52 protein-coding genes and 1 pseudogene (2 of these 53 cut by a window edge) are annotated in these 57671 nt (G+C 45.9%); 29 read left to right on the forward strand and 24 right to left on the reverse strand.

The features are described 5' to 3' along the window. Window positions 1-668: the 3' portion of a pimeloyl-ACP methyl ester esterase BioH gene (gene bioH, locus ACWYU8_RS17175; RefSeq protein ID WP_457520950.1), read on the forward strand. Its footprint begins 100 nt before the window's first position; only the last 668 of its 768 coding nucleotides appear in the window; its start codon lies off the left edge, out of view; the stop codon is at window positions 666-668. A gap of 81 nt (window positions 669-749) precedes the next feature. Here the strand turns inward: bioH and ACWYU8_RS17180 are convergent, their stop codons facing one another. Beyond that, complete coding sequence (locus ACWYU8_RS17180; RefSeq protein ID WP_457520951.1) at window positions 750-3080, reverse strand: Tex family protein; 2331 nt, start codon at window positions 3078-3080, stop codon at window positions 750-752. A 210-nt stretch (window positions 3081-3290) separates the two neighbouring features. Between ACWYU8_RS17180 and ACWYU8_RS17185 the strand changes: the two genes are divergently transcribed. The 5 genes from ACWYU8_RS17185 (at window position 3291) to envZ (ending at window position 8730) form a co-directional block, all read left to right on the forward strand. Continuing rightward, window positions 3291-5171 carry a putative ATP-dependent zinc protease gene (locus ACWYU8_RS17185; RefSeq protein ID WP_457520952.1) on the forward strand — a complete coding sequence of 627 codons (1881 nt, stop codon included), beginning with the start codon at window positions 3291-3293 and terminating at the stop codon, window positions 5169-5171. A gap of 128 nt (window positions 5172-5299) precedes the next feature. Further along, window positions 5300-5791: a transcription elongation factor GreB gene (gene greB / locus ACWYU8_RS17190; protein ID WP_457520953.1), complete on the forward strand. Its 492-nt coding sequence runs from the start codon at window positions 5300-5302 to the stop codon at window positions 5789-5791. A gap of 110 nt (window positions 5792-5901) precedes the next feature. After that, on the forward strand, window positions 5902-6201 hold the full coding sequence (locus ACWYU8_RS17195) for a DUF1090 family protein (RefSeq protein WP_457520954.1): 300 nt from the start codon (window positions 5902-5904) through the stop codon (window positions 6199-6201). 390 nt (window positions 6202-6591) lie between these two features. Further along, window positions 6592-7311, forward strand: coding sequence for an osmolarity response regulator transcription factor OmpR (gene ompR / locus ACWYU8_RS17200; RefSeq protein WP_457520955.1), 720 nt, complete (start codon window positions 6592-6594; stop codon window positions 7309-7311). 126 nt (window positions 7312-7437) lie between these two features. Further along, complete coding sequence (gene envZ, locus ACWYU8_RS17205) at window positions 7438-8730, forward strand: two-component system sensor histidine kinase EnvZ (RefSeq protein ID WP_457520956.1); 1293 nt, start codon at window positions 7438-7440, stop codon at window positions 8728-8730. 80 nt (window positions 8731-8810) lie between these two features. On the opposite strand, the gene ACWYU8_RS17210 is transcribed toward envZ, so the two are convergent. From ACWYU8_RS17210 to ACWYU8_RS17270, 13 genes are all read right to left on the reverse strand, one after another. Beyond that, a complete protein-coding gene (locus ACWYU8_RS17210) occupies window positions 8811-10202 on the reverse strand; it encodes a uracil-xanthine permease family protein (RefSeq protein ID WP_457520957.1) in 1392 nt (463 codons plus the stop codon). Between the two features lie 223 nt (window positions 10203-10425). Further along, a complete protein-coding gene (gene recG, locus ACWYU8_RS17215) occupies window positions 10426-12507 on the reverse strand; it encodes an ATP-dependent DNA helicase RecG (protein ID WP_457520958.1) in 2082 nt (693 codons plus the stop codon). Window positions 12508-12945: 438 nt separating this feature from the next. After that, entirely contained in the window at window positions 12946-13629 is a 684-nt protein-coding gene (trmH, locus tag ACWYU8_RS17220) for a tRNA (guanosine(18)-2'-O)-methyltransferase TrmH (protein WP_457520959.1), read from the reverse strand. 52 nt (window positions 13630-13681) lie between these two features. After that, entirely contained in the window at window positions 13682-15802 is a 2121-nt protein-coding gene (gene spoT / locus ACWYU8_RS17225) for a bifunctional GTP diphosphokinase/guanosine-3',5'-bis pyrophosphate 3'-pyrophosphohydrolase (protein WP_457520960.1), read from the reverse strand. A 39-nt stretch (window positions 15803-15841) separates the two neighbouring features. Continuing rightward, on the reverse strand, window positions 15842-16114 hold the full coding sequence (gene rpoZ / locus ACWYU8_RS17230; protein WP_005379346.1) for a DNA-directed RNA polymerase subunit omega: 273 nt from the start codon (window positions 16112-16114) through the stop codon (window positions 15842-15844). A gap of 192 nt (window positions 16115-16306) precedes the next feature. Beyond that, window positions 16307-16930: a guanylate kinase gene (gene gmk, locus ACWYU8_RS17235; RefSeq protein ID WP_457520961.1), complete on the reverse strand. Its 624-nt coding sequence runs from the start codon at window positions 16928-16930 to the stop codon at window positions 16307-16309. A gap of 563 nt (window positions 16931-17493) precedes the next feature. Further along, window positions 17494-18705: a tetratricopeptide repeat protein gene (locus ACWYU8_RS17240; RefSeq protein WP_457520962.1), complete on the reverse strand. Its 1212-nt coding sequence runs from the start codon at window positions 18703-18705 to the stop codon at window positions 17494-17496. A gap of 12 nt (window positions 18706-18717) precedes the next feature. Continuing rightward, window positions 18718-19350, reverse strand: coding sequence for an energy transducer TonB (locus tag ACWYU8_RS17245; RefSeq protein ID WP_457520963.1), 633 nt, complete (start codon window positions 19348-19350; stop codon window positions 18718-18720). Between the two features lie 4 nt (window positions 19351-19354). After that, window positions 19355-19762, reverse strand: coding sequence for an ExbD/TolR family protein (locus ACWYU8_RS17250; RefSeq protein ID WP_444495655.1), 408 nt, complete (start codon window positions 19760-19762; stop codon window positions 19355-19357). 25 nt (window positions 19763-19787) lie between these two features. Further along, a complete protein-coding gene (locus ACWYU8_RS17255; RefSeq protein WP_457520964.1) occupies window positions 19788-20315 on the reverse strand; it encodes a MotA/TolQ/ExbB proton channel family protein in 528 nt (175 codons plus the stop codon). Between the two features lie 9 nt (window positions 20316-20324). Next, a complete protein-coding gene (locus ACWYU8_RS17260) occupies window positions 20325-21686 on the reverse strand; it encodes a MotA/TolQ/ExbB proton channel family protein (RefSeq protein WP_457520965.1) in 1362 nt (453 codons plus the stop codon). A gap of 3 nt (window positions 21687-21689) precedes the next feature. Then, the gene (locus ACWYU8_RS17265; RefSeq protein ID WP_457520966.1) at window positions 21690-22454 is read right to left on the reverse strand and encodes a DUF3450 domain-containing protein; all 765 of its coding nucleotides are present in this window, start codon (window positions 22452-22454) and stop codon (window positions 21690-21692) included. A 75-nt stretch (window positions 22455-22529) separates the two neighbouring features. Next, window positions 22530-25130, reverse strand: coding sequence for a TonB-dependent receptor plug domain-containing protein (locus ACWYU8_RS17270; RefSeq protein WP_457520967.1), 2601 nt, complete (start codon window positions 25128-25130; stop codon window positions 22530-22532). Window positions 25131-25949: 819 nt separating this feature from the next. Here ACWYU8_RS17270 and ACWYU8_RS17275 point away from each other — a divergent pair. The 6 genes from ACWYU8_RS17275 (at window position 25950) to ACWYU8_RS17300 (ending at window position 32176) form a co-directional block, all read left to right on the forward strand. Beyond that, window positions 25950-26975, forward strand: coding sequence for an ABC transporter permease subunit (locus ACWYU8_RS17275; protein WP_457520968.1), 1026 nt, complete (start codon window positions 25950-25952; stop codon window positions 26973-26975). Window position 26976: 1 nt separating this feature from the next. After that, window positions 26977-28020 (forward strand): ABC transporter permease, encoded by a 1044-nt coding sequence (locus tag ACWYU8_RS17280; RefSeq protein ID WP_457520969.1) that lies wholly within the window; start codon window positions 26977-26979, stop codon window positions 28018-28020. 38 nt (window positions 28021-28058) lie between these two features. Then, window positions 28059-29885: an extracellular solute-binding protein gene (locus ACWYU8_RS17285; RefSeq protein ID WP_457520970.1), complete on the forward strand. Its 1827-nt coding sequence runs from the start codon at window positions 28059-28061 to the stop codon at window positions 29883-29885. A gap of 9 nt (window positions 29886-29894) precedes the next feature. Continuing rightward, complete coding sequence (locus ACWYU8_RS17290; RefSeq protein ID WP_457520971.1) at window positions 29895-30752, forward strand: ABC transporter ATP-binding protein; 858 nt, start codon at window positions 29895-29897, stop codon at window positions 30750-30752. A 32-nt stretch (window positions 30753-30784) separates the two neighbouring features. Continuing rightward, on the forward strand, window positions 30785-31624 hold the full coding sequence (locus ACWYU8_RS17295; protein ID WP_457520972.1) for an ABC transporter ATP-binding protein: 840 nt from the start codon (window positions 30785-30787) through the stop codon (window positions 31622-31624). Window positions 31625-31750: 126 nt separating this feature from the next. Then, window positions 31751-32176: a phosphate-starvation-inducible protein PsiE gene (locus ACWYU8_RS17300; RefSeq protein WP_457520973.1), complete on the forward strand. Its 426-nt coding sequence runs from the start codon at window positions 31751-31753 to the stop codon at window positions 32174-32176. Between the two features lie 42 nt (window positions 32177-32218). Here the strand turns inward: ACWYU8_RS17300 and ACWYU8_RS17305 are convergent, their stop codons facing one another. Continuing rightward, window positions 32219-32623 (reverse strand): hypothetical protein, encoded by a 405-nt coding sequence (locus ACWYU8_RS17305; RefSeq protein ID WP_457520974.1) that lies wholly within the window; start codon window positions 32621-32623, stop codon window positions 32219-32221. Window positions 32624-33377: 754 nt separating this feature from the next. On the opposite strand from ACWYU8_RS17305, the gene tnaA reads away from it, so the two are divergent. The 4 genes from tnaA (at window position 33378) to ACWYU8_RS17325 (ending at window position 37830) form a co-directional block, all read left to right on the forward strand. Continuing rightward, on the forward strand, window positions 33378-34793 hold the full coding sequence (gene tnaA, locus ACWYU8_RS17310) for a tryptophanase (RefSeq protein WP_457520975.1): 1416 nt from the start codon (window positions 33378-33380) through the stop codon (window positions 34791-34793). A gap of 175 nt (window positions 34794-34968) precedes the next feature. After that, window positions 34969-36183, forward strand: a complete 1215-nt coding sequence (locus ACWYU8_RS17315) for an aromatic amino acid transporter (RefSeq protein ID WP_457520976.1) — start codon at window positions 34969-34971, stop codon at window positions 36181-36183. Window positions 36184-36217: 34 nt separating this feature from the next. Further along, on the forward strand, window positions 36218-36601 hold the full coding sequence (locus ACWYU8_RS17320) for a RidA family protein (RefSeq protein ID WP_457520977.1): 384 nt from the start codon (window positions 36218-36220) through the stop codon (window positions 36599-36601). A 122-nt stretch (window positions 36602-36723) separates the two neighbouring features. Next, window positions 36724-37830, forward strand: a complete 1107-nt coding sequence (locus ACWYU8_RS17325; RefSeq protein ID WP_457520978.1) for a porin — start codon at window positions 36724-36726, stop codon at window positions 37828-37830. Between the two features lie 111 nt (window positions 37831-37941). Here the strand turns inward: ACWYU8_RS17325 and ACWYU8_RS17330 are convergent, their stop codons facing one another. Beyond that, the gene (locus ACWYU8_RS17330) at window positions 37942-38085 is read right to left on the reverse strand and encodes a hypothetical protein (RefSeq protein ID WP_457520979.1); all 144 of its coding nucleotides are present in this window, start codon (window positions 38083-38085) and stop codon (window positions 37942-37944) included. Window positions 38086-38578: 493 nt separating this feature from the next. Between ACWYU8_RS17330 and ACWYU8_RS17335 the strand changes: the two genes are divergently transcribed. Together ACWYU8_RS17335 and ACWYU8_RS17340 are read left to right on the forward strand one after the other, a co-directional pair. Beyond that, the gene (locus ACWYU8_RS17335) at window positions 38579-39529 is read left to right on the forward strand and encodes an excinuclease ATPase subunit (protein WP_457520980.1); all 951 of its coding nucleotides are present in this window, start codon (window positions 38579-38581) and stop codon (window positions 39527-39529) included. 86 nt (window positions 39530-39615) lie between these two features. Continuing rightward, window positions 39616-41706, forward strand: coding sequence for a YjbH domain-containing protein (locus ACWYU8_RS17340; RefSeq protein ID WP_457520981.1), 2091 nt, complete (start codon window positions 39616-39618; stop codon window positions 41704-41706). Window positions 41707-41823: 117 nt separating this feature from the next. Here the strand turns inward: ACWYU8_RS17340 and ACWYU8_RS17345 are convergent, their stop codons facing one another. Beyond that, the gene (locus ACWYU8_RS17345) at window positions 41824-42690 is read right to left on the reverse strand and encodes a YicC/YloC family endoribonuclease (protein ID WP_457520982.1); all 867 of its coding nucleotides are present in this window, start codon (window positions 42688-42690) and stop codon (window positions 41824-41826) included. A gap of 199 nt (window positions 42691-42889) precedes the next feature. Between ACWYU8_RS17345 and rph the strand changes: the two genes are divergently transcribed. Together rph and pyrE are read left to right on the forward strand one after the other, a co-directional pair. Then, on the forward strand, window positions 42890-43606 hold the full coding sequence (gene rph / locus ACWYU8_RS17350; protein WP_457520983.1) for a ribonuclease PH: 717 nt from the start codon (window positions 42890-42892) through the stop codon (window positions 43604-43606). 152 nt (window positions 43607-43758) lie between these two features. Next, window positions 43759-44400 (forward strand): orotate phosphoribosyltransferase, encoded by a 642-nt coding sequence (gene pyrE, locus ACWYU8_RS17355; protein ID WP_457520984.1) that lies wholly within the window; start codon window positions 43759-43761, stop codon window positions 44398-44400. A 284-nt stretch (window positions 44401-44684) separates the two neighbouring features. Here pyrE and ACWYU8_RS17360 read toward each other — a convergent pair whose 3' ends face one another. The 3 genes from ACWYU8_RS17360 to coaBC form a co-directional block, all read right to left on the reverse strand. Next, a complete protein-coding gene (locus ACWYU8_RS17360) occupies window positions 44685-45635 on the reverse strand; it encodes a Kdo(2)-lipid IV(A) acyltransferase (protein WP_457520985.1) in 951 nt (316 codons plus the stop codon). 5 nt (window positions 45636-45640) lie between these two features. Continuing rightward, the gene (gene slmA, locus ACWYU8_RS17365; RefSeq protein WP_444495673.1) at window positions 45641-46231 is read right to left on the reverse strand and encodes a nucleoid occlusion factor SlmA; all 591 of its coding nucleotides are present in this window, start codon (window positions 46229-46231) and stop codon (window positions 45641-45643) included. A gap of 177 nt (window positions 46232-46408) precedes the next feature. Beyond that, entirely contained in the window at window positions 46409-47608 is a 1200-nt protein-coding gene (coaBC, locus tag ACWYU8_RS17370) for a bifunctional phosphopantothenoylcysteine decarboxylase/phosphopantothenate--cysteine ligase CoaBC (RefSeq protein WP_457520986.1), read from the reverse strand. Between the two features lie 158 nt (window positions 47609-47766). On the opposite strand from coaBC, the pseudogene ACWYU8_RS17375 reads away from it, so the two are divergent. From ACWYU8_RS17375 to mutM, 6 genes and pseudogenes are all read left to right on the forward strand, one after another. Continuing rightward, window positions 47767-47955: pseudogene (locus ACWYU8_RS17375) on the forward strand (HAMP domain-containing protein); the annotation flags it as partial. A gap of 245 nt (window positions 47956-48200) precedes the next feature. Beyond that, complete coding sequence (gene radC, locus ACWYU8_RS17380; RefSeq protein WP_457520987.1) at window positions 48201-48875, forward strand: RadC family protein; 675 nt, start codon at window positions 48201-48203, stop codon at window positions 48873-48875. A gap of 302 nt (window positions 48876-49177) precedes the next feature. Continuing rightward, window positions 49178-49414 carry a 50S ribosomal protein L28 gene (gene rpmB, locus ACWYU8_RS17385; RefSeq protein WP_444495677.1) on the forward strand — a complete coding sequence of 79 codons (237 nt, stop codon included), beginning with the start codon at window positions 49178-49180 and terminating at the stop codon, window positions 49412-49414. A 13-nt stretch (window positions 49415-49427) separates the two neighbouring features. Next, a complete protein-coding gene (gene rpmG / locus ACWYU8_RS17390; protein WP_004410866.1) occupies window positions 49428-49598 on the forward strand; it encodes a 50S ribosomal protein L33 in 171 nt (56 codons plus the stop codon). Window positions 49599-49955: 357 nt separating this feature from the next. Next, window positions 49956-50432, forward strand: coding sequence for a hypothetical protein (locus ACWYU8_RS17395; RefSeq protein WP_457520988.1), 477 nt, complete (start codon window positions 49956-49958; stop codon window positions 50430-50432). Window positions 50433-50519: 87 nt separating this feature from the next. Then, window positions 50520-51329, forward strand: a complete 810-nt coding sequence (gene mutM, locus ACWYU8_RS17400; RefSeq protein ID WP_457520989.1) for a bifunctional DNA-formamidopyrimidine glycosylase/DNA-(apurinic or apyrimidinic site) lyase — start codon at window positions 50520-50522, stop codon at window positions 51327-51329. Window positions 51330-51427: 98 nt separating this feature from the next. On the opposite strand, the gene coaD is transcribed toward mutM, so the two are convergent. From coaD to ACWYU8_RS17415, 3 genes are read right to left on the reverse strand one after another with little or no spacing between them, the layout of a single operon-like run. Beyond that, window positions 51428-51907, reverse strand: a complete 480-nt coding sequence (gene coaD / locus ACWYU8_RS17405) for a pantetheine-phosphate adenylyltransferase (protein WP_457520990.1) — start codon at window positions 51905-51907, stop codon at window positions 51428-51430. Beyond that, on the reverse strand, window positions 51904-52935 hold the full coding sequence (locus tag ACWYU8_RS17410) for a glycosyltransferase family 4 protein (protein ID WP_457520991.1): 1032 nt from the start codon (window positions 52933-52935) through the stop codon (window positions 51904-51906). The genes coaD and ACWYU8_RS17410 overlap by 4 nt, the downstream gene beginning before the upstream one ends. Continuing rightward, a complete protein-coding gene (locus tag ACWYU8_RS17415) occupies window positions 52932-53999 on the reverse strand; it encodes a glycosyltransferase family 9 protein (RefSeq protein ID WP_457520992.1) in 1068 nt (355 codons plus the stop codon). The genes ACWYU8_RS17410 and ACWYU8_RS17415 overlap by 4 nt, the downstream gene beginning before the upstream one ends. Before the next feature lie 433 nt (window positions 54000-54432). Here ACWYU8_RS17415 and ACWYU8_RS17420 point away from each other — a divergent pair, with 433 nt between their 5' ends. Then, a complete protein-coding gene (locus ACWYU8_RS17420; protein WP_457520993.1) occupies window positions 54433-55437 on the forward strand; it encodes a glycosyltransferase family 9 protein in 1005 nt (334 codons plus the stop codon). A 142-nt stretch (window positions 55438-55579) separates the two neighbouring features. Here ACWYU8_RS17420 and ACWYU8_RS17425 read toward each other — a convergent pair whose 3' ends face one another. Beyond that, a complete protein-coding gene (locus ACWYU8_RS17425) occupies window positions 55580-56698 on the reverse strand; it encodes a glycosyltransferase family 4 protein (RefSeq protein WP_457520994.1) in 1119 nt (372 codons plus the stop codon). Window positions 56699-56900: 202 nt separating this feature from the next. On the opposite strand from ACWYU8_RS17425, the gene ACWYU8_RS17430 reads away from it, so the two are divergent. Then, a complete protein-coding gene (locus ACWYU8_RS17430) occupies window positions 56901-57287 on the forward strand; it encodes a diacylglycerol kinase (protein ID WP_457520995.1) in 387 nt (128 codons plus the stop codon). A gap of 8 nt (window positions 57288-57295) precedes the next feature. Then, window positions 57296-57671, forward strand: partial view of a 3-deoxy-D-manno-octulosonic acid kinase gene (locus ACWYU8_RS17435; protein ID WP_457520996.1) — the 5' portion only. 329 nt of this gene lie beyond the right edge of the window; only the first 376 of its 705 coding nucleotides appear in the window; the start codon lies at window positions 57296-57298; the stop codon falls past the right edge of the window.

Here is a 57671-nt window from a genome sequence, read left to right on the forward strand (position 1 = left end):
AGACTCTCCAGTCCTGTTTTCGGGTGCATGTGGTTGACCTTCCCGGGTATGGTTACAGTGCTGAGCATCATGGTGAAGATTTAGCCCACATCGCACAGATGGTGCTTGAAAGCGCGCCAGAGAAAGCGGTATGGCTTGGTTGGTCGTTAGGTGGTTTGGTCGCAACGCAAATTGCACTTAACGCTCCGGAGCGTGTAAGCAAGTTGATCACCGTTGCCAGCTCTCCAAAATTTGCCGCCGATAAACCGTGGCGTGGTATTCAGCCGACGGTACTGAGTGCTTTTACCGCTCAGCTTCTTGAGGATTTCTCACTTACGATTGAACGTTTTATGGCTTTGCAAGCGATGGGCAGTCCATCAGCACGTAAAGACGTAAAACTGCTCAAGCAAGCGGTGCTCTCTCGCCCTCAGCCGAATCCAGACTCACTGTTGGTGGGTTTAACTATTTTGGCGGAAGTTGATCTACGCGAAGCGCTGGCTTCACTCACGATGCCGATGCTGCGGGTGTATGGACGACTAGACGGTCTGGTACCGATTAAAGTTGCCACCGATCTGAATGAGCACTTGCCGCATACCGAGCATGTTATTTTCAGTCAATCTTCTCACGCCCCATTCATGACGGAACATGAGGCGTTTTGTACTCAAGTTCGAGAATTTGCTTACCGTTAACGAGCTGTGATGTAAAACGCTCCTTTCAGAACTGTCTGACAGGAGCGTTTTCATTTTTAGCGTTTACGATTTATCAGCGTTTTATTTTTTCGCTTTGGCAAAAGCAGCCGCAAATGCACCACCCATCGCATTGTTTCCTAATGCACTGTTTGATGTAGTTTCATCGCGGCGTGGCTGACGACGTTGCTGGTCATTGCGGCTCGGCTCGGCTGAACGCTGGCTGCGGTTATCCTGACCCGGTTCGTCGTTCAGACGCATCGAGAGAGCGATACGTTTACGCTGTACATCCACTTCCATCACTTTGACTTTGACGATGTCGCCTGCCTTCACCACTTCTCGTGGATCCGAGACAAAGCGATCCGTCAGTGCTGAGATGTGTACGAGACCATCTTGATGGACACCGATATCAACGAAGGCACCAAAGTTTGCGACGTTCGATACCACACCTTCCAGAATCATACCTGGTTCCAAGTCTGCTACGGTGTTAACTCCGTCAGCAAAGGTCGCGGTTTTAAACTCAGGACGAGGATCCCGACCCGGTTTATCCAGCTCTTTTATGATGTCAGTGACGGTTGGTACGCCAAAGTTATCGTCAGTGTAATCAACCGCATGCAGTCCTTTCAGGAACGCAGTGTCGCCAATCAGAACTTTGATGTCTTTGTTGTTTTTCTCGGCAATGGTTTTGACGACAGGATACGCTTCCGGGTGAACCGAAGAGGCATCCAGTGGGTTTTTACCATCCATAATACGCAGGAAGCCCGCACACTGTTCAAAGGCTTTCGGCCCAAGGCGAGGCACTTTTTTCAGTGTGGTGCGCGCATCGAAACGGCCATTTTCATCACGGAAATCGACAATGTTTTGCGCGATGGTGCTGGAGAGGCCAGCCACGCGAGTCAGCAGTGCCGCTGATGCGGTATTTACATCCACACCCACCGCGTTTACACAGTCCTCAACCACCGCGTCCAGACGTTTCGCCAGCATCGATTGGCTGACGTCATGCTGGTATTGGCCCACACCGATGGATTTAGGATCGATTTTCACCAGTTCAGCCAGAGGGTCTTGCAGACGACGTGCAATCGACACCGCACCACGCAGCGATACGTCCATATTCGGGAACTCTTTCGCTGCCAGTTCTGATGCTGAGTAAACCGAAGCTCCGGCTTCGCTCACCATGATTTTTTGTACTTTCAGATTGCCGCGTTTGATCAGATCTGCGACAAAGCTATCTGTTTCGCGAGACGCGGTGCCGTTACCAATTGCAATCAGGTCAACGTTGTATTTGCGTACTAACTGGTCCACGACCTGAGCGGACTTGTCGTATTGGTTTTGTGGCGGGTGCGGGTAGATGGTCTCGGTCGTCAGTACTTTACCTGTGGAGTCTACCACGGCGATTTTTGAACCAGTACGCAGACCCGGATCGAGGCCCAGAGTGGCACGAGGGCCAGCTGGAGCCGCCATCAACAAATCTTTCAGGTTAGTGGCGAATACTTCAATCGCTTCGATCTCAGCACGCTCTTTCATCGCGCCCATCAGTTCGGTTTCCATGTGCATCGATACTTTGATGCGCCACGCCCAACTGATCACTTGTTTGCGCCATGTATCTGCAGGGGCACTGCTTAACGTCACGCCATAATGGTCAGCAATGATGGTTTCGCAGTAAGACTGACGTGCGCCCTCTTCCTGATCAGGGTCGGCATTCATGGCCAGCGTGAGGAAGCCTTCATTGCGGCCGCGCAACATCGCCAGTGCACGGTGAGATGGCACTTTGTTTAGTGGTTCGTTGTGACTGAAGTAATCTTTAAACTTCTCACCTTCGTTTTCTTTACCTTCGACAACGCGAGCAACCAGCTCCGCGTGACGGTTCAGATGCGTACGAATCTTTTCTAGCAGGTTGGCGTCTTCGGCGATGCGTTCTATGATGATCGCGCGTGCGCCATCCAATGCTGCCTTGGTATCTGCGATGCCTTTGTCTGCATCAAGGTATTTGCTTGCTTCGCTTTCAGGATCTGTTTGCGGATGATGCCAAAGGGCGTCAGCGAGGGGCTCAAGCCCTGCTTCAATCGCAATCTGGCCTTTGGTTCGACGCTTAGGTTTGTAAGGCAGGTAAAGATCTTCAAGACGAGTTTTGCTGTCTGCCTGAGTGATTTCTCGTTCCAGTTCCGGGGTCAGTTTGCCCTGTTCCTGGATAGATTTCAGAATGGTTTGACGACGGTCGTCCAATTCACGCAGATAAGACAGGCGACTGTCCAGCGTACGCAATTGGGTATCATCAAGGCCACCGGTCACCTCTTTACGGTAACGTGCAATAAAAGGGACCGTGTTACCGTCATCAATCAGAGTGACAGCTGCGTTGACTTGCTCAGGGCGAACATTCAGCTCTTGAGCAATCATGCGACAGATAGCTTGGCTCATCCGTGTATTCTCTTTTTATTCAGTTGAGTTTCATTAGTCATATAAACATTGGGGTCGTTCAATCAATTTGCAATGTTTTAAACTAGGATGTCGAAAATTTACCGGGCACTGGTGGACATCGGTCAGGTTTATGTCAAAACTTGAATTAAATTGAGAACTTATACCCTCGACGATCGACTAAAGTACGTACCTTAGCTCATAGGGATAATCATGATGAAAAAAATGTATTTGGCTCTGGCGCTTGCGAGTGCCTTACTTGTTGCTCCGTTTAGCTGGGCGCAATCACTTTCTGCAACCACGCAAGACCCCATCTACCAGCTTGATGACAAACTGGTTTTGGGACGGGTGGAAAATGTGTATTACAGTGAGATTCCGGAGCTGAGTGATGTGCCGTTTATGGGTAAGATTGATACGGGTGCGGATACCACATCCATGCATGCCGAAAATATTCATGTCACCAGTACTCATCCAGACTTCAGCAGCCTGAAAGATAACGAATTGCTTTGGGCGATAATCGATGATCTTGGCGGCACCAAAGCCAAATGGGATGAAGGAACCTTCGAACCGTATCAGGTCAAGGTGAGTTTTACGATTCAACATCCATACACGGGCGAACAGATAACCGTCACCGATGACCTGGATCGCATCAGTGCTATTCGCAGCCGCACCAGTAAAAAGCCAATATTGCGTCCGACCGTCAAAATGCCAATGACGATTGCGGGTCATACGGTGGATACCATTGTGAATTTAACCGCGCGCAAACAGTTTTCCGCGCCGATTCTGATTGGTAAAACCTACCTGAATAACAATGCTTGGGTATTTGCCGGATACGACTATCTGCAACAACAACCCAAGGCGACAATGATTGGTAAGCAAGAGCTTGTCTCTGTTGAAGGCGTTCCTTACAAAGTCAGCGTTGCGACCGCAAGTCGTTACACCAACGCGCATGCGCTGGATATCAATGTTGATAAAAAAGCCAAGCAAGTTTCCTTTACCTTAGAGGGAGAAAACGGTAAGCGACACCCGATGACACTACCATTGATTCGCATGCTTAAAACGACCAAAGGTGAGCGACCACTGGTGTACTTACCGGTGCAAGTGTCAGAGAGCGAAACTCAGCATTGGTTGGTGTACTTACGAGATCGCAGTCAGTTCAGCTCACAGATGCGCTTAGGTAAGGATGTCATTAGCCAGCATTTCGTGGTGGATACCGACAAAGAAAATCTGCTCGGTGGTGTGGAAAAGACCTTCAAAAACGCATTGAAAAAGAAACCGTTAGTTATCTCTCCGGAAGAAACGGTCAGTATTGATGGTTATGTTTTGCCCGCTTCCCCGACCTTTACTGTCAAAACTCCTCTGTTGCGTGTTAATGGTTTTGAGTTGAGCGAAAAAGGCAAAGACGAAGTTGCGACGTACTACTTAACCAATGAAAAGGGGAAAGAAGAAAAAATAACTAAGCCTGTGCTGAAGAAACTGAAAGTGGGTGAGATGGTGCGTCCTGTGGTTGAAGGTGATTTTTCTTTTGGCACACAGGAGAAAACGTTGGAATTTGCCATTGATGTTCTGGAGGACAACGAAACCCAGCCATTTTTTGTCTTCGGTCATAATATGGCAAAAGGTGGTGTGTTGCTGAATACCCGCGCTGATCATCTGTTGGATGCAAAACCATTGTTCCGGGCGGGACACATTGAAGTGGCGGAAGTGGAAGGCATGTCGATTCCAGTTAAGCTGGATACCGGCGCTGATGTCAGCTCAATAAGCGCGACGGATATCAAGCAATTTCAGAAAGATGGCAAAGACATGGTGAGCTTCACTTACGAAAATGAGCAGGGAGTAAAGAAAGAGTTTACCCGCGAGGTGGTGAATATCATGAACATTACCGCCAAGAAGGGCGAAAAAATCAACGTTCGACCTGTGGTGGAAATGCGCGTCAAGCTGGGAGATCTGGAGAAGAAAATCGAGGTCAATCTTCAGGACAGAGAGCGCTTTAAGTACAGCATGATTTTGGGTAAAAACTTCCTCAAGCATGGCGTGGTGGTTGCCAGTGAAAGCAAGTACCTTGTGACCAAAAAGTCGGATGCCGATAAGTAAAAACTCAGTCAATTTGTGGGCTCAACCCCAAAGTCGCTGCGTGTTTTACTTATAGTGATTGGTATAATCTCAGGATTCGAGTCGGGTCATAAACCAAACTAATACCACCCATCTCCAAAGGAAAAAAATTGAAAACTAAGCTGATAACACGAGAAGGTTATAACAAACTTAAACAAGAGCACGATTATCTCTGGAACGAAAGACGCCCGGAAATCACCAAGATAGTCACTTGGGCGGCCAGCCTGGGAGATCGCTCTGAAAATGCAGATTACACTTTCAACAAACGATTATTACGTCAGATTGACCGTCGGGTTCGTTTTTTAAGAAAGTTTTTACCTGAAGTCACTATCGTCGATTATTCTCCTCAGCAAGAAGGCAAGGTCTTTTTCGGTGCATGGGTGGAGATAGAAAACGAAGCGGGTGATGTGAAGAAGTTTCGTATTGTCGGTCCGGAAGAGATATATGGCGATGCAAAAGGCTATATCTCTATCGACTCGCCAATGGCGCGCGCGATGCTAAAAAAACAAGTCGATGAAGAGTTTACGGTTAAGACGCCTGAGGGTGATAAAGAGTGGTTTATCAACTCGATTGAGTACAACGTATCGCAAGCAGACGATTAACTTCCCGAAATTTCGCATGGTTGGCAAGGAAATGTGCCGACTATGCTTAACCGGTATCCTCATTCATCCTGAAACAAAAGGCATAGTGCGCTTTTAAAAGGAGAACATAAATGATGAGAGCAGTGATTAGTGGCACAGTATTAACCGTCGGATGTTCATTTTCCGCTCTTTCCCAGGACGAGTTAAAAGGGTGTGACGCCAAAGAGTTTGCTGTCGAACAACAGCTAGAGTACGCCAAAGTACAAGGCAAAGATAAGCACATTGAAGGGCTAGAGCGTGCGCTGGCCACCATCCAAAGCGAGTGCATCAGAGAAGAACAACGTCAGCAGTTACACGCGGAAATTGAGAAAAGCGCTCATAAACAAAAGTTACAAACCACGAACAAGTCAGAATGGGAAATGAGCCAGTAGTCTCCTTTAATAATTGAATGCCAGTCGCTTAACGGCTTTTAACAGGTCATTCCAGCGAGCTCTAGCGAGACTAGGAATCTAATATCAGCGTGCTGCTGAGATATAGAAAACTTTTTTACAATAAAGTGCTCGGATAGAAGATCCTGAATCACGCTCCTTCGTCGCTGTTCAGGATGACTGATAGACTGGGGTTAGAAAATGTACGCTATTACTTTTAATCGGCGGTATTTTTTCCAGTTTGAGCAATCACTTCGTTCAATCTCAATTCTGTATTTGAGAAATAAGGTGCCAAATGCACCGCTCAGATAAAAAGAGTAACAATTTGCACAAGCACGCTTGAAAAAACAGTGATACATTTTCGACAACAGATGCTTCTGAAAGGATGTTTCAATGCAGGAAAATCATAAAATATTAGTGGTTGATGACGATGCTCGTTTACGTGCTCTATTGGAGCGTTACCTTTCTGAGCAAGGTTTTCAGGTTCGTAGTGTTGCCAATGGCGAACAGATGGACCGTTTACTGACGCGCGAAAATTTCCACCTGATGGTGCTGGATTTAATGCTGCCAGGTGAAGATGGTTTGTCCATTTGTCGCCGTTTACGCAATGCAAATAATCTGTTGCCAATTCTGATGCTGACAGCAAAAGGTGACGAAGTTGACCGTATTGTTGGCTTAGAAGTCGGCGCAGACGATTATCTGCCAAAACCATTTAACCCGCGTGAGCTGCTCGCTCGTATTAAAGCGGTGTTGCGCCGCCAAACGATCGAGTTGCCGGGCGCGCCAAGTACTGAAGAAAAAATTGTTGAGTTTGGCGAGTTTCGCCTGAATCTGGGAACTCGTGAAATGTTCCGTGGTGATGAGGCGATGCCGCTAACATCGGGCGAGTTTGCGGTACTTAAGGCGCTGGTGACGAATGCGCGAGAGCCAATGTCGCGAGACAAACTGATGAATATGGCACGAGGTCGTGAATATTCAGCGATGGAACGTTCTATCGACGTACAAATCTCTCGTCTTCGTCGCATGCTGGAAGAGGACCCAAGTAAGCCACGCTACATTCAGACGGTGTGGGGCTTAGGTTACGTATTTGTCCCAGACGGCAAAGAAGCGTAATCACGTTATCTTCATCGCCGATAATCGGTCTGCTGTTTCGTCCTCAATCTTCCTGGTTGAGGGCGAAAACTCGCGGTCAGGCACTTTCTTTTAGCTACACTCTCTTAGGATCACCAGGAACTGTCCATGCGAATCCGAAGTTCACTCACTCAATCCATTCTGCTGTTTATTTCTTTGCTTCTCGCTAGCCAAGTCTTTTCTTATTACGCCGTTTTCAACTATGCGTTGATGCCGAGTTTGCAGCAGTTCAACAAAATTCTTGCCCACGAACTGAATCTGGTCCTCGATGCGAATGGAGAACTGAAGTCAGATGCGCCGCTACGACGTCAACTGCTGGAAAGGCTAGGCGTGACGGTACACAGCGTCGACAGCGAACAGGCGAACGAGTTTAACCACGCAATGACGATAGATTTGATGTCGGAAGAGATGACGCAAGAGCTGGACTCTCCGACGGAAGTGCGTTTGATGTTAGGCGATGAGAGTTACATTTTGTGGATGCACATCGAGAAGCTGCCGAACTCGCTCATTCGTATTCCGCTATCGGAGCTGCAAGAAGAAGACTTTGCCCCGCTGTTCCGTAATAGTCTGATTATGGCACTATTGATTATCGCTGGTGGCTGGCTCTTTATCCGATTGCAGAACCGCCCATTGCTGACTCTGGCGAAGGCAGCGAAAGGCGTCGGGCGAGGCGAAATTCCCCCGCCGTTACCGGAGAAAGGGGCAACTGAGATTCGCTCTGTAACCCGGGCTTTTAATCAGATGTCGAAAGGTATTCAAGAGCTGGAAGAAGACCGAGCATTGCTGATGGCAGGGATCAGCCATGATTTACGTACGCCACTGACGCGAATTCGTCTGGCGACGGAAATGATGTCGCCAGAGGACAGCTATTTAGCCGAAGGCATCATCAGTGATACCGAAGAGTGTAACGAGATCATTAGCCAGTTTATGGACTATCTGAAGCCGGTAAGCAACCAGACGTTTGAAGCTGTTTATCTCAATGATATTGCACGTGATGTGGCGAGTGCAGAAGGCGGTTATGAGCAGGAAATTGAGACACAAATTGAAGAGTCAATCAAACCAGCTCTGGGTAATCCGATTGCGATAAAACGCGCAGTGACTAATTTAGTGGTCAACGCGGTTCGCTACGGAAATGGCTGGATTAAAGTCTCTACTGGCATGACAGCAGACAAGAAGTTAGTTTGGGTAACGGTAGAAGACAACGGTCCTGGCATCGAGCCGGGTCAGATCGGCAAGTTGTTTGAACCGTTTACGCGGGGGGATACTGCCCGTGGTAGCGAAGGTACCGGTCTGGGTCTGGCGATCGTTAAGCGTATCGTCAGCCAGCATTCAGGTTCGGTTGTGATGCGCAATCGCAGTGAAGGCGGTTTAATCGCTCAAATCAGCTTCCCGACCAAGTAAATCAATACCTAACCTGACTACAAATTAAAAAGGCCAACCTAAGTTTCCAGGTTGGCCTTTTGTCTTATCCTATGATCAGTTTAGGATTCTTTGACTTCCTGAGCTTCAGATTCTTCTTCTTCTTCCAGTTTTTCAGGCAATAACAAGTTCAAGATGATTGCTGTGATACCACCGGCAGCCACACCCGTTGAGAAGATGCTCTTAATAAACTCAGGCATGAATTGTAGAATTTCAGGCTTCTGAGCGATACCCAGGCCCATAGAGAAGGACAGCGCCATGATAAGAATGGCACGACGGTCGAGATCCACACGAGAGATAATGCGCACACCTGCGGCCGCAATCGTACCGAACATGACGATGGTTGCGCCGCCAAGTACAGGTTCAGGAATCAGCTGTACGAAGCTTGCCACGCCCGGGAATAGACCAAGTAAAACCAGCATAGCTGCGATGAAGTAGCCTACGTAACGGCTTGCCACACCTGTCAGCATGATGATGCCGTTGTTTTGGCTGAAAGTAGAGTTCGGGAAGCTGTTAAAGACCGCTGCGATAGCTGAGTTCAAGCCGTCAGCAAGCACACCGCCTTTGATGCGTTTCATGTAAACCGGACCTTTTACCGGCTCGCCTGATACTTCTGACGTTGCAGTAATATCGCCAATGGCTTCCAGAGCAGTAATGAAGAAAATCAGTACCAGCGGAATAAACAGCGACCAGTCAAACGCTAAGCCATATTGCATCGGAATTGGTAGCGCCACCAGAGTGGTTTCACTTAACTTAGATGTGTCTACCATGCCCATGAAGTAAGCCATCACATAGCCAACCAGCATCGCAATCACAATAGAGGCAACGCGAATGTACGGGTTATTTGAGCGGTTCAGAAGCACAATCAGGCCCAGTACCGTGCCAGCCAGAGCCAGTTTATCCAGACTGCCAAAAGTGCCGTCACCCATCGCGGCATAACCGCCGCCCATCGAGACTAATCCAACCTGGATCAGTGTCAGGCCAATCAGAGTCACCACAATGCCAGATACCAGCGGAGTAATGATGCGGCGAGCGTATTCAAGCACTCTTGAAAGCAAAATTTCTGCGAATGAGGCCACCAGAATGGTACCGAAAATAGCCGCCATCATGGTGTTGATGTCTGCGCCACCTGCTTTCAAGGACAAGCCAGCACCAATAATTGGACCTAAAAAGTTAAAGCTGGTGCCTTGTACTGACAATAAGCCAGAACCTATCGGACCGAAGGTACGAATCTGGATAAATGAAGAGACACCAGAAGCAAATAGAGACATGCTGATAATCGTGTTGGTCTGATCGGCCGGAACACCTAAAGATTGGCAGATGATCAAAGAAGGGGTGATAACTGCGACGAACATCGCAAGCAGGTGCTGAATGGCTGCGAAAATGGTTTGTGGCAGTGGTGGGCGATCATTTAATTGATAGACCAGTTCCGAAGATCGGTTTGAAGTTGTCATGGTTTGTCTCGCTTGTCGCAATGTGTATTCCCCATAACTCGCTGAATGGGAGTGCTGGGAGAAGCTGACGTTTTGATCTGTGATTGCTGTTAATCAGAGTCAACTCAGATTGGCTTGTGTAAATACCCGGAAATTTGTGCGAGATTATAGAGTGATTTATCCAAAAGGCAAACGATTGCCTTGCTGGGGTAACTTGAAATCAGTTGATAGCTCCACTTTGGACTTATGCTTTTGAATAGATGTCTCGCTCGCCTAACCAACGTTCGATAATGGCAGTGGCATTAGTAGGGTAATTATCGTGAATATGGCGTGCAATGCGCTGAACTTCGGGAATTAAGCGCTGATCTCGAACCAAATCGGCAATCTTAAAATCTGCTAGTCCCGTTTGCTTGGTCCCCAACAATTCACCTGGGCCTCGGATCTCCAAATCTTTTTGCGCAATAACAAAACCGTCATTGCTTTCACGTAGTACGCCAAGACGCTTTTGCGCCGTTTTAGACAATGGAGAGTGGTAGAGCAGAACACAGTGACTAGCGACAGAGCCTCGTCCGACGCGGCCTCTTAGCTGGTGTAGCTGCGCTAAACCGAGTCGCTCCGGGTTTTCGATGATCATCAGGCTTGAGTTTGGCACGTCTACACCAACCTCTATCACGGTTGTTGCGACGAGCAGGTGGAGTTGGTTGTTTTTAAAATCCTGCATCACGGCCTGTTTTTCAGCGGGTTTCATGCGGCCATGAACTAAGCCAATTTTCACATCCGGCAGTTTGCGCTGTAGGTCTTCTGCGGTATCAGCGGCGGCTTGTGCCTCCAATACTTCAGATTCATCAATTAAGGTACACACCCAGTACGCTTGTTTACCTTCGTTAAGGCAGGCATGACGAACCCGTTCAACGATGTCGTCGCGTTTTGTATCCGGAATCGCCACAGTTTGAATTGGCGTTCGTCCCGGTGGTAATTCGTCAATTACTGAGGTTTCTAAGTCGGCATACGCAGTCATCGCCAACGTACGCGGAATCGGTGTTGCGGTCATGATCAACTGATGCGGATAAGCACCTTGCTTGGCACCTTTCTCGCGCAACTCTAATCGCTGGTGGACGCCAAAACGGTGTTGCTCATCGATAATCACCAGAGCTAAATGATGGAATTCGACATGCTCCTGGAACAGCGCGTGAGTGCCCACTACCATTTGCGCTTCACCGCTGGCAATGCGTGCGAGCTCTACTTCTTTGGCTTTGCCCTTTAATTTACCAGCCAGCCAGCCCACCTGAATTCCCATTGCTTCAAACCAGTTAGCGAAGTTGATGGCGTGTTGCTCTGCAAGCAGTTCGGTTGGTGCCATAAGAGCCACCTGGTAACCGTGTTCAATCGCACGAACGGCGGCCAGCGCAGCTACTAATGTCTTCCCTGACCCAACATCACCCTGAACAAGGCGCATCATCGGATGGGCTTTTTCTAGGTCGGCTTCAATCTCTTTGACTACACGTGCCTGTGCATTGGTGGGTGAAAATGGCAATTGCTCTAGCAGCTGTTTTTTCAGCTTTTCACAAGGGGCAAGAGGCAAGGCGATATCTTGTTGCCCTTTGCTGCGTACAGCCAACATTGAGAGATTCTGTGCCAGTAGCTCTTCCATGATCAGGCGGATTTGAGCCGGGTGCTTACCGTCATCAAACTCATCCAGGTTGATCGTCGGAGGCGGTCGGTGAATCGTGTGCAACGCTTCAGACATGGTGAGCTGATGATTATATAAACCCGCTGGCAGTAATTCTTGGACGGCGGTTTTATCGAGCAACTCCAATGCCTGCTCGGTCAGGTTGCGCAGAGTGATTTGCCTTAGGCCATCGGTGGTTGGATATACGGGAGTGAGGTTTTGTTCTAAATCTGGTTTTTGTTCGCTGATATAGAATTTGTAATCAGGATGGACAATTTCCAGCCCCATTCCGCCACGCTTTATCTCACCGTAAGCGTGCACTAACTTACCTTGAGAGAAGTTGTTCTTCATGGCAGCAGTAAAATTGAAAAAACGCAGCGTGATAGTGCCATTTCCATCGCTGATTTTTACCGTCAGCATTTTGCGTTTACCAAAAATGGTATCCACTGCCATAACTTTGCCTTGTACCGCAGCCCAAAGACCAGCATGAAGCTTGACGATAGGATAAATACGGGTGCGATCTTCGTAACGAAGTGGCAAGTGAAAGAGTAAATCCTGAACCGAGTGCAGGCCGATTTTGGCAAGTTTTTCTGCGACTTTAGCGCCAACCCCAGAAAGTGAGGTTAAAGGAACAGCAGATAACAGTTGGGCAGACATAGCAGGCTCAGGAAAATGGTTAACATTGCAATATGTTAACCATTTAGCTGTGTTTTTGTACAGGAATAAATAAAGATCCTAGGGAAAAGAAAGGTCTTAGGTCCTAGAAAAAGACTAGGAATACGGAGCGCTTCGCTTACGGATTACAGAGCTCAATGGTTAAAATTCGTCATTCTGGACAGCGACGAAGGAGCGTGATTCAGAATCTACTTTCCGCGAGTACTGGTGCTTAAGGCGTTAGCTTCGCCCCTGCATTAGTTGTACGTAGATTCCTGATGTCGCTATGGCTCCTCGGAATGACGGAAAAGGAGGCTGAATACGGGGAGAGAACAATCAGTATTCGGTAGTCTGTATTGCAAAAAGCAAATATAAGAATCTACGTCTACCGCTTCATTTCCAACAAGCTCCCCCTAGGATCTAAAACCTAGCCCCTTTAACCTATTTCTTCTGCATCTCTTGCCACCACGCTTCATCGGCGATGATTTGGCCTTCATCGTCAAGTGGTGGGTAGTCTAGCCCCTTGCGTTTGGCCACTTTGGCCAGAACTGGGTGGCCACGCTCAAAAAGAATTCGGTTGATGGTTTCTTTTGGCAGTGTGCTTTCTTCGCGATCGTACATTCCGGCAGCTTCGCGCTGACGCTGAGCTTCATACAATATCACCGCACTTGCGACAGAAACATTAAGCGACTGAACCATGCCAATCATAGGAATGATGATGTCTTGATCGGCGAGCTGCTTGGCTTGTTCAGAAGCACCCACTTTCTCGCTGCCTAAAATGATCGCGGTTGGCTTGGTGTAGTCGATTTCACGAAAATCGATCGCAGTTTCTGACAAGTTGGTGACCAGGACCTGCATGCTCTGTGCTTTTAGTTCAGTGATGGCGTTTTCAATAGAGTCATGAGTCTCGACTTCTACCCAGTTACGAGCACCAGCAGAGGTGTGAAGTAACGTGCGCATCTTTTCTGGCCAAATCGCGTGGACTTTGTGTAAGCCCGTGGCATCGGCAGTACGTATCACTGCAGAAACATTGTTTGGCTTGTGGACTTCTTCCAGACATAACGTCAGGTCGGTTTGGCGAGCATTCAGGACTTGGTGAATGCGTTTGTAGCGTTCTAGATTCATAATTTTTTAGATATAAAAAAATCGCCACCTAGTGAGTAGGTGGCGATGGGTTTTATCTTCTTCTGCGTCGGACTCGGGTTGCATGTGGCATCGCTTTAATTTTACGCATGATGCCAGCAAGGTGGACCCTATCTTTCGTGGTTAACAGTACAGTGATGGTATACAGTCGACCGTCACGCTCTTCTGTTGAAAGACCATGGATGTTCGAACCAGTTTTCGAAATCACATTGGTCAGTTCAGCCAGCGCACCTTGGTGGTTGAGCATATCGACTTTGAGTTCTGCAATAAACTCTTTGTCGTAATCGTCAGACCAGGCAACAGCCATATAGCGATCCGGTTCTTTCTGGTAACCGCGTACGTTTGGACAAGTCTCACGGTGTACGACCAGACCACGTCCCGGTGATACGTGAGCAATAATGTGATCGTCCGGGATCGGATGACAACAGTTGGCAAAGGTAAGCAATAGCCCTTCCGCACCGCGAATTGGTAGCTTTTTCTTCGAATCTGTTGACATCGAACTGGTTGTTGTGAGCTCTTCAGTATCACCAAGAAGACGACGGGCAATGACAATGCTCATTAACTCGCCGAGGCCAATCGCAGCCAATAAGTCATCGACACTGGCTAAACGAAGATCGGTCAGAACTTCTTTGACGTTGTCCGGGTAAATCGAGTCAATCGAATGTCGACCAAGCGCATGATTCAACAAGCGGCGACCGAGTGTAATGGACTCTGCACGACGCATGGTTTTGAGCACCTGACGAATTTTAGTTCGTGCACGGGACGTCACGACATAGTTCAGCCATGCTGCGTTCGGACGAGCACCAGGAGCACTGATGATTTCTACCGTTTGACCGTTTTTCAGTGCCTTACTCAGTGGGTAAGGATTACGGTCAACGCGAGCACCAACACAAGAGTTACCTACGTCAGTGTGTACGGCATAAGCGAAGTCAACTGCTGTCGCGCCAAGTGGTAATTCGACGATGCGGCCTTTCGGTGTGAAAACGTAAATTTCGTCTGGGAACAGATCCGATTTTACGTTTTCAATGAATTCAAATGAGTTACCCGCGCTTTGTTGTAGTTCAAGCAGGCTTTGCATCCAGCGTTGAGCTTTGACTTGCGCTGTGGTGCCAGACTTGTCGCCTTTGTCTTTATAAGACCAGTGAGCCGCCACACCTTTATCCGCCATTTGATCCATATCTTCAGTACGGATCTGGACTTCAACCGGAACTCCGTGAGGGCCGACCATTGAAGTATGCAGTGATTGGTAGCCGTTAGCTTTTGGTACCGCGATGTAATCTTTCATGCGGCCCGGGCGTGGTTTGTACAGGCTATGCACCTGACCCAGAACGCGATAACAAGTATCAGCGGTGTCAACAACCACTCGGAATGCGTAGATGTCCATGATGGTATGGAAGCGCTGCTCTTTGGTTTTCATCTTGTTATAGATAGAGAACAGGTTCTTCTCACGCCCCACAACGCGTGAACTCAGACCGACATCTTGCAGGCGGCCTTCTATCTCGCTGTGGATACGTTGGATCATCTCTTTACGGTTACCGCGCGCCGTTTTCACGACTTCTTTAAGAACGCGATAGCGGTTTGGATACAGGGCTTCAAAACCCAGCTCTTCCAACTCAGTTTTGATATTGTGAATACCAAGACGGTGAGCAAGTGGGGCATAGATTTCTAACGTTTCGCGGGCAATTCTGCGTTTTTTATCTGGTCGAAGCGCGCCGAGCGTGCGCATATTGTGCGTGCGGTCAGCCAGTTTGATCAGGATTACGCGGATGTCTTGCACCATGGCCAGAACCATCTTACGAAAGTTCTCAGCCTGAGCCTCTTTCCTGTCACGGAATTTGAGTTTGTCCAGTTTGGATACACCATCAACCAGTTCAGCCACGGTATTGCCGAATTTCTCTTCGAGATCTTCTTTGCTGACATCGCAATCTTCTATCACGTCATGCAATAGAGCGGCTTGAAGGGTTTCAATATCAAGGCGCATTTCGGCCAGGATTCGAGAAACAGCGACGGGGTGGATGATGTATGGTTCCCCGCTAGAACGGGTTTGCCCTTCATGGGCATCTCGCGCTACCACATAAGATTGACGCAGAGCCTCTATCTGAGGCTCTGTTAGGTATTCTTGGGCAACGTCTTTGAGGCTATCGAATAGATACAAATTATAGGCCCGGGAGGTTGTTGAATTCTCGAGTCAGAATTAACGGTTGTGAGCGATGCTGCTTACTGCCGCTAGCTCTGCCGCTTCTTGCTCTTGTTGTTCTTGACGTTCACGAGCGTCCAGAACTTCTTTCGTGATTAAACCTTCTTCGATTTCGCGAAGAGCGATAACCGTTGGTTTATCGTTCTCTTCTGGCACTAGTGCATCTTTACCGCCAGTTTGCATTTGACGAGCGCGGCGAGCCGCAATCAGTACTAGGTCGAAACGGTTGCCAACTTTTTCAACAGCGTCTTGAACAGTTACGCGTGCCATGAGGACTCCAAATAGTTAACTAAAATTTTAGAATGACGAGAAAGTATACAGCCTAACTACTTTATTTACTAGCAATTAGACAGCCCAGCGTCTGTGGGCTTTCTCTGGTGTTTTATTGCCTGCTCTTTGCTGCGAGAAAATAGGCGCAAAGAAGCAAAAATTCTTGGTGTTTACAGTGTGACTTTAATGAAGTTACTCTGCTAACAACGCGTCAAGCATACCTTTATATTTAGCAGCTTGCTTTTCTTCCTTCAATCTTTCTGCACGCAGAATCGCTTTAAAGTCGACTAATGCGGTGTCGAAGTCGTCATTCACAATGACATAATCGTATTCATTGTAATGAGAGATTTCTGACTTTGCTTCTGCCATGCGTTTTGCGATCACGTCATCACTGTCTTGGCCGCGCGTGTTAAGGCGACGCTCCAGCTCACCATTTGATGGCGGCAGAATGAAGATGCTTTTCGCTTCTGGCATTTGCTCACGAATTTGTCGTGCGCCTTGCCAGTCGATATCCAGGAATACGTCGATACCTTTATTTAGCGTTTCTTCAATCCAGACACGAGAGGTTCCGTAATAGTTACCAAACACTTCCGCGTGTTCTAAAAAGTCACCTTTCGCAATTAAAGCTTCAAACTCGTCTTTAGATACGAAATGGTAGTGGATACCGTTTTCTTCACCAGGACGCATGTCACGAGTGGTGTGAGACACAGACACTTTCATTGCGTATGTCGGATTGCGTTCCAACATTGCTGAGATCAAGCTAGATTTACCTGCGCCGCTAGGTGCAGATACGATATAGAGAGTACCTTTGCCCATTGTACTGTTCCACTTTGATTGGATTGATAGAGTGCCGAAGGAAAGTTCCGACAGTCTTTTAACGATAGCACTGGCAATGAGGAGTCAACCACCAAAGGGATGGATATTGGTGATAATCCCGCCAGAAAAATGGAGGCGAAGAGTATCATGATCTCTATATGGTTGCCAGTTGATCTTTCGCGCTGTGCTAACTCCTCATAAAAACGCCAATTAGACCTTAGTCAGTAAAAGTTGTTTTACCTGAACTTAATAAAGTTAGCGTAACTGCACATACATATTCTAACCACGAGTCATCCTGAACAGCGACGAAGGAGCGTGATTCAGGATCTATTACCCGAGCGTGCTGACACTAACAGTGTTTACTTCAGCTGCATTCTTGTTGTAAGCAGATTCCTGATGTCGCTAAGGCTCCTCGGAATGACGGAAGGAATCTAGGTTCTCAGGGGCTTTGGAATGACGCTGATGGAGAATGTAATAAATAGACGTAAAAAAGGGGAAGCTTTCACTTCCCCAGGCGTGCGACTGACTCACACTTAATTTTAATGATATAGACTGAGCTGGGTCTAACCCTGGGATTCTAAGAAATTAATCCAAGGGTTCGCGACGCCTTGCAAGCCTGGTGACTGAGCGGCACTTTGCATTGCTTTAAGTGCGTTATCTGGCTGATTTAGCTCAAAATATGCCATGCCGCGAATGTAGGCTAATTCGCCCTTCTCATCGCGCTTGGCATCAGGAGCGGCGTTTTGAGTAAACTTCGTCGCTTCTGAATATTGCTTGTCTAAAATCATCAGACGAGCAATTTTAATTTGAGTGTCAGCTGCTGGCGCAAGATTGTAAGCTTGTTGGTAGACGTCGATTGCTCGCCCAAGCTCTTGTGCTTGCTGCCAAAATGATCCCAGTTTTTCTAAGTTTTCTGCATTACGCTCGACATGACCGCTTTCAAAGGCTGATTGAAGCGTTTTTGCCGCTCGGAATGGCACTCCTTGATAAGCCTGGAAATTCACTAAACGTAAATACTCTTTTTCGTCTTCCAGAAGACCTAATTTATAGGCCATTTCCAGCGTTGAAAGGGCATTACGCTCTTGATTTAACTCCATGTAAATACCAGACAGTTGAGTCCAGTAACGCTTATTTTTCGGGTACTTGGTGGTTAACGTCTTCAGAACACCCGCAACGCTCTTGAATTGTTTCAATTCATAGTGCGCTGACATCAGCAGCTGGTACCAGGATTCACTAGGATCTTTACTCATCGCGATGGCCTGTTTGGTCGGCGGAATCGCGTTTTTGTAGTCCTCCAGCTGAATGTAAGCACTGGCTAGTGTGATGTAAGCATGAGCTTGTGGTTTTTCTTCCGTTGTCTCCGCAATTTTGAACCATTCATTCATGGTAGAAACGGATTTCTTAAACTGTCCTTCAGCAAGATATAACTGAGCCACGCTGTAGCGTACTTGTTGTGCGACAGGCACAGGCAGCGCATTCAAACTCAATGCATCAGCAAAGTATTTGACCGCTTTGGGATAGTTATCTTGCAACGAGTATAAGAAGCCCATTTGTTGCAATAACACGGCGCGGTCGTATTCACGTTTGCTGCTACTTAACGCTGAGTTCAGTTTCGAAATCGCTTCCGAATATTTTTCCGTTGCGATCAGTTCCTGAACTTTATTGACGGTTCTGAATGTTTTGTCTGACAACTCAGGAGTGCTGGAGAAAGCAGGCGCGCCGTACGCGCCCGCCAGTAACACCAGAGAAGCCAACAATTTTGTATATGATTTCATGATTGCGACTCCTTAGTTGGTAGAGAACTCAATTTCTTGAGAAAGGCGAGAACTTACCGCTTTACCGTCGACCATCTTAGGTTTGAAGGTCCATTTGGCTACCGTGGTTTTCGCTGCTTGTCCCAAGCCTAACTTACGTGGTGTTTCTTTTAAGACTTTAACGTCTTCAACACTGCCGCGTTCGTTAACCGTAAACTCTACCAGTACGATACCTTTTTCTAGTCCCGAACGTGCCGCTTTACGTGGCATTTGTGGTTGGAAGGTTGCCAGAGGAACCGGGCCTCCACCGCCTACTACCTGAGCACCGCCACCTTGTGTGTAGTGACCCAGTACTGAACCACCTGTTACGTTGACTGGCAGGTCAAGCTTAGGCATGTTCATTGGAACTTGATCCATCACCGGCTTAACATTCGACGTCACCTTCATTTCTGGTGGTGGCGGCGGACGCTTAGGTGGTGGTGGTTTCGGGAGTTCGCGTTTTTTCTCCTGTACTTTTTCGTCTGGTTTAATGCGAATGAAATCGACCATACGCTGATCATCATTCGACACTAGCTCGTGGCGCTCTTTGTTTACCAGCTTGTCCATCCCCCAGAAAAGTCCGAGGGAGACAATGAGCGCCAGTGCAATTGAGGCCAGATACCGCATAAGCTTAATCCTTACCGGTTGCGGCAATGGAGATGCTTTCTACACCCGCCATCTTAATCTGGTCCATAACCTTCACAACTACCCCTGCATTCGCTTCTGTATCCGCCTGGATAACAACAGCGCCATCTGGGCTTTCTGCGCGAAGACGCTCGATGTTGGCGCGAACGGCGTCGACTTCAATGCGTCGCTTATCAACCCAGACATCACCAGCTGCACCGATAGCAACCATAATGTTACCTTTTTTCACGGTTTGTGCTGAGCTTGCCGTTGGGCGGTTTACTTCAATACCAGCTTCTTTAACAAATGACGTTGTTACGATAAAGAAGATCAACATGATGAATACGATGTCGAGCATCGGTGTCATATCGATAGCGGTTTCATCACTGCTATCACTGCTATAGCGTCTTTTCATGACCTATACCTCTAATTCCATTTACTCAGGCAATATGCTTTAGCTTATCTTCCAGCTTTTGCGTTGTGACTTTGGCTAAATGATCAAGACGTGAACTAAAGAACAGTCCTGATAAAGAAGCCACCATCCCGGCTAAAGTTGGGATTGTTGCCTTTGAGATCCCCGAGGCCATTGCTCGAGGGCTTCCTGTACCTGTTACCGCTAAGATGTCGAATACCTGAATCATGCCGACAACGGTGCCGAGCAGACCAAGCAGGGGACAGAGTGCAATCAGAACCTTAACGATTGGCAGTCCCTTTTTATTCTCAATATCCTGACGAGAAACGATTTCTTGTCGGATCATCTTTGCGTTCCAGCTTTGATGTTCTGAACGCTCACCCCAAAGGCTCACTGCTTTTTTCATGGCCTTAGGAGCGACGGCACTAAAGTAGAACCAACGTTCTAACAGTACTGCCCACAAAACGAAGCTGAGGATGAAGATGGCGACGAGTACGTCACCACCCATTCCCAAGAAGCGCCTAATTGATTCAAGTTCTCCAACTAACCACCACATAATGCCTCCTTAGCTTTCGGCTTTATGCAGTTTTTCCTGATAGCGAGCGATGAAACCTGCACTCTGTTCTTCAAGAGTTTGAACCAAACGACGACCTTTACTGTGTACAAGGGTGTAAAGGAACAGTAGAGGAATTGCGACAACCAGACCTAGCATTGTGGTTACCAGTGCCTCAGAGATACCGCCTGCCATCAGTTTTGGATCGCCCGTACCAAATAGCGTGATTGCCTGGAAGGTACCGATCATACCCATTACTGTACCCAGCAGACCAAGTAGCGGTGCTACAGAAGCAAACAGTTTGATTGAGCTGATGAAACGTTCGATGCTTGGAGCGTTACGTAGGATGATTTCGTCCAGTTTCGCTTCCAGATCTTCAAGGTTATCGCCTTTGTGTTCTTGGTAAGCCTGGATAACTTCACCCAGAGGGTTACCAGGGATAACCGTCTCTGATTTCGCCTGTTTACGCATTTTGCCACCAATAACCTGAAGGCGTAGGAAACAGATTAGCGCGATGATTGCACCGACAGCACCCATAGCCAGGATGACGTAACCAACGATACCACCTTGGTCAATACGTTCCTGAACAGTCGGGCTTTGTACTAGCAGCGACAGAATTACACCACGAGAAGGGTCAAGGAACAGTGGCTCGTAAGTGCCTGTTGCTGACTCAAAACCAGCAACCTGGCTTGTGATGTTTTTGCTTGGCTGGCGAGATAGTTCTTCGAACTTACCAGTTTGAGGTACGTAAATAACGTATTTTCCGTCAGCAATCGCGTTAAATTCACCAACCAGAGTCACGTCGCGAACGGCTTCTTTACCTTCACCGTAAACAACCGTTGCTTGTGTTGTTGAGGTTTCACCAGAGACGACAACTTGTTGAAGAATGGTGTGCCAGAATGCTTCTAGCTCTTGAGTCGATGGCAGTTCTTTACTTTCTGCCAGTTTAGTCAGCAGGGCATCACGCTCTGGAAACTGAACCGCATTTTGTGAAGCTGCGAACAGACCTTTAAATTCACCCGCGTACTGACGAACCACACCAAACATCTCACCCAAAGTACCTGAACGAACACGTAGCGTTTCGGATAGATCGGTAAGCTGTTTGTCGTTCTCGTCGAACGTTGCTTTTAGCTGGTCACCCAGTGCTTGTTGTGAAGCCAGTTCGTTGCGTGCTTGTTGTAGCAGCGCAGATTGCTGATCGCGATCGCGCTTGAAGATGGCTTCGCGTTCTTTGTTTTCATTTGATTCAACAATACTCTCTGATTTTACGTTTTTCAGTAGTTCAGACAGTGTTTGAGGGGTTTCCGCTTGTGCGCCAGAAACCATAAATAAGCTTGCTAACAGGCTAGCAGCCAGAGTTTTGAATCCTTTCATCTCTTATTCCTCCCCAGCAAATACAGGCAATTTGATCAGCGCTGGTGGCGCTTGCTTCTTAGCAATACGAAGGCCTTGCTGTACAGCGATACGGTAGCTTTCAGGTAGTGTTTCCCATTGACGTGTTTGTTGGTTCCACATCCCTGTTTCACCGCCATCCGGAGATTGGAATAGAAGTGCCGTACGACCAATGCGCAAGAAGTCGTAGGTGACAACTTCGCCATTACGGTCCAGGCTAGCTTTGTAAGATTCGATTGAGCGAGAGAAGCCTTCTTCGATTTGGTACGCTTCCATCACTTTACGGAATTTCTCTGAAGTGGTTACGTCCGCACGGTCCATCAGGCGATGTAACTCTTGAACGCGTTTGTTACGTTCTTCTTTTTGGAATGGCAGGTCGAGAGTAACGAACTCGTCTAGTGCATCGATCATTTTTAGTGTCAGAGGAACAACTTCCGTTGCGGTTTGATCGATTTGAGCAATCTGGCTGTTTAATGAGTCCAACTCGCCTTGTTGCGACTGAACCATACGGTTAATTTGCTCATTGTAGACTTTCATACTGTCGATTTGACGAAGTAAGCCTTTGTATTCCGCCAACATGCTTTCTGTGTTTTCAGCATAGTTGTCGATTTTTTGTTGTGAAGCCTGTGAAGACTTGGTTGTTTGTGCTTGGTTGTCGACTACGGTTCCTGAGTCAGCAGCCATTGCTGCACCACTTACCGTGAGGATCGCGGCAGTCAACGCACTTACGCCAAATTCCTTTAACGTCATAGTAGCATCCTTGTTAGTGTGATATTAAGTCAGTCGAATAGGGCGCAGGAAAGTCTCCTGCGCCAAAGGTTTTAATTAAAAGTTTTGAGAGTATTTCAAGAAGTAAACACGGCCTTGAATGCTGTATAGGTCTGAATTGTAAGTCACACCATCAGATTCAAATGAAGGATCTTCGTCAGTCAGGTTACGTACACCCGCTGTGAATTTTCCGTCCCACGGAGCCATGTAGTTGTACGCCACGTTCCACGTTGTTTGTGAAGAGATGTGGCCAATTTTCTTGTAGTTGTCATCAACATCTTGTGCCTGATCTGCGATGTGATCTGCAGATACATAGATGTCATGATCTTCCAGGAAGTTTACACCTACACCTGTGTTGAAACGGTACTCAGGCAAGCCGTTACGGCCAACTTGGTTATTAGTCGGGCCACCAACGTATTCAGGTGTGCTGTAATCAAGTACGTAGCTACCCATAAAGTCGTAACGAACGGTCGCGTAATCGAAGTCGTAGCGGTAACCTAGTTTCAGGTCGATACCTGAAGTATCTAGTGTACCCAGGTTCTGTAGACCCGCTGTTGCTTCCACGATACGGCCATTTGCATCACGGATGATGTTAGGGTTTGAAACGCCAGAGCTACGCTCTTCGTCGATCATACTTTGCAGAGTATTCAGTGTGATCATGTCATCAATGCTGATGTTGTAGTAATCCACTGTTACATCTAGATCTTCGATTGGTGAGTAACTCACACCGAAGTTAAACGATACTGACGTCTCTGCTTCCAGATCTTCGTTTGCAGTACGAGTTACATCGTATTGAGTCTCTGGACAGTCTGCATAGGCAATGCCATTCGCTGAACAGTAGCTGTAGTCTTTCGCGAAGTCTGACGAGTAGCTGTCAGCCGCGTAAAGGTCAGATAGTGTTGGAGCGCGGAAGCCCATGCCAGCGCCAGCGCGGAACATCAGGTTATCCATAGGCTGGTAACGGAAAGATACTTTTGGCGAGATCTCATCACCAAAGTCGCTGTAGTGGTCGTAACGAGCCGCGACGTTCATTTCCAGTTCGTCAGTTAATGCGATCAGAGATTCTGCGTAAAACGCGTAAGTTTCGCGATCACCCGCAGCAGAGTTACCTGCACTACCAATGATGTTACCCGCTTCACTTTGTGCGTCGTATTTATCGAAGTAGTCGTAAGTCGTGAATTCACCACCAACGTAGAGTGGAATAGTGACGTCACCAATTTGTGCAAGGTCAAACTGAAGACCGCCAGAGAACTGGTGCATTGTCATTTCAGTTTCACGACCAGTTGGTGCAGACAGTTGAGCGGTTGCGTCGTCGCTGAACTCGCCGTTTACAAACTGACCAGATTCTGCCAGTGATGATGCGACTGAGCCAAATACGTAACCCGAACCAATTTCGTTACTGTTCGAGTAGTTCATATGGTAGCCAGCTTCCCAAATCACTTCGCCGACGGCGTCAGTGTAAAGTGTGCCGTCTAGACCTGCTTTGAAATCAGCCTGGAAGTCAGTAACGCTGTTGTCACGTGTACCTACGTTGTTGAAACGGTAGTAGACTGCTGCCGGGCCTGCAGCTGGATCAAGTCCATTCTCTGTGAAGAAATCAGCGCCGCCAGAGGTGGTAGGATCAATGGTAAAGTAACCTGCAGCTGGTGCAAAACGACCAAAACTTTCGTTACGGTTCAATAGCAATTGTGAATTAAATGTTGTGTCGTCAGTCAGGAAGATATTACCGTTAACAAATACGGTATTACGTTCCAGAGAGGCAGTTTGAGCCGCTTCTCCAGTGTAGTCGTAACCACAAATGTCACCCAGGCCAGGGTAGTTTGTCAGGCCAACAAAGCCTTTTGATGTACAGGATTCGTCAGTGTTGTAACCGTTTAGCGCTTTTAGTTCGCCATCATGGTACACGTTACGGCCGTAAATACTGACGCCAGACATATCGAAGTAGTTCGCTGCGCCAGTATTGGTCGAGCTTAGGTAATCGCGGTCGCGTTGGTAGATTTCATCTTTGCTGTCATGCTCAAACGAGAACATGATGTTGCCTTTTTCGCCACTGGTACCCATCACAAGCGCAACGTTTCCTTCATCGCCGCCCTCTTGGCTTGGGATACCCGAACCAACAGTCACGTTAATGCCGTCAAATTCTTCTTTCAGGATGATGTTGACTACACCAGCAACCGCGTCAGAACCGTATACCGCTGAACCGCCGTCAGCCATAACTTCAACACGTTCAACAATCGCAGATGGGATAGCATTGATGTTCGCAGCGCCGCCACCCATGGTTGCTGAACCAGGTAGACGTTTGCCGTTAACAAGAACCAGAGTACGTGAAGCGCCTAGACCACGTAGAGACATGGTTGCCTGGCTTTGCCATGAACTACCAGAGCTTTCACTGTAAGAACCAAATGAGTTGAATGAAGATTTACGTAGAACGTCTGCAATCGATACGTCACCTGCACGTTCGATTTCAGCACGGCCGATCACTGCTACCGGAGTGCTGCCTTCCATTGATGCTCGCGTAAGGCGCGAACCCGTAACTTTCATTTTTTGAAGTTTTTCAACTTGCTGCTCTTCTGCCTGGGCTGCTACAGGGGCGAAAGCTGCCGCCGTCCCCAAAGCAAGGCTGATCGCAACAGATAAAGCTGTTGTGTTTTTATACATCCTTGTTGCTCCAATTATTATTATTTCCTGTGCTTGGTCGCATAATGACCAAATGTGACGAGAATATTTCGTCATTGTGCGGCCAATGTATAACCGAGGTGAAAAAAGGAAGTCAAACCAGTGGTAAACAGGGATGGTTAAATGTAAAAAAGATGTAAAAATCTGAAGATATTATGAATTAAAGAATTATTTACTAAGTTTGGCTTTGAAAAGGACATTAAACATCGATAAAACACCGTATTTTGTGTTTCTTACAAACTTTAATGACTTATGTTGCCTATACTTTTGTGGTGGGTAATTGAATCTGAAAACAAGTATTTTTCTAGTGAATAATTCTGATATGAACTTTATATAAAATGCTAATCATATTGGCTCTAGCACATGAAGTGGTATCAAAATATGATACCCATTGCTATCAAAGGGCTCACTCGTATTTTGGAGTCAATATGTAAGGGTTGAATATGTCTTATTATTCTTAATTTCTGCATTTTTATGTAGTGTGTTGACTCTAAATTGCTCAGATTGAAATTCTGTATGAATTGTTTTTGTGGTTTTTTATCATTTTTTTATAAAACATTACGTTTTTTTGATACTAGACGAAGTGCGTCATATTTTGTTTTTAAACACTTGAAGCCAATGTTGATTCAAGCTAAATATGACGCTGACATTTTTGCAGTCACATAAAATCAAGCTATTGACACACATGGAACGTGCTTCAACAGTTTAATTCTCTGCAAGATAATTATGCACCATTTTGGGGCCGGTAACGTTTTGGTTAAACCGGTCTAAACTGGACAGTAGACAAGGAGCAAGTTGTATATGCTGTCGTACTTTTTACGCCGTTTAGCGTTAGTCATTCCGACGTTTCTCGGAATAACGATTCTTATTTTTGCCATCACTCGCTTTGTCCCGGGTGGCCCTGTAGAACGCATGTTGTCACAGATGCAATCTCAGGGAGATGGTGGCGCAGCTATGACCACTGCGGGCGGGAATACCGCACTTTCTGATGATCAAATCGCTGAGTTGAATGCTTTCTATGGCTTAGATAAGCCGGTAATGGAGGCGTACGTTGAGTGGTTAAGTCGTTTGGTGACTTTGGATCTCGGTGAGTCAACGCGTTACTACGAGCCCGTCTCTGAAATGATCGCAGAACGTTTGCCCGTTTCTCTGTTTTACGGAGGAATGACGTTCTTCATCAGTTATTTCATTTCCATCCCTCTTGGTTACTATAAAGCGCTCAAGCATGGCTCCGTGTTTGATTCTGCTTCCTCAATCTTGATCTTCGTTGGTTATGCCTTGCCCGGCTATGTGGTGGGGGTGTTGTTGATCACCTTGTTCAGTTATCACCTTGAATGGTTCCCGATGGGAGGTTTTGTTGGCGATAACTTCGATGATTATGAAACCTTCTTTGAACGTGCGAAAGACATCATGTGGCACGCCGTGTTGCCATTACTTTGTTACCTCATCGGCGACTTTGCCACACTTACCATGACGATGAAGAATAATCTGATGGAAAACTTATCCTCAGACTATATTCGTACCGCAATCGCAAAAGGTCTGCCTTTCCAGAAGGCCGTGCGTAGACATGCTCTGCGTAATAGCTTAATCCCTATTGCGAGCCACTTCGGTAATTCACTGTTGTTCTTTATGACAGGTGCGTTCCTGATCGAAGTTATTTTCAATATTGATGGCATTGGCCTGCTGGGTTATGAGTCAATCATGGAACGAGATTATCCGGTAGTGATGGGTATTGTTGCCATCAACGCGATATTACTGCTGATTGGTAACATTATTTCAGACATCTGTGTTGCTTTAGTCGACCCACGTGTGAAGTTCGGAGCGTAAGATGATTAAAGTCAGTCCATTAACTCAAAAGAAAATTCGCCACTTTAAAGAGATCAAACGCGGTTACTGGTCGTTTGTTGTCTTGTCTATCATGTTGATCCTTTCTCTGTTCGCGGAGTTGTTGATCAACAGTAAAGCTCTGGTTGTGAAGTACGACGGTAATTTCTACTTTCCTGTTGTGAGTGATGTGCGCTTAGGTAGTGATTTCGGCCAGGACTCATCGAGTGAAGCGGATTACCGCGTGCTACAAAAAGTATATGAAGAAGAAGGCGGTGATAATTTTGTCATTCTGCCTATCGTACCCTGGAACCCGTATGAGCAGGACTTCAGTGGTGATTTCCCACCGACTGCGCCAAGTGCTGAGAATAAGCACTATCTGGGTACCGATGTCATCGGCCGAGATATTTTAGCTCGTCTGGTTTACGGCTTTAGAACCGCGATGGGTTTCGCTTTGCTGACCATGATCGTGTCGTACGCGATTGGTACCGCGGTAGGCTGCGCGATGGGTTTCTGGGGCGGAAAATTCGATTTGTTCGTTCAACGATTGATCGAGATCTGGTCGATGGTACCGTTCCTGTACGTGATCATGATTCTGGTTTCGATCGTTCAGCCCACCTTCGCTCTGTTTGTGGCCATCAACGTTCTCTTCTCCTGGATGGGGATGACCTGGTACATGCGAACCATGACCTACAAGGAATCGGCTCGTGAGTATGTGATGGCTGCTCGTGCTTTGGGCGCATCTACTGGTCGAATTCTGTTTAATCATATTCTTCCTAATACGATGGTTATGATTGTCACGCTCGCGCCATTTACTATTGCAGCGAACATTACTGCACTTACCGCGTTAGATTACTTAGGCTTAGGCCTGATGCCACCAACACCGAGCTGGGGTGAACTACTGCAACAAGGTAAGTCGAATTTAGACTCGCCATGGATTGTTTCGTCAGTGGTGACTTCTATCGTATTGGTGCTGGTGATGGTGACTTTCATCGGAGAGGCGATCCGAGCGGCATTCGACCCGAAAAAATTCACACGCTATGTTTAACTAGGTGCAGTGAACAAAACATAAAAAAGGGAAGTTTTATGAATCGATTACTTTTAGCGTCTGCGTTGAGTGCCCTGAGTTTCGGTGTGATGTCTGCGACGCTTCCAGCTGAGCTGAATTGGCAAACAAACTGGGATGAGCCGCAATATGGCTCTCCTGAAGCAAAACGTGGTGGTACTTATCGTACCTATATGGCGAGTTTTCCTCAGACGCTACGCAGCGTAGGGCCAGATGCCAACGCAGGCTTACGCTCTTTCTTCTTAGATGAAACCCCAGGGTTAGTCGTACGTCATCCGGATACTTTGGAATTTATTCCAGAGATGGCGAATGAGTGGGCTTTGGCTGGTGATAATAAAACGGTTTACTTTAAGCTTAACCCGGAAGCGAAATGGTCTGATGGCAAGCCCGTCACCGCAGACGATTTTGTTTTCATGCTTAAGTTCTACCGCTCAAAAGATATTCTCGAACCTTGGTACAACGATTACTACAGTAAAACCGTCGCTGATATTGTGAAATATGACGATCACACTTTTTCGGTGACGGCTGCCAAAGAGTTCAACCCTGAAGAGCTTTTGCTGAGAATGGGCGCTTTACGTCCTCGTCCTGCGCACTTCTACGCGAATCCAGCCAAAGATGAAAACGGTGACGGCATCCACGATGATTTTGTCCGTTACTACAACTTTAAAAGTGAGCCAACCACGAGTGCCTATTACCTCGACGATATCAAAAAAGGTAAAAGCGTAACGTTTAAACACGTCGGCAAAGATTGGTGGGGTTACAGCAACAAGTACTATCAGAACCGCTACAACGTCGACCAGATTCGTATCACTGTCATTCGTGATAATGACATTGCTATGAAACACTTCGAGAAAGGCAATCTCGATGCTTTCCCTCTAATACTTCCAAGTCTGTGGCATGACAAATCTAATACAGAACCGTATCAAAAAGGGTATATCGAGAAATTCTGGGGCTACAACCAGTACCCAGTTGGCTCTGGTGGCATTTGGCTCAACACAGCTCAGCCGCTATTAAACGATCTCAACATTCGTAAAGGCGTGACCTATGCGACTGACTTCGATGGCATGATTGAAAATGTTATGCGTGGTGATTACACCCGTAAGCCAAATCCGACCGGTTTTGGACATGGTAAATACACCTTGCCGGATGCAAAAGCACCAGCCTTTGACGTGGACAAAGCCATTGCTGCATTTGAAGCGGCGGGATTTAACAAGATCGGTGCTGACGGTATTCGTATCAACGACAAAGGTCAGCGTCTGAGCTTTGAATTGACTTACGGAACACCAGTTCATACTCCGCGCATCGCTTATCTTAAAGAGCAAGCCAAATTGGCGGGGCTCGATATCGAACTGAAGCTGATTGATGGTTCATCAATGTTCAAGTATGTCAGTGAGAAGAAACATGATCTCGCTTTCTTAAACATGAGCACCTCAGAGATCCCGACTTACTGGGAATACTTCCATTCAGAGAATGCCAATAAGCCACAAACGAATAACTTCACCAACTACAGCACACCTGAGCTGGATGAAAAAATTATGGAGTATCGTTTCAGCCTGGATATGGAGAAGAAGATCAAACTGGGATACGAAATCCAGCGCGATATTACTGACGCGTACGTGATCGTTTCAGGCTATATGGTGCCTTATGTTCGCTACGGCCACTGGCGTTGGCTGAAGTTGCCTGAAAAACCAATGACTCGTATGACAGAATCGTTGTACAGCGATGGCGTCATTGGAGACGGCACATACTGGATCGACAGTGATGTGAAAAAAGAAACTCAACAAGCGATGAAATCAGGTAAGGCTTTCGAACCTGTAATTGAAATCGACGACACCTATAAGCTGTAGGGCGGCGTTATGGAAAACGAAGTAATCTTAACAGTTAAAGACCTCGAAGTAGAATTTATGACCGACGATGGTCCGGTAAAAGTGCTGCATGGCGTGAACTTTGAAGTTCGTGCTGGGCGCACGCTGGGTTTGGTCGGAGAGTCGGGCAGCGGCAAGAGTGTGACCTCAATGTCCATCATGGGCCTGCTTCCTAAACCATACGGCAATATTGTCAATGGTGAGGTGAACTACCGTGGAACCAACCTGGTGAAGCTGCCAGCCAACGAAATGTACGCAATGCGCGGGAACCATATTTCTATTATCTTCCAGGATCCCATGACGGCACTGAACCCTGTTCACACCATTGGTCGTCAGATTTGTGAAGTGTTAGAGCTGCATCGTCCGGAGTTGGATAAAAAATCACGAGAGTCCTATGCGATTGAAATGCTGGACAAAGTGAAAATTCCAATGCCAGAAAAACGCCTCAATGAATACCCGCACAACCTGTCTGGCGGTATGCGTCAGCGTGTGATGATTGCAATGGCATTGGCCTGTAAACCAGACATCCTGATTTGTGACGAACCAACAACGGCGCTGGATGTTACCGTACAGGCGTCTATTCTTGAATTAATGAATGAGCTTCAGGAAGAGACGGGCATGGCGATGATCTTCATTACCCATGACCTTGGTGTGGTAGCGGAAGTGTGCGATGACGTCGCTGTGATGTATGGCGGACGCATCGTCGAAACAGCAGAAATTTTTGAACTGTTTGACAATCCACAGCACCCATATACTGAGCGCCTGATGGGCTTGATGCCAAGTTTAGATAATGAACCTAAGCAGATGATCGACATCAAACCAATAGATGCAAGTATGTTTGCAAGCTAGTGCAAAGTGAACGAGTCATAAAAGAGGATGTTATGGCAAAAGAAGTATTAAGAATTGAAAATCTTAAGCAGCACTTTGTATCTGGCAAAGGCCTGTTTAAGAAAGGCTATACGATTAAAGCGGTAGATGGGGTCTCTCTTTCTGTCGGAGAAGGGGAAACGCTGGGTCTGGTTGGAGAATCAGGCTGTGGCAAAAGTACCTTAGGCCGAACCATATTAAAGCTTTACGAACCGACCGAAGGCAAAATCTTCTTTGAAGGTAAAGACATCACTAAGCTATCGATAAAAGAGATGCGCCCACTGCGTAAAGATATGCAGATCGTCTTTCAGGATCCGATGGAGTCACTGAACCAGCGCCATACTATCGGTATGATTCTCGAAGAGCCGTTCGTGATTCATAAAGTTGGTACGCCTGCGCAGCGCAAAGAGTGGGTCAAAGAACTGTTGGTTAAAGTGGGTCTGCCAGAAACCGCGGTAAACCGTTATCCGCACGAATTCTCAGGTGGTCAGCGTCAACGTATCGGCATTGCCCGCGCGATTGCACTTAAACCTAAATTGTTGATTTGTGATGAGTCCGTTTCGGCACTGGATGTTTCCGTTCAGGCACAAATTTTGAACCTGTTACTGCAACTGCAAAAGGAAATGAACCTGGCGATTATCTTTATCTCACATGACTTATCGGTGGTTAAGCATGTATCCGATAAAGTGGCGGTGATGTACTTTGGTAAGGTGGTAGAAGCGGGTAGTGCAAAAGAAATCTACGCCAACCCACAAAATGAATACACCAAGAAACTGCTTTCTGCCATTCCAATTACGCATCCTAAGTTCAGGAAGAAAAAGCGCTTAGCTGAAAAAAAGCAGCAAGTGGCGTAAGCCGTGCCACAGCAAGTTTAAATAACCAACGCTCCGCTAAATAGTCGGAGCGTTTTCTTTTGTATTCTTTTTGAACTGGCGTGCTAAACTCGTGCTTATCTCTTTGGTTTGTTTGGATAATTAACTATGGCGTCAGAGTTACCTAAATCATTCAGTCGACCGTTCTTAAAAGTCTTCCACTTTTTTGAGGCGATATTGTTAGTCGCGATTACTTTGGCAACCTTGTATGCCATGGTGGAAGAGTTCGTCCACGTTTTTGTTGCAAAACGAGTTATGCTCACTGACATCTTATTGATGTTTATTTATCTTGAAGTGTTAGCGATGGTGCGGCAGTTCGTGATGAACGGAAAAATTCCAGTCCGTTATCCGATCTATATCGCTATGATGGCGATCGCCCGTTACATCACCCTTGGGATGAAAGAGTTGGATGCCGTTCCTGTGGTGTGGCTATCTCTGGCAGCGCTGATTCTTGCGGCTGCGACACTGTTAATTCGAGCGGGTCACCATTACTGGCCTTACGTTGATAAGCGAACGGAAGAAAAAGACGAGTAAAGCCGACTGTATCGCCAATGTTTGACTTAAGGAGTGGCTGAACTATGGTTGTTCAGCCATTTTTTCGTAGTAAAGCCGCTGCTGTTCATTGAGTTCTTCTCTGATCTGCTTAGTTTCCTGCTCATTACCAAGTAAGCCAATACAATAATCTATGTCCGCTTCTGTAAAGCGCTGCTCCTTTTCTGCTTTGTGGGAAAGGGAACGAATTGGTTGTGAGCACTGATTTCGCTGACGAATATCTTTTATATGTTTGCATGGTTTGTATGCTTCAAAAGCAAAGTACATGGTTAAATAGCCCGTCCATTTCAATTGATGGGACATTACCGAGCAATGCAGAAGCTCCTCAGTACGCTCTAAGTCGACTTCTGGTTCTAGCTCTGCTTTGCTAAGCGGAGATAACAACAGCGCACACACTAGGGCGCAATGTAGAAGGAAGCGTGCGATCATAGGCGTATCCTTTCCTGTCTATTTATTCGTTATCTAAAGAGTATATACACATAACCTTGTGGTGTTTGGTTGCGAGAAATCAGATTAGAGCACAGACATGTCAATGCCATTTACAGTGCGTCTTGGTGCATATTGACCGATGTTTAATTCAACGAGTAAGGAAAATGTTGTGAGTGAATTGGAAGGTTGTTATCAAATATCAACCTTATGAATGATGGTTTTTACGGCAGGTGGGAGCTTATGTGTGTATGTTCTGTTTGCGCTAATTTATTTGTGACACGTGATTTATTCCCGGAGTTTCTATAAGGACATTTGTCACATTTATTATTTTGGCCAATTTACTTTGTTCATGGTTTGGCTAAAAATGAACTCATCGGTCAATCAGATATAACGAATGATGGCATTAGAAATGAGTCAAAGTATTAAAATTCAAAATAAGTCATGGTCAAGCTCTTTAGCTTGGTATACACATGACTTTGAGCTACAAATTCTACCTTCTTGCTTCCGCTTCTAATCAATACGATTATTTAACGCTACAGTATTAGTTAAATAATTGTCTCGTATACATCATATTAAAAATATCGACAGTAGTGTTCTGTATTATTCATTCAGTTCCTGAGTCATATTTTATCTTAATTTAATTAGTTTTAATTTGACTGATTCATTATTCAGAGCGAATTATCACGCCAAAAATATATTGTGATATTAATTAATGTCGCCTGTTTAATAAAAAATATTATTGAAAGGTATTATCATGGAAAACTTTAAGCATCTACCAGAACCATTCCGCATTCGTGTTGTTGAGCCAGTAAAAACGACGACCAGAGAATACCGTGAAGAAGCTATTTTAAAAGCAGGTATGAACCCATTCCTACTCGACAGTGAAGATGTATTTATCGATTTACTGACGGATAGTGGTACTGGTTCTATCACGCAAAAAATGCAAGCGGCAATGCTGATGGGTGATGAAGCGTACAGTGGCAGCCGCAGTTACTACGCACTTGCAAACGCGGTTAAAGATATTTTTGGTTATGAACTGACTATTCCAACTCACCAAGGTCGTGGTGCAGAGCAGATTTATATCCCAATTCTGATTAAGAAGCGTGAACAGGAGAAAGGCCTGGACCGTTCTAAGATGGTTGCTCTGTCTAATTACTTCTTCGATACAACGCAAGGTCACACTCAGGTGAACTGCTGCGTAGCGAAAAACGTTTATACAGATGAAGCTTTTGATACTTCAGTTAGCGCGGACTTTAAAGGTAACTTCGACCTGCAGAAACTGGAAATGGCCATTGAAGAAGCGGGCCCTGCGAACGTTCCTTACATCGTAAGTACGATTACTTGTAACTCAGCGGGTGGTCAGCCAGTTTCAATTGCGAACCTGAAAGCGGTTTATGAAATTGCTAAACGTTACGATATCCCAGTTATCATGGACTCGGCTCGTTACGCAGAGAACGCGTATTTCGTTCAACAACGTGAGCCAGGATACCAAGACTGGACGATTGAAGAAATCACTCGCGAAACATACAAATACGCAGATGCGCTAGCCATGTCTGCGAAGAAAGATGCCATGGTACAAATGGGTGGCCTGCTATGTTTCAAAGATGAATCTATGATGGATGTATACACTGAATCTCGCACACTTTGTGTTGTTCAGGAAGGCTTCCCGACATACGGCGGTCTTGAGGGCGGCGCAATGGAACGTCTGGCTGTTGGTCTGTACGATGGTATGCGTCAGGAGTGGCTGGAGTACCGTATCGGTCAGGTTCAATATCTGGTTGACGGTTTAGAAGCGATTGGCGTTGTTTGTCAGCAAGCAGGTGGTCACGCGGCGTTCGTTGATGCTGGTAAACTACTACCGCATATTCCAGCAGAACAGTTTCCGGCACACGCTCTGGCTTGTGAGCTATACAAAGTTGCGGGTATCCGTGCGGTTGAAATCGGTTCGTTACTACTAGGCCGCGATCCGGCAACTGGCAAGCAGCATAAGTGTCCGGCTGAATTGCTACGCTTAACGATTCCTCGTGCGACTTACACACAAACACACATGGACTTTGTTATCGAAGCATTTGAAAAAGTAAAAGCAAACGCTGAGAACGTGAAAGGTCTGGACTTCACTTACGAACCACCAGTGTTACGTCACTTCACTGCACGACTAAAAGAAGTCTAATCAAATCAATTAAACAATAAATATAAGCGCGCCTCTTTCCTCTGCTGAGGTGCGCTTATTCTAAATACCTACCTCGTACTACATATAAATTATATAACTATTAAACATTATTATTACTATAAAAGTTGGCTGATTGTTTATCCCTATTTAAAATCTATCTTATAGAGACGTGGTCATGAAAAATAGTCCATCTTTAGTCGGCGGATCTTGTATTATCGCAAGTGTCTGTGTGGGGGCGGGAATGCTTGGTTTACCAAGTGCAGGCGCAGGTGCTTGGACCGCATGGTCGTTAATTGCAATTACCTTTACCATGATTATGATGACAGTATCAGGTTGGATGCTGTTGGAAGCTTTCAAACGTTATGATTTAAAAGTATCTTTTAATACGGTTACTAAAGATATGTTAGGTAGTAACGTAAACCGAATTAATAATTTAGCTGTATATTTTGTTGGTGGTATTTTACTTTATGCTTATATCACTTCTTCTGGTTTAATATTAGAAGGCGTATTAGGTATTAATAATAAAATAGCTTCCGTTTTATTTGTTGCGATCTTTTCTCTTTTCGTTTGGCACTCCACTCGCGCAGTTGACAGAATTTCTGTTGTCCTGATTGCTTTTATGGGTCTCAGTTTTATCTTCGGTGTTTCTGGTTTAGCCGCAAATATCGATGTGTCTATTCTGTTTGACCGCGTCAACCAAGAAACCAACTATGCTCCTTATGCGATGACGATGCTGCCGGTTGCGTTAACCTCATTTGGTTACCATCACTCCGTCGCAAGTATGCGTTCTTACTATGGCTGCGAGCAACGTGCTAAGAAAGCTATCTTAGGTGGTACGGTCATTGCCCTGACACTTTACTTCTTATGGATGGTGAGTATCTACGGCAATCTACCACGCAGTGAGTTTGGTCCTGTGATTGAGCAGGGAGGCAACGTAGAAGCATTGCTAACTGCATTAGGCTCGGCGATTGATTCGGATAAAGTGGCTAGCGCCATCAATACCTTCTCTATGGCTGCGATCCTTTCTTCTTTCATCGGTGTCGGATTAGGTGTGTTCGATTTCCTAGCGGACTTATTCAAGTTTGAAGACACAAAACAAGGCCGTACAAAAACCTGGTTGGCAACGTTTTTACCACCACTGGTACTCTCTTTGCTCTTTCCATTTGGGTTTGTTATCGCGATTGGTTATGCCGGCGCTGCGGCTACCGTTTGGGCATGTCTGATCCCTGCGTTGTTAGCGCGCAAGTCTCGTCGTCTGGAAGGCAGTCATGAAGGGTTTGTCGCGCCAGGTGGCAATGTCATGATTGGTGTATTGATCTTATTTGGTGTGCTGACCGCAGTGTTCCACTTTATGTCAATGCTGAACCTTCTCCCTGTATTTAGCATTTAACAGCCTATTTATTTAACTAATTTGAGATAAAACAATGACAGATATTATTAATACTTCCAAAGCCCCGTTAGCGATTGGCCCTTACGTACAGGGCGTGAATTTAGGTGGCATGGTCATTACTTCAGGGCAGTTGCCTATTAATCCTGAAACCAAACAGATGCCGGAAGACGTCGCGGAACAAACTCTGCAGTCATTAAACAATGCGTTGGCAATCATAGAAGAGGCAGGGTTGAGTGCGAAAAATATTGTGAAAACAACGGTGTTTGTAAAAGACCTCAATGATTTTCCAGTGGTCAACCAAGTATACGGTGAGTTCTTCGAGAGTCACAACGCGTCATTCCCTGCACGTTCTTGTGTTGAAGTTGCTCGTTTACCGATGGATGCAAAAGTGGAAATTGAAGTTATCGCAACCAAATAGTTTTGACTGAATACGCTTAAATCCTCTCCACCTATTTAAAAATAAAAGCATGATAATTTCATAATGTGATTTTTTGTCATGCTTTTTTTGTGCCCGTTTTTTAGAAAATGTTGGAACGTGAAATGAAATTAAATAATAAAAATATTCTGTTTATCTCGGGTTTAATTGTCTCAAGCCAAGCACACGCACTAACGGTATATCAAGATGAAGTAAACAAGGTTGAAGTGTCCGGTGCGTTTTTAATGGATTACTGGCAACCCGCTCAGTTCCTCGATCACTACTTTAATGCCAGCCGCAGTACTTTGGGTATCGCGATAGAACGCCAGTTAGAGAACGGCTGGTCAACCGATGTAAAATTTGAGTGGGATACGATTCTTAACCCGCCTTCGAATGAGTTTGAAAACCAAAATGGTGACAAATTCAGAAGCCGCCTGGGTTATATCACGGTTGCGAATGACGAGTTAGGCAGTGTACGAATCGGTAAGCAATATTCGGCTTATCATGATGTTGCGGGTTACATGGATAACCTGATTGTGTTCGATCCGGATGCAACGCCGCTATTCAGTGATGGTAAAGATGGCGGTTTCATGGCAACGGCTCGTGGAGACAACCTTGTCGTTTACCGCAATAGTTTTGATGCGCTGAATGTGTCTGCTCAATATGGCTTTAACGGGGTAAACAACCGATACAATCAGGACTTAAGTCGGGAGAACAACTTTGCCCTGGCCGTCAGTTATGATTTTGACTTTGGCCTGAGCCTGGGTGCGACACATATGCAAAATAAGGTCGAGGGGACTTCCTTTGCAGGACTCAACGATGGGGATTCCCAAGAGCTGACCACGATAGCGGCCAAATATGGCTACAAAGGATTTCAAATCTCAGCCGCGTTTACCGACGGTAAAAAGGCCCACGAAACCGATTTATTGTATTACCGTGTGACCGAAAGTAATAAGAGCAACCAATATGCAGATGCCAGTGCATACGATATGTATGCCCACTACTATTTCGGTATCGGCTTACGCCCTTATATTTACCTCTCCCAAGTTGATTTCGATGACAATTCGTTAAACTTGGACGGGGAGCGTAGCATTTATTCGTTTGGCCTAAGCTACCATGCAACGTCGCAATTGATTATCTCTGGGGAAATCAGAAAAACAGAAGAAGACAATTTAGGCGCAGGTAAGCAGGAAGACACTTTAAGTGGCATGACAATTCTGTATACATTTTAGCCGAATTTAAGATGTGACAAACACGAATATGGCTATTTAGCTGTTCGTGACAAAATAAAAAAGACGCCGTAAAAAGCGTCTTTTTTATTTTTAATTCTGACGGGCAATAAATTATGCCATAGAAATTAGACTTAACAGTCCAACCACCGCTGTTGTAGAAAAGCACATAATTGCAGCAGAGATTGAAGGCGTTAACACTTTTCCTAATTCAAGATTATTTTTGCCGTCTAATATTGATAAAAGTGCAGAGTTCATTTTTTCACCGTTGTTAATAGTTACTGTCTAAGAACGCGGCATATTTTACTGTCAATGTGATTTATGTCAAATATTTAATCAAAAAAAGTTTAATTATTGTTCTGATTGTTGAGGGAGGGAAATGAAACATTCAGGTTTTAACTTAAAAAATCCTTATAGATAAGTGGGTTAAAATTCTCGATGAATGTGGGGGGAGTTATCCTGACTTCTAGCTGAACCAGATCGGATTTTCTTTGTCACCTCTCAAAATTGGGGAATGCTATTACTTGGTTATTGCGACGCATGCGTCAATTCTTGGTGAGTAAATTGTCAATTTAACGCAAACATCTTTTTACATCGATATGGATTTCTTATATTATCGGCCAAATTTTAAAGTTATTATATTAATCAAGGTTAAATATATAAAAATATTATTTTTCCATTTATGGTTGGTCTGATAACTATTATTGCGATCCTTAATTGGTATACCCTCACTTGCGTAAAGGAGATTCAAGTGAAACTTTCACTATTGGCAATCGCGGTTGGCTCTATTATTTTAGTCGGCTGTAATAGTAGTAGCAGTGACGATTCCTCATCCGCTTCGAAGGATGTACGTGCATTCGATGGTGCGATTCAAGGTATGACTGGTCAGTTTGAGTGTATTGATGGCTCAGGTGGCCCTATCAGCGCGACTAACTACGATGGCTTTAGCACCATTGAAGATGAAACGTTCGTCAACAATCCTGAAACTTGTTCTTTAAGCTTTGATAAAACCCCTGGTGCGATAGATACATCTAACGGTAAAGATATGTCGAACGTTAGCTACAGTGTACCTAAAGGTTTGCTTCAGGCGGGCAAAGAAGTCGCAGCTACTCCATTGACGACGATTATTGCTAAACAACTTGGCGAAGAGTCGTATTCCGAAGATACGGCGAAAGAGATTTTGACAAAGCTGGGTATCGACGTTGATCAGTTAAACAACGATGGCGTAGAAATTAATGTTCTTGAGCTGCTGACTGAACCTGAAACAGCGCTGACTACGCTCAAAGAAGCTAACCCTGACGTTTACTCAAAAATTATGGTCACTACTGTCGTTCTTTCTGACATTCTTGTTGCCCAAGGTGACAAGTCAGACGTCACTGTTGACCAACTTGTGGATGTAGCTAGAAGAATTGGTAAGACTGTTCTGAGTCAACATCCAAACTATCCGGAGAGTAATAGCGGTGACGATATCTATGTCGATCTTGCCGAGGCGCTGGCGGATGATACTGTTTTCAATGAAATTGCCGATGTAGTAAACGACGACGATGTAAATCTGGATTCCGCTATTTTTGATGAAATTAATGATCAAATAACAACAGGTAAACCAGCGATTATTCCTCCAGTTGATACCGGTGATAATGATGCTACAGGTGGTACTGGTGGTACAGGCGGCAGTGGTAGTGAAGGCGGCGGTGGCGCTTAAGATCTTCCCTCTTCCGTATCACTGCTAGAAAATGAGTCACCCACGGCTTCGCGCTTTGGGTGACTTTTTATCAATGGATGTATCGCATGTTCCAACCAAAAATTTCACTACAAAGCTGCATTCGAACAGTTTTGCTCTTAGCCCCTTGTGCCAGTTTTGCCTCGCCCGATAACCTTTCTTCTTATCAGAGTTTTACCGGGTTGGGATTTACGCCAAATGCTCAGGTGATTGATACTGGGGATTTTCATGTGTCTTTCAGCCAAGGTGTGCCTTATAAGGGAACCATTGCTTCACTTGATGATTGGTTTCTGGGCGCAGGCATTCTGCCCGGCGTCGAAGCTGGAGGGAGAGTCGTTACTCAAACTTACGACTGTAATCAATATTTCGACTACGACTGTGGAACTCGAGACTTGTCGGCATCTTTCAAGGTTCAAGTGCCATATGTCTATGACTTGACCGGTATCCAATTGGCCTTGGGGGTTCAAGATGTTGGCGGCGCTGCCAGCAAATTTGATGCGGCTTATGTCGTCGCAGATAAAACGTTTGAAGATTATGAGTTACGTTTTAGCGCAGGTTATAGCAAGTCAGATATTAGCCTTGAGATTATGGATGGGCCTTTTGGTGGGGTAGAGTGGCAACCGTTACCCTTTGCCCAGCTTGTTGGCGAATACGATGCCAGCGAATTCAATGTGACAGCGAAGGTTTTTACTCCCGAGGGTTTTTTACCTTATGGTATTCAAACGTCTGCCCACGTTGAACTTTACACTGGTCACGAGAATAGTGACCAGACGTTATGGGGTATTAATACGGCTATTCCGCTATTAGGTTATCGCAGTCATAGCCGTCAGCAATTACAAAAGCCTGAACATGACAGTACCAAACAGCTTCTAGATTCTCAGTTAGCTGAAAGCAAATCGACCAGCCTGTCATCTTTACAGCAAGCACTCCAGAATGAAGGTTTTATCAATATTCAAACGGGTACTCATCATAACCAGTTTGTTGTTGCCCTCGAAAACCGCCGTTATAACCACAACGAAGTGGATGGTGTCGGCGTAGCCCTTGGCTTGATCGCTACAAACCTTAGCCATGGTACGCTTGCTGGCGTAGTGGGTGAGAATTATGCTCCAGTTATCAACTTGCTGCTGCTGAATAACAACATACCAGTAATGCGAATATCCACGACACTGGACTGTTATCAGGACTTTTTGGCGACAGGCGAGTTATGTGAACAGACATCATTTTCCTCAACGCACTTAAATGAATACCGAAAACAGGCTCAGTTGCTCCATCAGGAAATCAGTGCTGGGGCTGGCCGTTCACAACTCATTTTTGCGCCAATTATGAATTACAATGTTGCCACGGAATATGGTGTCTTTGACTATTCTATTGGTCTTAGTTCTAACCTGTATACTCCCCTGTGGCAAGGCGCAGCGTTTGATATTCGACATGTATTACCACTCGGTGATAGCGATGATTATCAGAGCGGAGAGTATTGGGAAAATCAAAGCTTAGATAACGAAATTGACCGTGTTCTTATTCATCAGGCTTTTCGGTTGCCCATCGATATCATGACTCAGTTTTCGGCAGGTTATGTCTATGGTGGTTATCTTGGTGCGATGAATGAAACCCAGTGGAATTCACCTGAGGGGCATCATGGCGTTGGTTTTCAAATCAGCAGCTTTAAATACAAGGATGACGTCGATTCACTCGGTCGTGAAATAGAAGACAAAGCCACTCGCTTAGCTAGCTATACCTATTCAAGACCAGAATGGAACTGGCAGTTAAGCGTCCGGGGCGGGGAGTACTGGCGTGGGGATAAAGGCTACGATATCACCACGACGCATTGGCTGGGTGACACTAAACTCTATGCGAAGTATTTAAGCAGTGAAAATGAAGAGTTCATGACCCTGGGCGTCTCTTTGCCGTTGACACTTTGGCGAGACATGAAGCCAGGATATTTACAGGTTCGAGGTACCGACCAATATGAGTTGATGGTGCAAACTCGAATCAATGAGTCCAGCAACACTCTAAGTTCTGGAGTTGGCCAGTTTGTCGAGTTGCAACATAGTTTGGAACGTGAGTATCTGAATCGTTCTAGGCTCACACCTGCGTACTTCGATACAGAGCAACAGCGGATGAGAAACGCGTATCTTCGTCTGTTAGAACAAGAGCGGTAAATACATTAGAAAGTAACACTGAAGGGCGGTTTCCTTGCGTAGGAGCCGCCCTTTTTTTGTTTTAGAGTCTTTGTCTACAGATAATATGTAGTCTTTGATCTCTACGCTCACAAAGCGCTATTCAATATTCTGAATTTGCTCACGCATCTGCTCAATCAGAACTTTTAGCTCAACGCCCGAAGCAGTGATGTCTGTGCTGATCGATTTAGACGCTAGTGTGTTCGATTCACGGTTGAATTCTTGCATCATGAAGTCCAGACGACGGCCAACTGCGCCACCTTTTTTCAGAATGTTATTGGTTTCTTTTACGTGTGAGTCCAGACGATCCAATTCTTCCGCGACGTCTGATTTCTGCGCTAACAGGATCAGCTCTTGCTCGACGCGAGATGGATCCAGTTCGATTTTGGCATCTTCAAATTTCGAGAACAGACGCTCGCGTTGCCACTCCAGAATTTCTGGCATGCGCGCACGCACTTTTACTACTTCCGCGGTAATCCCATCGAGACGTTGTTCGATCAGCGCTTTCATGTTGTCGCCTTCGCGACCACGCGCATCAATAAACTCGCTCAATGCTTCATCAAAAGCACTCAGTAAAACTTTGTTTACCTCATCCATGTCCTGTTCAGGTGTTTCCATTACACCCGGCCACTGCATAACCTGGAATGGGTTAATGCGGCTAAGTTCACCAGTCATGTGCATCACTTGTTCTGCTGCTTTAATCACTTGGTTTGCCAGCGTTTCATTGATGCTAAGCTCGCCTTTTGCTGCCGGATTGGCTTCAAAACGAAGGTTGCACTCAACTTTACCGCGAGCAAGACGCTTACGAAAACGGTCACGTAGTAAAGGTTCTAAAGCTCGGAACTGCTCTGGCATGCGGAAGTAAGTTTCCAGATAGCGCTGGTTTACACTGCGGATTTCCCATACCGCTGAACCCCAGTCGCCTTTCACTTCTTTGCGCGCATACGCCGTCATACTGTAAATCATCGAATTTTCCTGTCTTCAATTTTTTGAAAATTACCTAGAGAGTGTATCACGGAGTAAGAATTGGTGCGCGGGATGTCGAGTCATGTTGCGGGGAAATGTGTATCGATTGCATGACTTGTGACCTAGGAATCCGGAATCTATTCCGCTATAATCTTCGCCCAATCAAATCGTCTTCTCCTCATATTTAAGGTAGATGCCCATGCGTCCAAACGATCGCAAGGCGGATCAAGTTCGCCCAATCAAAATTACTCGTAACTACACCGCTTACGCTGAAGGCTCAGTATTAGTGGAGTTCGGTAATACCAAAGTGTTGTGTAATGCGACCGTCGAAGAATCTGTACCACGCTGGCTGAAAGGCCAAGGTAAAGGCTGGGTAACTGCAGAATACGGTATGCTGCCACGTGCAACACACTCTCGTACTCGTCGTGAAGCGACAAATGGCAAACAGGGTGGTCGCACCATGGAAATCCAACGTCTTATCGCGCGCAGCCTACGTGCTGTTGTTGATTTGCAAGCGATGGGCGAGTTCATGATCACTGTTGACTGTGACGTAATTCAGGCTGATGGCGGCACACGTACTGCTTCAATCAGTGGTGCAAGCGTTGCATTGGCCGACGCATTCCAGCATCTGATAAATAACGGCAAGTTAAAAGCTAACCCAATGAAAGGCCACGTAGCCGCTGTATCGGTTGGCTTGTTGGGTGATGAAGTGCTTTGTGACCTTGAATATGTAGAAGATTCAGCAGCTGATACCGACATGAACGTTGTCATGACGGAAGAAGGCAAGATGATTGAAATCCAGGGCACTGCAGAAGGTGAACCGTTCAGTCACGAGCAACTGATGGCATTGCTAGAGTCGGCGAAAGTCGGTATTAGCGAGATCGTCGCGGCGCAGAAGGCGGCGTTAGAGAATTAATTATTTAAAAATAGCTTCCCCAAAAAGGAAGCTATTTTTTTACTTATTTTAGAACCTAGAACCTAGAACCTAGAACCTAGAACCTAGAACCTAGAACCTAGAACCTAGAACCTAAATACTTATATCCACACACTGACAATTGAGAGAAATCCATGAAAGCATACCAGCGTGAATTTATTGAGTTTGCACTTGAGAAAGAAGTTCTTAAGTTTGGTGAGTTTACTTTGAAATCAGGCCGTAAGAGCCCTTACTTCTTTAACGCTGGTCTTTTCAATACAGGTCGTGACCTTGCTCGTCTAGGCCGTTTTTATGCAGCAGCATTGGCTGACTCAGGCATCGAGTTTGACGTGCTATTTGGCCCTGCGTACAAAGGTATTCCTATCGCGACGACAACAGCAGTTGCACTTGCGGACCACCACGATATCGACACACCTTACTGTTTTAACCGTAAAGAAGCGAAAGACCACGGTGAAGGCGGCAGCCTAGTAGGTTCGGCGCTTGAAGGTCGTATTATGCTGGTTGATGATGTTATCACTGCAGGTACAGCGATTCGTGAATCGATGGAAATCATCAAGGATAACGGCGCAGACTTAGCTGGCGTATTGGTGGCTATCGATCGCCAGGAAAAAGGTAAAGGTGAGCTTTCTGCGATTCAGGAAGTGGAGCGCGACTTTGGCTGCGCAGTGATCTCTATCGTGAGCCTGGGCGACCTTATCACTTACCTTGAAGAGAAAGGTAACGCGACAGAGCATCTGGAAGCAGTAAAAGCGTACCGCGCAGAATACGGGATTTAAGAAAGGGAAGGGCCTAGGAACACGAGCCTCCTCTTGTGGTCGTCACTCCGAGGAGCATAAGCGACATCAGGAATCTGCTTTCAGTACACTCGGTAAGTAGATCCTGAATCACGCTCCTTCGTCGCTGTTCAGGATGACGGTGTTAGGGTGTAAAATTACTGATTGTTGATTACTAGAGATGTTTTCATTTCTGTATTCAGTAATCTGTATTCCCGAACAACAAGCACAAACGTCGAATAAAGTACCGAACGTTCAACGAGTGACCCTAGACCCTAGGATCTTGGTTATCTATAACGAATCCCTTTCGGTACGTTTTCATCCTGCATGGTTTTGTAGCGTTTATGTAGCCACATCCATTGCTCTGGTGCGCGTAGTATGACTTCTTCTACATACTTGTTCATGTATGCCGCTGCAGCAACTTCATCTTTTTGCGGGTAATCCGCTTCAATGCATTTGTCTGCGATGATCTCATACTTGCCTTGGTCATTTCGGAAGCCTGAGCCCGGGATGATTGCACACTTAGAGGTGTAAGCCAGAATGCTTGTGCCAGTTGTTGTACACGCATCTTCTACTGCGAAGAAAGGCACATACACTGACTTGTTACGGCCGTAATCGTGATCCGGTAGGTAGAACAGGCGCTCACCGCTACGCAGTACGCGAATCATCTTTTTCACGTCTTTGCGGTCAATCAGTTTGTTGCCGTTATGGGTGCGTCCCCAGTACTGAATAAAGTTATAAGCCGGGTTGTCGTGCGGACGAAATGCGCCGTAACCCGCCAGCCCCATGACCGCAAAAGCGCGTGCAGTGACTTCCAGGTTCAATGCGTGAACACAGCACAGCAGAACTCCTTTGCCTTCTTCCGCTTTCTCTTTCAGTGCGCCAAGATCTTTTTCTACCAGCAGGGTTTTAAAACGCCAGGTCGGCCAGAACCAGGTGATGCCAGTTTCGATCAGCGCCATACCGGTGTTTTTGAAGTTCTCTGTGACGATACGGTCGATATCTTCTTGGCTTTTATCTGGGAAAGCCAGTTCCAGATTACGTTTTGCTACGTGAACGCGTTTTTTACCATAGCGCATGCCGAGCTTACCCACTGATTGACCCAGTGAAAGAAGCAAGCGGTACGGGAGAATATTGACGATGATCGCCAGTAGACCAAACCCAATCCACACGCCCCAGTTTCGTGGGTGAAGAAGGGAAAGAGAAAAATCTGGCTGCATGTGGTTGTCTTTACTCATAATCTCTACTTAATTTGTGCACTGAGCAGTGCCCAATATTCGTCAAAGTTTGCAGTAGGCTGGTATTTGAAATCGCTGCGAACAAAGCGGTTTAGGCTGCCTTCTACTTGTCCTAAAATCTGCGCCGCAAGGATACGCTCTTCTACCGGGAAGGATTTACCTTCACGAATTTTACGTTCGCGCAGGATCTGACGCAGTTGCGTTTCAATGCGCTCGAATAACTGATTGATTCGATCACGCAGACGCTCATTCTCAAACATTAAAGCATGACCTGAAAGAATGCGTGTCAATCCTGGGTTACGTTCAGAGAAGACCAGAATCAGGTGCATTACCATGCGAATGCGCTCTAAGGTGTCTTTTTCGTCATCCAGAATGCGGTTGATGCGCGTCATTAAGGCTTCTTCGATGAATTCAATCAAACCCTCGAACATACGAGCTTTACTAGGAAAATGGCGGTAGAGTGCCGCTTCTGAAACGCCAACTTGTTTCGCCAGTTTTGCCGTAGTAATTCGGGAAGCGCCTTCTGTCGATTCAAGCATCTCTGCCAAAGCTTGCAAGATCTCTTCACGACGATTGGATTTTTTACTGCCGGCCATTAGTTATTTCCTTTCAAAATACAAAGTTGAGCGGAGGGGATTATAAGACGCTACGTCGGATCAAACTAGACTACTGAGGGTGGTTTGGGAGGTATGCCACCCTCAATTGTCATGGTTGTACTAAATTTTCGCCAACTTTTATTAAAAAATGAGCAGCTATCAAAAAATGACCAACGATTACATCAGTTCGTGCATTTTCTCGAGGACTTTAAAACTCAATGCTTCTTTTGATTCTAAAGCCAGAGCGAGTTCACCTTTTGGCCAGTAAAGGGTAATCGCGTTGTCATTGCTGTTGAAGCCCTGACCTTCGACCGATACGTCGTTGGCACAGATCATATTTAGGTTTTTCTTCTCTAACTTACCGCGCGCATAAGTTTCAACGTCATTGGTCTCAGCGGCGAAGCCAACGGTAAATGGTCGCTGGTCAGTCATTGCTGCAACCGATGCAACAATATCAGGGTTTTTTACCATTTTGATGACCATCTGGTCGTTGTCTTCAGTCTTTTTCAATTTTTGAGACGCGACTTCTTCCGGACGATAATCGGCAACCGCAGCACAGCTGATAAAAGCATCGTTGCTGGTGGCATGTTCCATCACAGCATCATACATATCTTGCGCGCTTGAGACGTTAACACGCTCAACACCAGCGGGTGTGCTTAAACTTACCGGGCCGCTAACCAGTGTTACTTTTGCGCCCATATGCGCTGCCGCACTTGCCAGCGCATAGCCCATTTTACCGGAGCTGTGATTAGAGATATAACGCACCGGATCGATAGCTTCGCGGGTAGGGCCAGCTGTGATTAATACGGATTTTCCTTCGAGCACTTTAGGCTGAAAAAACTGCTCACACAGATGTACCAGTTGCATTGGCTCTAACATACGGCCCGGGCCAACATCACCACATGCTTGTTCGCCAGCACCCGGTCCCCAAATATGTATGCCACGACGAGCTAAGGTTGCGATGTTCTCTTGTGTTGCCACATTGCTATACATCTGCTGGTTCATCGCCGGAGATACCGCGACTGGCGAATCAGTGGCTAACACTAGGGTTGTCAGTAGGTCGTTACCCATTCCAGCCGCCAGACGAGCAATCAAGTCTGCGGTAGCAGGCGCAAGCAGAACCAAATCTGCCCATTTTGCTAACTCGATGTGCCCCATGGAAGCTTCTGCTGCGGGATCGAATAAGCTGTCAGAGACTGGATGGCCAGAAACCGCTTGCATGGTGAGTGGCGTAATAAACTCCTTGGCAGAATTGGTCATCACGACGCGTACTTGTGCGCCTCTCTCTATTAAGCGACGGGTTAGCTCCGCACATTTATACGCGGCAATACCACCACTGATGCCGAGTAGAATTTTCTTTCCTGCTAGTGTTTGCATGTGAGATCTCCAAATTTACTGGCGACGAGTTTAGCACAACTCAAACTTCTGCCACGTGTATAAACCCAAATAACCTCGAGATACGTTCTCATATCGCCCGTTGAGAGCGCATCACTGATACAAATTCTGCGTCACATTACTTGCAAATATTTCGCAGTGCTAATTCTTTTAAAGATGTCGCTGCTGGAGGTGGTGATTTAACAGCGCGCCTGAAAGTAGAAAGTCAAGACGAAGTAGGTGAATTAGCGGCCGCTTTTAATGAGTTCATGGATAAGCTGCCCCCGCTAATGACGGACATTCATCGTTCGGCATCAACCGTACAGAGTGCGGTCTCTGAAGATATCAACCTTAACTTGGTTGCGGTTCAGCAGATCGTTAATAACATTCCTGACACCCTGCAACATGCGGAGACGATAAGCGCTAAGCTGTCGCAATCCGGAACTGAGATCAACGATCTGGTTGGTAATTTTAAACTCTGATGAACGACTAGATTACACAGAAATTCAGAACCGAACCCAAAAAGCGAAAGTTACTCTCGACTTTTGCTTTTTGTTTTGTTGAATAGGGGTTCTTACTTTCAAAGAGACAGTTGATGAATCTCAAATCTCTACCGAATGAGTCGATGCCCCGAGAGAAGCTCCTTCAGAGAGGGCCGCAAGCGTTAACCGATGCTGAATTGCTCGCTATATTTCTGCGTACAGGCACACAAGGAATGAATGTGGTTGAACTGGCCGATTTCCTCATTCAGGATTTTGGCTCGCTCAGGCAGTTGTTTTCGGCATCAGAAAAAGAGTTCTGCCAGCATAAAGGGTTAGGGCAGGCGAAGTATGCCCAGTTGCAAGCGGTGCTAGAGATGACTCAGCGTTATTTAGCCGAAACCTTAAAGCGTGGCGACGCTTTGACCAGCCCGGATCAAACCAAACTGTATCTCTCTTCTATTTTAAGAGATCGGCAAAGAGAAGTTTTTTACATTCTTTTCCTCGATAACCAGCACAGAGTAATAAAAGATGAGATTTTATTCGAAGGAACCTTGGATGCGGCGTCGGTTTATCCGCGAGAAGTGGTGAAGCGAGCCTTACATCACAACGCAGCAGCACTGATACTAGCCCATAATCATCCCTCGGGTGTCGCTGAGCCAAGCCAGGCTGACAGAAGAATTACCCGCCGTTTAATCGACGCTTTGAACCTGGTAGATATCCGCATTTTGGACCATTTCGTCATTGGTGATGGTGAAAGTGTCTCTTTTGCTGAAAGAGGATGGATATAACTGAGCGTTTTTTAGGTTGTTAGTTGCAAAAAATCTGCTATTATCCACGCCACTAAATTTTAAACTGAATTCAGCTTGGACTGCTAGAAAAACCTGCTGTCTAAAAAAAGATCACGAAAACCTGTAAAAAGGATCTGTTCGGGTCTTGAGCAATGCATGTCAAGTTAGTATAATGCGCGACCTTTGATAGCCTTGTATGGATTTTCCATAGCGGTTCTTAACCTCTAACTTCTTTTTGTGAGATAGAGAGGTTCGGCCACCAAGGTTGATATCGAGCTGAAACGATTTTGGAGAAGACATTCATGTCACGAGTATGCCAAGTAACTGGTAAGCGTCCAGTAACGGGTAACAACCGTTCACACGCACGAAATGCTACTAAGCGTCGTTTTCTGCCGAACCTACAAACTCATCGTTTCTGGGTAGAGAGCGAAAAACGTTTTGTTAAACTACGTCTATCTGCTAAAGGTATGCGCATCATCGACAAGAAAGGTATTGATACTGTTCTTGCTGATATCCGTGCACGTGGCGAAAACGTTTAAGAGGAAATAAGCAATGGCAAAGAAAGGCGTTCGTGAGAAAATCCGTCTAGTATCTTCTGCAGGTACAGGCCACTTCTACACAACTGATAAGAACAAGCGTAACATGCCAGGCAAATTTGAGATCAAGAAATTTGATCCAGTTGTACGCCAGCACGTTATGTACAAAGAAGCAAAAATCAAATAATTGGTTTCTGACTCTTTTACGAATTGAAAAACCCAGCTTTCGAGTTGGGTTTTTTATTGGGTAAAATAAAGGGACGAGGTCCTAGGTGGCTAGGGTCCTAGGTGTGTTTGCGGTAAGTTCAGTGCTAAACGCAAGATCCAGTGTTCGTTGCTTTGGAATACGGAGCGCTTCGCTTAAAGATTACGGAAGGGGTGAACATCATCAGTATTCAGTATTCCCAAAAAGCAAATATAAGAATTTCCGTTTATAACTTTATTCCCAACGGGTTCCCCTAGGACCTAATCCCTAGGATCTAGGACCTTTCTTTCCTCCTAGAACCTTATAATCCTAAGCTCTCTCAACCTACGGTCTTGAATCATGCGCATTAGTCCGGCTCGTCGTCGCCGATGGAACAATATTCTTATCCTGGGCATCATCGCTTTTATCGTGATCTTAAATGCGCCGATGTGGATCAAAACCTACCTGTTATCGGAAGAGGTGGATCCTTATCCTAACTTGCTTCGTTCTGATTATACTGTCAGCGCGATTTACTATAGCGGTTGGGAAATGGATCTTAACAATGGCCAGTGGCAGTCTAATATTAAAACCAATATCCCTGCGGCTGAGCTAGTGTCACGCTGGCAATCACTTGAAGGCACAGAGCTCTCTGAGCAGCAATTCGACACCTTGAAATCACAACTTGCTACGCCAGAATCAATTGAAGTCTGGTATCAGGGGCTTGATGAGCCACAACGCGTGACTTTTTACCGCTTAACGGATTTTTGGCTGTTTAAGAACTGGGAGGATAAGTGGATCGCGATTTCGGTCGGTGATGACTACCTCCTTCCTGAGTAACCTTAGCGCGTGAAGTGTCACTCTTTGTACATTTCGATTATGCTAGCCGAGTAGTGAATAAGAATAACCAAATGAGCGGAGCCGAGAATGCCTGAATTACCCGAAGTTGAAGTCAGCCGTATGGGAATCACGCCACATATGCTGGGTCAAACGATCCAGGCATTTGTGTTTCGTACACCCAAACTTCGCTGGGATATTCCTCAGGAGCTGAAACAACTTGAAGGGCAGGTAATACGTGCAATTCGTCGCCGAGCTAAATATCTGTTGATTGAGACCGATATGGGAACCGCGATTGTTCATCTCGGCATGTCTGGCTCCTTACGTGTGCTTGATGCGGATTTTCCTGCGGCGAAGCACGATCACGTCGATCTGAAATTGTCTAACGGTAAGGTTCTGCGCTACAACGATCCGCGTCGATTTGGTGCGTGGTTATGGTGTGCACCGGGTGAGTCACACACAGTGCTTGATCATATGGGACCAGAGCCGTTAACCGAAGAATTCAACGTTGAGTATGTAGCAAAGAAAGCTCAGGGTAAGCGTGTTGCCATTAAGCAATTCATTATGGACAACAAAGTCGTGGTTGGGGTAGGAAATATTTACGCCAACGAATCCCTGTTTAAGTCACGAATTCACCCTACCAGATCGGCAGGCACAGTGACGAAACAGGAGTGGTCTCTACTGGTCGATAACATCAAAAGCACGTTAAGAATCGCGATAAATCAAGGCGGCACTACACTGAAAGATTTTGCTCAGGCAGATGGTAAACCTGGATACTTTGCTCAAGAGCTATTGGTGTATGGCAAAGCAGGTGAGCCATGTCCGGAGTGTGGAGAACCACTGCAAGAGCAGAAGATTGGCCAGCGTAATACTTTCTTCTGCGATGAATGCCAGAAGTAAATTTTCGCTGATCCTTGCGACGTAATGTTCAATTGGAAGAGAAGGCCTGACTCGAACCGTTATTGAAGACTATAAATCGGTTTCGTCAGGCTTTTTAATTAATTGCGTTTCTTGTTATGCATCGCGTCCGCAACAATTTTTGGCACGAATGAACTGACGTCACCACCATGAATCGCGACTTCACGCACGATGGTCGATGAAATAAACGCGTATTCTTCGGCTGGAGTGAGAAAAACGCTCTCCAACCCAGGCAGTAAGCGGCGATACATATTGGTTAAACCGAATTCGTACTCAAAGTCCACGGTGGTTCTTAGACCGCGAATGAGTATGTTGGCATTCACGTCCCGAGCAAAATCCACCATCAGCCCTGAAAAACCTTGTGCAGAGACATTATCTAAATGTGCCGTGACATTTTTTACAAAATCGACGCGCTCCTCCAGTGTAAACATGGTGTTTTTACTTGGACTTTCTGCGACAGCGACAATGACTTCGTCAAACATATCTGCAGCACGCTCAATTAAATCAAGGTGGCCATTGGTTATTGGGTCAAAGGTTCCCGGGTAGATTACTTTTTTCATTTTTCTATTTTCTTATAAAGCTCAAGGTACTGCTTGGAAGTATAACTAATGTCGAACTTTTCGAGTTTTTTTATGCCATTTTGTATAAAGCTGGCTCGTTTTTGTTCGTCTTCATAGAGTGAGATGATGTACTTGGCTAACTCATCAGCATTCCCTGGATCTATTAAGAATCCGTTAACATCGTGTTCGATAATATCCGGGATGCCGCCTGTGTTTGAACCAACGACAGGCAATCCTGCCGCCATCCCTTCGAGGATCACTGAGCCCAGACCTTCTGTGTATGAAGGGTGTATTTGCAGATCAGCTGCATGAAACCAGTCACCCATGTTGCTTTGCTTGCCTTCAAAACTGATGTTGCTCAGGCCACTGGCTTGTTGTTCAAGGTGCGACCTTTCTGGGCCATCTCCGAGTAAACAGAACTGTATTGGAAGGCCCGCTTCTTCAAGTTTTTTCGCAGCACTGATGGTGACATCAAATCCTTTATGCTTGATCATGTTCGCGGCTTGAATGACCAAAAATTTGCCCGCAAATCTGAGCTTAATCGACTCGACCCTGTTCTCGTCAACTGGGTAGTGGACCGGAGAACTTGGGATTTTGTGCGTTTCCACTGTTGGATAAGCATCGTTTACACGCTGGACGATTTCTGTGCTCAATCCGACAACCGCTTTAGCCTTGGAATATGCAAGGTTTGCCAACCATTTCTTTTTCAAAGCGTTGTCGATACGACGTGTCACGATATATGGCGTGCCATATAGCATATGCTGAATCAAAGCCCAGTAGATCGCTCTGCCTTCATGCACATGGATCAACGCGCAATCCTGAGTAATTGACTTTGAGTGGGCTTTAGTAAAGTGCGTCGCGAGTACCAGTTTTACGTCCAGTTTACGGATTGCTTCTGCAAAAGGGCTTTTAGGGTTTGCGACAACGGTAAGGTGATAACCTAACTTAACCTGCTGTTTGATAAGTTGCAGAGTTTGGTTTTCACCACCGTGATACCCAGACGCTAAATTGACGTGGCAGATATTCATGCTTTGGCCTTTTCGCTCTGAAGGTTATTGAGAACCTTATCCAGCATAGCGATAACAGACTCGCTGGTAATTCTCTCCATCGCTTTTTCATCCTGAACTCTGGTACGCCAATCGACTTGTGAAGGCAGTTTTTTAGTCTCAGCCCAAAGTGCTTCTATATATACGGAAACGACGTATGCGCGATAGTTGTAAGGTCCGGTACGTGCTGGATTGTGATGTGCATAAAGACCAATCACTGGTGTGCCCATAGCATTGGCCATGTGTGTAGGCCCTGTATCTGGTGCAATGACAACATCTGCTTTATCGAGTAACGCCAGCATTTGCTGCAGCGAACTTTGACCAATGAGATTCGTTACCGGAACATCAAGTGCTTTTTCAATCTCCTGGCCGAGGTCTTTTTCCACTTGCGCAGGACTGCCCGCCAGTATGACATTCAGATTGTTTGCTTTGGCATGGTGAATCACATCCACGTAACCAGCAGCGGTCCAGTTCTTATAAGCTTTACTTGCGCCAGGGACGATGACTAAGTTTGCTTTTTCTTTGCAAAGATGCGCTGCCGCCCAGTTTTCTGCTTCATTGTCATAATGCAGTGACCATGCTGGAGTAAATTCAGGTACGCCCAGTGTGATTGCGAACTGACGCAAGCCATCGAGAACATGATTAGACACCGGAGAGGGCACCTTGACGTTGGTAAACAAACGCTGACCATCCTGACTTCTCTCTGCATCAAAACCAAGTTTATATCTGGCTTTGATACCCAGAGTCAGCAGGCTCGCTCTGATAGCGTATTGCATGTGTAACAAGGCATCAAAGCGAGTCCCTTTAAGTAGTTTCCAGATCCTTAAATACTCGGAGAAGCCATTCTTTTTGTTAAAAACCACCACATTGATGTTTGAAATGGATTTCAGCAATTCGGCCTCAAGGGCGCCAGTGATCCAAGTGATCTCCGTGGTTGGCCAGTGTTTTTGGATCGCTTGTATCACTGCGATAGTGTTACATACATCGCCAATCGCAGAGAGTCTTAAGATACAGATTTTCTGTGGTGGTTTCTTAAAAAGGCTCATGACTCAGAAGAGGTTTGTTATTTGTCTTTGAATTATGCAGTTGCATCCAATGAATGTATAGCCCAATAACCCTGGGAATTGTGATTCAGCGAGAATAGTTTTGTTTATTGAACGTGCAACGATTCGAATTTTTAGCGGTCAAAAAATCCAAGTATTGGCAAACGTCGATATCAACTTTGTGAAGATTTTTCTTTATTTAAATTGTGTTTTAAATATAGGTTTTTGTTAAAAAGGTGAACTGGGATGCAGTTTGTATTTCACACTCACAAAAATACAAGCTTATTGTAAAAATCAGGTCAGTATTTGATATAGTTCGGCGTATTGATTTTCATAAAAAATGTAAAGATTACCGAACCTTATGAGTATATAGGCATAAATTGGTCTATAAGGTAAGGAAAGTTACTGATACGTATAGTATTTGGTGGATATATTAATGACAAACGTGGCTGTATTCGTTCCACACAGAGCACAATTTGGCAACATCACAACGCAAATCCCATTGCTTTGCGCAATAAGAAAAGAAATAAAAGACGCAAATATTACGATTTATACCAAGGCTAAAAATAGTCAGCTTCTTGTTTGTAATGGACTTGCGGACAACATCATTAACTACAAAGGCTGGAGTATTCTGAAAATAGTATCGAGTATCAATTCAAATAAATTTGATAAAGTTTTCAACATCTACTCTGGTTCAGAGCGTGTTCATACGGCATTAGTGCTCGCAAAAACAAAGGAAACATACGCGTTTAGTAACTCAAAGTTGTTAGATAAAAGCGGTTTATACAGTAAGCATGTGTTCACTCAAAAAGGGAAGCAATACATCGCAAAGAACAACTTAGGTTTAGCTAATGCTGTATTTGGTACCAACTACGATACCACCATTATCGGCATGCTTGGTTCCGTTTCTGGAGCCAAAACCAAGAAAAGTTCATTGACTCTGGTGCCAGGTGGCGGAGCTGGTCCTTTTAAGGTTTGGCCAATTGAAAAGTACTGTGAAGCAGCGAAAGATATCTACCTGAAATCAGAAAAAATTGACAAAATTAATGTCATTCTTGGTCCTCAGGAGAGTGCCAAGGCGGCGACCGTTGAGGTTTTATTACAAGATGTGCCTTACGAGATAAAGCTTTCCCCCTCTATTTCTGAGCTGGTGGACATCGCTAATGAATCCGCTTTAACTTTATCTAATGACTGCGGCCCGTGCCATATCTTCCAGATGATGAAGGTTCCGATGGTGATGATTTGGGGATGGGATACCAGAACTACTACGCCTATTGCTCCTTATTATGCTTTACCTGAGTGGTACCATTGTACTAGTCATTCTTGGTGCGTGTTCCCTGAAGAGTGCAGTAAGTCCATCGAATCTATTTCTGCGGAAAGGGTAAGCAGCTTATCTTTGATGGAACTAAGTCGAGATACTCGGTTGGAAGAAACGGCTTAATGGTATTTCGGCTAATTGCCAGATAAGACTTTGTCTATCTTCAGCTTTTTCGATCTTCGGAATGACTCTATCTTCATAATGAAAAAGGCGCCTTACTTCCGTGACATGGTTGGTAAGGCGCCTTTGAATTTCTACCGTAAAGTTAAGCGTTTTGCTGCTTCTTTTCCCACGCTTGTTTAATCAGCTGGTAATTCATTTCCATAATATTGTTCACATCCAGCGGTTCGACCGAGGCTCGGCAAGCCATTTGGAACTCTGCAGATTTTGCCTTGTCAGCCCAATAAGCCATCTGTTGTGCCAGCTTTTCAATTGAAAAATCAGATTCAAGAATCGAGCTGACTTCATCATTCATCACCTCTTTTGCTCCGCAGTCGACCGTGGTAATCACCGGACAGCCGCTCGATAATGCTTCGATGGCGGTAAAACCAAATGGTTCATATTTGGTAGGAAACACATAACAAGACGCCATGCTGAAGAAGACTTCCGGGTTGCTTTGTTTGCCTAAGAAGTGGCACTTATCTTCAATGCCGAGTTCTTTCGCGAGGTCTTTGTATTGTTGAGGGTGTTGTTCATTCCCCACGATGACCAGGCTCGCCTTTTCTTTCAGCAGGCTAAATGCCTTGAGTGTCGGCTCCAGTCCTTTGCGGTGATAGCCCGAACCCAGAAAGAGAAAAATAGGATGTGTATCGTCAAGTTGCAGCTTTTGTTTTAGCTCTGCTACTTGCTCTGCGCAGTTCTCGCGTGAGAATCTATTCAGGTCAACCGCATTGTGAATCGTGGCAATCTTCTCCGGAGCAACGCCGTAATCTTCCATGATTTCATCACTGCTTTTATGCGAGTTCGATACGACGAACAGATTATCGGCAGACGACAGCGCTTTGCGCTCGATATACATCGAAACTCGGTCTCTTGGTGTCGGGCGTTTGTTCTTTCTCAGGTCCACAATGTGTTTACGAGTGCCGCCACCCACGCGGATCAGGTCGTGTGTCCAGGTTTTTCCTAGTGCATACACAATGTCGTAGTCGTTGTCGTTTACGTGCTTTTCAACCGCTTTGGCGAATCGGTAGGCTCTGTGCGCTTTACCAATACTGATTGGTTTTAGTGAGACAAACTTAATGTTTGGGTGACTTGGTTCCTCGTGGGAACGGCAAATAATGGTGACATCTTCACCTTGTTCACAAAGGTATTTGGACAATTGATTTAAGAACAGTTCTGTACCGCCAACCTTAGCGTGACGCATGTGAATCAGTGCAATCTTCATTATGAACCCTAAAGCAGAATATAGTGTTTATGTTAGCTTAAACGTAAGTTTACCAAAGGTCTTACAGTAAAGATGCTGTTCCGGTTTATTTTTTAGGTCAAAGAGAAAGCTTGTTTCCATTTCCGCTCCATTGGTACTGACCACATAACCATGTAGAATACGTCGCGTGACGGTTTAGGCGAACATTCAATCATGGGGCGACATGAACAAAAATAGCGAAACGACTTCCGGAAAACCTGGTCAAACAGGATTAAGACGCATCTACAACGCGACTTTTTATTCCGCTCAAGGGATAAAAGCGGCATTCAAACACGAAGCGGCCATCAGACAAGAAGTGGGCTTATTAGTCTGTGCTGCCATTATCGTATTTTTGTTGGATTTGTCGGCGATAGAGCGTGTATTGATGCTTGGTAGTGTTGTATTGGTGCTGATTGTCGAGTTACTCAATTCAGCCATCGAAGCGGTGGTTGATCGTATTGGTGTTGAACGACATGAACTGAGCGGCAGAGCAAAAGACATTGGGTCGGCAGCCGTCATGGTGGCGTTAATGCTAGCCGGGTTTACTTGGTTATCGATTCTCTTTTTTTAAGGGACATAATGAAACTGTTTCAGCACGACAAAACTCGCGTTTGGTATGACGAGTCATTAGTTTCAGAACCTGAAAAAGCGCTTTTTGATATTGAATACTGGCAGAGCCACAACGCCGTCGTTGGCAGTGCGACTGGTCGAGGTACGACTTGGTTTGTGCAGCTTCATTCTATGCAAGCCGCTCTGCGTCATTATCGTCGAGGTGGCCTGTTCGGTAAGTTAGTTAAAGATAATTACTGGTTTTGCGGTTGGGAAAAGACGCGCAGTGCACAGGAGTATCAGCTCTTACTAACACTGACAGAAGCGGGCGTTCACGTACCAAAGCCGATTGCGGCGAGAGCGGTAAAAACAGGTTTAACCTATCAGGCAGATTTACTCAGCGAGC

The sequence above is a fragment of the Vibrio limimangrovi genome (assembly GCF_054064025.1).

Bases quoted from the DNA above. Each gene is read 5' to 3' on its own strand.
- gmk (WP_457520961.1), bottom strand. From the start codon at position 16,930: ATGGGCAAAGGTACTCTCTATATCGTATCTGCACCTAGCGGCGCAGGT.
- ACWYU8_RS17270 (WP_457520967.1), bottom strand. From the start codon at position 25,130: ATGTATAAAAACACAACAGCTTTATCTGTTGCGATCAGCCTTGCTTTG.
- ACWYU8_RS17255 (WP_457520964.1), bottom strand. From the start codon at position 20,315: ATGTGGTGGTTAGTTGGAGAACTTGAATCAATTAGGCGCTTCTTGGGA.
- trmH (WP_457520959.1), bottom strand. From the start codon at position 13,629: ATGAATCTAGAACGCTACAAACGCATTCACCAAGTCCTGAATGCTCGC.
- ACWYU8_RS17265 (WP_457520966.1), bottom strand. From the start codon at position 22,454: ATGACGTTAAAGGAATTTGGCGTAAGTGCGTTGACTGCCGCGATCCTC.
- tnaA (WP_457520975.1), top strand. From the start codon at position 33,378: ATGGAAAACTTTAAGCATCTACCAGAACCATTCCGCATTCGTGTTGTT.
- rpmG (WP_004410866.1), top strand. From the start codon at position 49,428: ATGGCAAAGAAAGGCGTTCGTGAGAAAATCCGTCTAGTATCTTCTGCA.
- ACWYU8_RS17420 (WP_457520993.1), top strand. From the start codon at position 54,433: ATGACAAACGTGGCTGTATTCGTTCCACACAGAGCACAATTTGGCAAC.
- ACWYU8_RS17345 (WP_457520982.1), bottom strand. From the start codon at position 42,690: ATGATTTACAGTATGACGGCGTATGCGCGCAAAGAAGTGAAAGGCGAC.
- pyrE (WP_457520984.1), top strand. From the start codon at position 43,759: ATGAAAGCATACCAGCGTGAATTTATTGAGTTTGCACTTGAGAAAGAA.
- coaD (WP_457520990.1), bottom strand. From the start codon at position 51,907: ATGAAAAAAGTAATCTACCCGGGAACCTTTGACCCAATAACCAATGGC.
- ACWYU8_RS17360 (WP_457520985.1), bottom strand. From the start codon at position 45,635: ATGAGTAAAGACAACCACATGCAGCCAGATTTTTCTCTTTCCCTTCTT.
- rpmB (WP_444495677.1), top strand. From the start codon at position 49,178: ATGTCACGAGTATGCCAAGTAACTGGTAAGCGTCCAGTAACGGGTAAC.
- ACWYU8_RS17180 (WP_457520951.1), bottom strand. From the start codon at position 3,080: ATGAGCCAAGCTATCTGTCGCATGATTGCTCAAGAGCTGAATGTTCGC.
- ACWYU8_RS17260 (WP_457520965.1), bottom strand. From the start codon at position 21,686: ATGAAAGGATTCAAAACTCTGGCTGCTAGCCTGTTAGCAAGCTTATTT.
- ACWYU8_RS17340 (WP_457520981.1), top strand. From the start codon at position 39,616: ATGTTCCAACCAAAAATTTCACTACAAAGCTGCATTCGAACAGTTTTG.
- radC (WP_457520987.1), top strand. From the start codon at position 48,201: ATGAATCTCAAATCTCTACCGAATGAGTCGATGCCCCGAGAGAAGCTC.
- ACWYU8_RS17280 (WP_457520969.1), top strand. From the start codon at position 26,977: ATGATTAAAGTCAGTCCATTAACTCAAAAGAAAATTCGCCACTTTAAA.
- ACWYU8_RS17305 (WP_457520974.1), bottom strand. From the start codon at position 32,623: ATGATCGCACGCTTCCTTCTACATTGCGCCCTAGTGTGTGCGCTGTTG.
- ACWYU8_RS17290 (WP_457520971.1), top strand. From the start codon at position 29,895: ATGGAAAACGAAGTAATCTTAACAGTTAAAGACCTCGAAGTAGAATTT.
- ACWYU8_RS17250 (WP_444495655.1), bottom strand. From the start codon at position 19,762: ATGAAAAGACGCTATAGCAGTGATAGCAGTGATGAAACCGCTATCGAT.
- ACWYU8_RS17395 (WP_457520988.1), top strand. From the start codon at position 49,956: ATGCGCATTAGTCCGGCTCGTCGTCGCCGATGGAACAATATTCTTATC.
- ACWYU8_RS17300 (WP_457520973.1), top strand. From the start codon at position 31,751: ATGGCGTCAGAGTTACCTAAATCATTCAGTCGACCGTTCTTAAAAGTC.
- ACWYU8_RS17195 (WP_457520954.1), top strand. From the start codon at position 5,902: ATGATGAGAGCAGTGATTAGTGGCACAGTATTAACCGTCGGATGTTCA.
- ompR (WP_457520955.1), top strand. From the start codon at position 6,592: ATGCAGGAAAATCATAAAATATTAGTGGTTGATGACGATGCTCGTTTA.
- recG (WP_457520958.1), bottom strand. From the start codon at position 12,507: ATGTCTGCCCAACTGTTATCTGCTGTTCCTTTAACCTCACTTTCTGGG.
- slmA (WP_444495673.1), bottom strand. From the start codon at position 46,231: ATGGCCGGCAGTAAAAAATCCAATCGTCGTGAAGAGATCTTGCAAGCT.
- ACWYU8_RS17210 (WP_457520957.1), bottom strand. From the start codon at position 10,202: ATGACAACTTCAAACCGATCTTCGGAACTGGTCTATCAATTAAATGAT.
- rpoZ (WP_005379346.1), bottom strand. From the start codon at position 16,114: ATGGCACGCGTAACTGTTCAAGACGCTGTTGAAAAAGTTGGCAACCGT.
- ACWYU8_RS17275 (WP_457520968.1), top strand. From the start codon at position 25,950: ATGCTGTCGTACTTTTTACGCCGTTTAGCGTTAGTCATTCCGACGTTT.
- ACWYU8_RS17240 (WP_457520962.1), bottom strand. From the start codon at position 18,705: ATGAAATCATATACAAAATTGTTGGCTTCTCTGGTGTTACTGGCGGGC.
- ACWYU8_RS17285 (WP_457520970.1), top strand. From the start codon at position 28,059: ATGAATCGATTACTTTTAGCGTCTGCGTTGAGTGCCCTGAGTTTCGGT.
- ACWYU8_RS17425 (WP_457520994.1), bottom strand. From the start codon at position 56,698: ATGAAGATTGCACTGATTCACATGCGTCACGCTAAGGTTGGCGGTACA.
- envZ (WP_457520956.1), top strand. From the start codon at position 7,438: ATGCGAATCCGAAGTTCACTCACTCAATCCATTCTGCTGTTTATTTCT.
- ACWYU8_RS17325 (WP_457520978.1), top strand. From the start codon at position 36,724: ATGAAATTAAATAATAAAAATATTCTGTTTATCTCGGGTTTAATTGTC.
- ACWYU8_RS17245 (WP_457520963.1), bottom strand. From the start codon at position 19,350: ATGCGGTATCTGGCCTCAATTGCACTGGCGCTCATTGTCTCCCTCGGA.
- ACWYU8_RS17320 (WP_457520977.1), top strand. From the start codon at position 36,218: ATGACAGATATTATTAATACTTCCAAAGCCCCGTTAGCGATTGGCCCT.
- ACWYU8_RS17330 (WP_457520979.1), bottom strand. From the start codon at position 38,085: ATGAACTCTGCACTTTTATCAATATTAGACGGCAAAAATAATCTTGAA.
- mutM (WP_457520989.1), top strand. From the start codon at position 50,520: ATGCCTGAATTACCCGAAGTTGAAGTCAGCCGTATGGGAATCACGCCA.
- ACWYU8_RS17185 (WP_457520952.1), top strand. From the start codon at position 3,291: ATGATGAAAAAAATGTATTTGGCTCTGGCGCTTGCGAGTGCCTTACTT.
- ACWYU8_RS17410 (WP_457520991.1), bottom strand. From the start codon at position 52,935: ATGAATATCTGCCACGTCAATTTAGCGTCTGGGTATCACGGTGGTGAA.
- coaBC (WP_457520986.1), bottom strand. From the start codon at position 47,608: ATGCAAACACTAGCAGGAAAGAAAATTCTACTCGGCATCAGTGGTGGT.
- ACWYU8_RS17295 (WP_457520972.1), top strand. From the start codon at position 30,785: ATGGCAAAAGAAGTATTAAGAATTGAAAATCTTAAGCAGCACTTTGTA.
- rph (WP_457520983.1), top strand. From the start codon at position 42,890: ATGCGTCCAAACGATCGCAAGGCGGATCAAGTTCGCCCAATCAAAATT.
- ACWYU8_RS17430 (WP_457520995.1), top strand. From the start codon at position 56,901: ATGAACAAAAATAGCGAAACGACTTCCGGAAAACCTGGTCAAACAGGA.
- ACWYU8_RS17315 (WP_457520976.1), top strand. From the start codon at position 34,969: ATGAAAAATAGTCCATCTTTAGTCGGCGGATCTTGTATTATCGCAAGT.
- ACWYU8_RS17415 (WP_457520992.1), bottom strand. From the start codon at position 53,999: ATGAGCCTTTTTAAGAAACCACCACAGAAAATCTGTATCTTAAGACTC.